The following is a 57,671-nucleotide window of genomic DNA, read 5'->3' as shown; positions in this document are numbered from 1 at the left end:
GCCAGGGCCGCACGGTCGACTTCCGGAACACGGTCATCATCATGACCTCGAACCTGGGGTCGGAGTTCCTCGCGTCGCGGTCGGGAGCGCTCGGCTTCGTCGCGCACAGCGACGACTCCGCCGAGGGCTTCGCCTCGGAGAAGGACCTGCGCGACCGCGTGATGGGACGTCTCCGCGAGGCCATGCGCCCCGAGTTCCTGAACCGCATCGACGAGATCGTGCTGTTCCGCCGCCTCGGCCGCGAGCAGCTGCGCGAGATCGTGAGCATCGTGCTCGACGCGACCCGGGCGCGCCTGACCTCGCGGGAGGTCTCGCTCGAGGTCACCGAGGCCGCGATCGACTGGCTGGCCGAGCACGGCTACGAGCCGCAGTACGGGGCGCGTCCGCTGCGCCGCCTCGTGCAGCGCTCGGTCGACGACCGCATCGCCGACCTCTTCGTGAGCGGCGACGTGACCGACGGAGGCGCCGTGAGCGTCGACGCGGTCGGCGGCGAGCTGGTCGTCACCTCGGCCGCGCGCCTGCCGCTGGCGGCCTAGCCTGCTCGGGAAGCCCCGGCCTGCTCCTGGAGAGCGGGTCGGGGCTTCTTCATGTCCACTCGGACGGGCCGAGCGCAATGCGTTGCGGGGGAGGGCGCGGGCGGATAGACACGGAGGGCACGAGAACCGGAGGCCCGATGTCGAATCCGCGCTACTACGACCCCGTGGGTCGGGCGATCCGGTCGCTGTTCTGGCTGAGCCTGGTCTGCTTCGGCCTGGCGATCGGCTTCTTCGCCCTCGACGTCGTCACCCCGGGCTCGATGACCGACGCGCAGCGGCCCTACGCCGACGCGAGCGGAGCGCTGGCGTGCTTCGGCATCTTCGGGATGTTCGTGCACTTCGCGACGGTGGCGATCGTCGGCGCGATCCGCGGGCGCGGGCAGTAGCCCCGGGGCGGCAACGGCTCCGGCGAGCACCTCCGGCTCCCAGAAACGCGTTCGGCTCGCAGCAATCCGAGGATCCTGCGAGCCGAACGCGGTCTCACGAGCCGGAGGTGGCGGCTACGGGCACTTCTTCGCCGAGACGGCGACCTTCAGGGCCGCATCGGGGGCGACGGAGGAGCCGCCGGCCGGATCCTGGCCCGTCACCTGCCCGGTGTCCGGCGCCTTCGGATCCTCGGTGCACGAGAGCGTGATGCTCGCGAAGCCGGCGGCTCCGAACGCGGCCTTCGCCGCCTCCAGGTCCTGTCCGACGACGTCGGGCACCGTCTTCTGGTTGCCGTTGCTGGTCCAGACGGTGATGCCGGAGCCCGCCTGCGCGGAGCCGGACGGGTCCTGACGGGTGACCGTTCCGACCGCGGCGTCGCTCGCCTCGGCCCCGCCGTCGACGACGCTGAAGCCGGCGGCCGCGAGCTTGGCCTTCGCGTCGGCGAGAGCCAGCCCCGTCACATCCGGGATCTCGATCTTGGGGACGACCTGGAGCGACCCATCAGCCTCCGGGAACGCCTCTCCGCCGTACTTCGCGTTCGCGGCCGCCATCACGACGGGCCAGATGCGGTGCCGCGCGGTGGCGGAGGATCCGGAGTCGAAGAAGTACTGACGGCTGCGCAGGTTGGCGTCGCCCTGGATGTTGAAGACGCCCACGGCCGTCGCGACGCGGGTGCTCGCCCCGGTCATCCAGGTGGCGACGGCGTCGTCGGTCGTGCCGGTCTTGCCGATCAGCGGGATGCGGTCGGGCGTGCGCGACGCGGTCGCCGTGCCGCCCGAGGTGAAGGTCGACTGCAGCGCGACCGCGGCGGTGGCGGCGACGTTGCGGTCGATCGACTGGCGGCAGTTCGCGGGGGGCACCGGCTGATCGGCGCCCGTCGCGTCGGTGATCCGGTCGATCGCGATCGGGTCGCAGGTGATGCCTCCGGACGCGATCGTCGCGTAGGCGCCCGCCATCGAGAGCGGAGAGACGTAGTTGGTGCCGAGCACCGACGACGGGTTGTGCTCGAGCTCGCCGTCGCTGCCCTGGACGACTCCCATCGCCGCCGCGGTGTCGCGGATCGCGCAGAGGTCGAGCTCGCGGGCCATCGCCACGAAGCCGGTGTTGAGCGAGGTCTTGGTGAAGGTCACCGGAGTGCCGACCTGGCCGTTCCCGCCCTCATCGTTGCGCGTCCCGGGGGAGGGGCTGGTCACGGTGCCGCCGGCCTCGCAGGAGTCGGTGAAGGTGCCCCAGGTCGTCGTCCTCGTGCCGTTCACCGACTCGTTGATGCTGTGCCCCTCCTTCAGCCAGTCGACGAGAGTGAACAGCTTGTAGGTCGATCCGGGCTGGATGCCGGCGGAGCCGCCGTAGGCCTTGTCGGTGCTGAGGTTGATGGCGCTGTAGGACGGGTCGGCCGCGAGGACCTCCGGGTCCTGCGAGTACTTCTTGTTCTGGGTCATCGCCAGGACGCGGCCGGTGCCGACCTCGACGCTGACCGAGACGGCTCCGACGTCGAAGTTCCAGGTCTGCGGCACCTGCGAGTCGACGGCGTTGACCGCGGCGTCCTGCAGATCGACGTCGAGCGTCGTGTAGACGTCCTGCCCACCGCGGCGGAAGTTCGTCCAGCGGGTGTCCTCGTCGGCGCCGAAGATCTCGTTGTTCTTGAGCACGTTGGTGACGTAGTCGCAGAAGTAGCCCGCGTTGCCCGCGGTGGAGCAGCCGGTGCTGGGCTGCGTGATCTGGGGCTCGACCGGCGTCGCGATCGCGGCGTCGTGGTCGGCCTGCGAGATCTTCCCCTCCTCGAGCATCTTGCCGATGATGTAGTCGCGGCGCTCCTTGTTGCGGGCGTAGCCGTTCGCGACGCCGTTCTCGGGGTCGTCGGGCTGATCGATCCGCAGCGCTGCGGGGTTGTTGACGATCGCGATGAGGCTCGCGGCCTGCGCGACGGTGAGGTTCGCGGCCGTGGTGTTGTAGTAGTAGTTCGACGCGGTCTCGAGACCGTAGGTGGTACCGCCGAAGAACGCGATGTTCAGGTAGCCCTGGAGGATCTGGTCCTTCGTGTACTCCTTCTCGATGCCGATCGCGAGCTTCATCTCGCGGAGCTTGCGCTCGGGAGAGGTGCGGGTCGCCTCGTCGATCGCGGCGGCGCGCTCGGCCTCGTCGGTGATGTTGCGGACGGCCTTCTCGACGAGCACGTTCTTCACGTACTGCTGGGTGATCGAGGATCCGCCCTGCACGTCGTTGCCGAGCACGTAGGTCTGCGCGACCGCGCGGAGCGTGCCGGGGAGGTCGACCCCGCCGTGCTCGTAGAAGCGGGGGTCCTCGCCCGAGACGGCGGCGTCCTTCGCGAACTGCGAGATCTGGTCGAGCGGGACCTCGACGCGGTTCTCGACGTAGAAGGAGGCGAGCAGCTGGGTCGAGCCGTCGGAGCGGGTCGCGAAGATGTTGCTCTTCTCGGAGAGCTTGTCGACCTCGAGGTACTCGGGGAGGCCGTCGAAGATGCCGATCGACTGGTTGGCGGCGACTCCTGCGATGGCCACGGCGGGCGTCACGGTCGCGGTCACCAGCACGCCGGCGACGACGCTCATGGCCAGGAAGCCGACGGTCGCCTTGACCACGCCACCGATTGTCCTACTGTCGGACGCCACGCGTTCTCCTTCGATAACCCCCCGATTCACGCCGGAACTGCCGACGCCCTAGCACGTTCTGCGCCAGGTCAACCTCGACAGACTAACCCGAGACCCCGCGAAGGCGAAGGATCGGCCTGAGGACTGGGGAGTGGCTGGGCCCGCGCGGGGAGGCGGCGGTGCGCTCCCGGTGCCGCCCGCGCCGGCGTCGCCGGGTGGTCACCGGGGCGTCACGGGGAAGTCGGGTGGGGCGCGTAGCGTCCGGGCCATGACCGGACTCCCCCTCCTCGCCACCGACGACGTCCAGCTCCGCTGGGCCCGTCCCGAGGTGCTCGACTCGTCGCGGCACCGGATGCTCCGCCTCCTCACCCTCGCCGAGCGCCTCCGCTACGAGGCCACCGGACGCCGTGAGGCCCGCGACAGCTTCCTCCTCGGCCGCGTCCTCGTGCGCGAGCTGGCGGCGGAGACCGTGGGCGTCGATCCGCTCGAGATCACCGTCGACGCCCGCTGCGAGCGCTGCGGGGGCCCGCACGGCCGCCCGGTGCTGGGCGGCGAGCACCCGGCCCTCGAGCGGATGCGGATCAGCATCGCGCACTGCGACGGCGCGGTCGTCGCCGCCCTCGCCACCGGTCGCGACCTCGGCATCGACGCCGCTCGCACCCGCACGGTCCGCGACCGCGTCGCCTCGGGAGAGGTCACCGCCGAGCAGGTCCTGCACGAGCTGCGCGCCCAGGCGGTCGCCAAGGCCGACGGCCGCGGCACGACGGGCGACGAGCCGGTGCGCTTCCGGACCCGCGAGGGCGCCACGGAGGCCTGGATCGAGGGCTCCGAGCGCTACTTCGCGGTCTCGGAGCCGATCGTGCACTCGGCGCTCGTCGTCACGCTGGCGGTCTCGCAAGCCTGAGCGGCCAGTCGCTCACTCGAAGAGCGAGAGGGTGAGCGTCGAGCGGTAGGCGCCGGGGGCGACCGAGCGCTCGGTCAGGAGGCGGAGCTCGGCCGTCGCGGACGCCGGGACGGGGCTGGCCGAGCCCGTGAGCAGGACCGCGTCCCTCAGTCCGGCTCCGCCCTCGAGTGCGGAGGCGGCCGGCTCGCCCGCCCGGGCGCCGCCGGGCTCGCCGACGAGCGACGGTGTCCAGCCGAGGTGGTCGGCGCCGATCGCCGGCCGGCCCGGTGCGCTCACGAAGTCGCCCGCCGAGGCCACGACGTACCAGGTGCCGGAGCCCGCCGCGGCGCGGGTGTCGGTGACGGTGACCGCGGGGAGTGCGCCGCGGAACTCCCGCCGCTGCGGGTCCGACTCCGCCTCCTGCAGCTGCGCCGCCGAGCCCGCGACCGTCATGGCCAGCGCGCCGGGGCCCGTCGGCGGATCGATAGCGACGCCGACATCGACGCCCCCTGCGTCCCTCAGCTCGGGGTCCCCCTCCGCGGGCTCCTCGCCGTCGACGACGCCCTCGGGAGTCTCCGCTTCGGGCGCGTCGGTCGGGCGGGGAGCGGGCGCAGCGCCGCCGATCGAGTCCTCCGCGCTCGGTTGAGCACCTCCGCAGCACCGGGGGAGGCCCGGCGCGGTCTCGCCGTCGTTCCGGAGCATCGGCGTGGGTGAAGCGGTCGGGGCGGGCGTCGGCGTCTCCGCGACGACCGCCTCGGTGCTCTGCTCCGGCGAGGTCGCCGCCTCCGGGGCGAGTGCGGCCGAGGCGAAGACGACGGCCAGCGCGAGGGCGGCGGTCGGGACGACGGCCGAGAGCGCGGCGCGGGGGGAGCGGATCACAGGGTCTGCCGTTCGTCGGGTCGGGAGGGGCACCGACCTGTGATTCCTATCAGCCGGGCCGGACGCGACGGCACCCCGCTTCCGGGTGCAGGTTGCGAGCGCGCGGGCACGCCGCAAGGAGGAACGGATCACGACCCGTCCCTCCTCCTCGGCGCTCCGGTCAGCAGCTGCGAGCGGGGTACGCCACCCTCTGCTCGACGCTGGAGCCGGCGCCCGTCGCGGTCGCGACGACCTCACCGGCCGGCATGCTCGCCTGCCGCGTCGTGAAGCTGTGGGTCGCGTTCGACCCGGCGGCGACTCCGGTGAACGACTTCTGGCCGTAGGCCGAAGCGAACGCCATGCCCAGCGGCGCGGTCTCGCCGTTGGTGGCCGTCACCGACAGGACCGCCTTGCCGGCCACGCACCTCGACGAGACCGATGCGGTGACCTTCAGCGCCGGAGCCGCCGTCTCGGGCACGACGATCTCGGTGATCTTGAGGTACGAGCCCGGAGTCGAGAACGTCAGCTTCAGCCCGGTCGCCGACACCGTGGTGAAGGGGATCGTCGTCAGCGACCCGTTCGCGGCGGGTGCGACGTTCTGGGCCGAGGTCGGCTTCCAGGTGCCGTCGGCCGCGCGGTAGGCCACGCTCACCGAGGACACGGTGCCCTCGGTGTTCGTGAAGGTCAGGCCGGATACGCGGTGCGCCTCGGTGTTCGTCAGCGTGAAGTCGGCGCTGCCCGCGAACGTGCCGTCGGTCCAGGTCGACCAGGCGGTGGTGACGTTGCCGTCGCACGCGTTCGCGGCGGGGAGCGTCGCCCACTTGGTCTGGCTGAACGACGCAGAGACGGCGGCACCCGCCACCCGGCAGACGTTGACCGGGGGAGCGGTGCCCCAGATCTGCACCTCCGCGATCGACTGCCAGGTGTTCGCCGCGCTCGTCAGGTGCAGGCGGAGCCCGGTGGTGTCGGGCAGCGACGACAGGTCGAGCACGACCGTCGGCGCCGCCTCCGTCGCGCTCTGCGAGAGGGTCGCGCCGACCGAGCTCGTCGTCCAGGCACCGCCCACCTGGTACTCGACCTCGATGCGCGAGGGCCAGGTGGCGGTCGCGCCGTCCTTGAAGGCGTGCACCGTGACCGAGTCGAGGTTCTGCGGCGTGCTCCACGAGAACGCGAGACGGCTGTCGCGCGGGTAGCCCGAGCCCGTCCAGTCGTCCCAGCCCTTGGCCTTCGTGGCGCCGTCGATGAGCTTCGGCGCCAGATCGGCACGGCTCGAGACCGTCACCGACGCCCCCGGGGCGAGGTTCGCGATGCCGGGCTCGGCGACCTCGACGGTGCGCGTGAAGGTGCGACCCGTCGCGAACTCGGAGTCGGCGGCGAGGACGCCGGTGACCTGCAGCGCGCCGAGGTTCGCCGGTCCGGTGGGCTTCCACGTCACGGCGACGTCGCGGGTGCCGGCGCCGGTCTTCACCGACACGGTCGCGGGGAGCACGGCGGCGACGTCGGCGTTCCGGCGCACCGTGTCGGGCAGCCGGTCGTCGACGACCGACCAGGTGCCGGCTCCGACGCCCTTGTCGTCCCAGTAGGAGGCGTCCCAGCCGGCACCCCAGCGGGCCGGGTCCTCGGCGGCGGGGTTGCGCATCTCGAGCCGCCCGTTCTCACCGACGGTCATCGGCAGCCAGACGTAGGTCGAGTCGGAGGCGCCGTCGTTCCAGCGATCGCCCATGTAGACGTACTTCCCGGGCGCGAGCGTGAGCACGTTGGTCGACTGCGAGCCGAAGGTGGTGCCGCGGGTGTCGCCGATCGAGAGTCGTCCGTCGCCGCCCTCGGGGATCGCGTTGTAGGCGACGTTCTCGTTCGCGTCGGCCTTCTCGACGCCGCGGATCCACGGGCCGAGGATCGAGTCGGCGGTGTAGTAGGTCTGCTGGTTGGGCGCCCAGCCGGTCGCTCCGGAGGCGATCGTGTAGTACTTCCCGCCGTTCGCGAAGATCGCGGGCGCCTCGAGGTGGCCGCACTCCTTCACGATCTGGAAGTCGGTGCCGCGCACGGGTGCGCCCGCCTCGCCGTCGGCGAAGACGTACGGGTACCTCCCGTCGGCCGAGTACTGGTGCGCGTCGAGAGTGTCGGTCGTCGTGGTGCGCTCGACGTTCGTGTAGCTCGCGTCGAGCTTCGCGACGTAGAGCGTGTAGTTCTCCTCGGAGGAGTAGGAGATGTACGCCGTGCCGTCCTCGTCCTGGAAGACGGTCATGTCGCGCGCCTGACCGGGAACGGCCGACGACGTGCAGGCCTGGTAGTTCGAGCGGTTGTAGAGCCGGTAGACGCCCTGGAGCGTGAAGGGACCAGTCGGGCTGTCAGAGACCGCGACTCCGGCCATCGACCGCGCGTAGGTGCTGCCGCCCGGCGTGATGCGCCCGTCGGAGTGCCACCACATCACCCACTTGCCGGTCGCCTCGTTGAACAGCACCTTCGGCCGCTCGAAGATCGCGGTGTTGGGCGAGGACTGGGTGGTGTCGAGGTGGTAGTCGAGCTCGGCGATGCGCTCGGCGCGCGGCTGCCCGGCGTCGTCGACCGTGTCGTAGAGAGCGTCGAAGTACGGCGCCGTCAGGTCGCTCGGCGTCGAGACGCTGCGGAGCGCCGTGCCCCTGTTCTCCCAGTTGTGGCCGTCGGTCGAGCGGTAGACCGCGACTCCCGGGCTGTTCCAGTAGCCCTTGGTGCGGTCCTCGCCGTACCAGTACTGGACCTGCTGTCCGCCCTCCTCGACCGTGACGATCTGCCCGCCGTGCGCCTGGATGTGCCGGCCGTCGGTGTCGTACCAGTAGGGCTGGAAGTAGTCGGCGGCGCCGAGGCCCGGATCGGCGATCGCGGGGTAGTCGGTGTAGGTCGGTGGCGAGCTGGTGCGCGGGACTCCGTCGTTCGGATCCGTCACCGCTCCCGCCGCCGCGGCGGGCTGCGCTCCGACTCCGAGGAGCGCCGCGACCAGCAGGGCCGCCACCGCCGCTCCGGCCGATCGTGTACGAGACGTCATGCTGTGCTCCTTTGCACCGGATCTGCGCGGATGTTCACGCAAACACTCCGCCTTCACCGTACATGGCGACGTCAACATCGCGCGAGGGCGAACCGCGGCCGCGGCTCAGGAGGAGGACCTCTCCTCCCGAGCCGCGAGGCGTCAGCGCGGCGCGCGCACCGTCGAGAGCGAGTCGACGTGCAGCGGTTCGGTCTGCCAGCGCGCCGCGAACGTGCCGGTCTCGGGCGAGACCCGGACGTGCAGGCGGTGCGGTGTCTCGATGAAGATCACATCGACCAGCAGCGAGCCGTCGGCCGCTCGACCGGCGCTCGCCGAGTGCGCGTCCCGGGTGACCCACTCGCCCGATCCCGGCGCGAGCACGATCCGCTCGTCACCCTCGATCAGCGAGATCGTCCAGGAGTCGCCTCCCGAGATCTCGACCGCCGTGATCGTCGCGATCGGCGAGTCGGCGGCGGGGAAGTACCGGCCGGGCTCGGGCGACTCCGTGAGCCCCGCGAGCGGAGGCAGCGCGAGCGAGGCCAGGCGCTCGGACAGCCGAGCGTCCGCCTCCGCCGTCGAGGGCCCGCCCACCGCGGGGAGCAGGTGCTCCCACACGCTCGCGAGCAGCGTCTCGGTGTCGCTGGTCTGCCCGGTGATCGCGACGACGAGGTCGTGCTCGGGCACGATCAGGCTGAACTGGCCGTACGCGCCGTCGGCGCGGTAGCCGTGCAGGGAGCGCCAGAACTGGAAGCCGTAGCCCTGCGCCCAGTCGGCTCCACCGGCGTCGGGAGTGCCGACGTGCGCGCGCGACGCCTCGGCCACCCACTCCGGGCTCAGCAGCTGCTCGCCGTTCCAGCGCCCGTCCTGCAGGTAGAGGAGTCCGAGCTTCGCGGCGTCCTCGGTCGTGGCGTGCAGACCGCTGTAGCCGATCTCGCGCCCGGACTCGTCGCGGATCCAGGCGACCTCGCCGATCCCGAGCGGGTCGAGCAGGCGCGGCCGCAGGTACTCGAGCAGCGACCCACCGCTCACCCGCTGCACGACTGCGGCGGCCGCGAAGGTGCACGGCTGGTTGTAGGCGAAGAGGCTGCCCGGCTCCTCCTCGGGGGGAGTGAGCAGGAACCCGCGGACCATGTCGACCGGATCGATCTCGCGAGCGCGGTCGATGGTCTCGGCACGGTGGCCGCTCGCCATGGCGAGCACGTCGCGGAGGCGGATCGCGCGCGCCCGCGGATCGGTCACCTCCGCGTCGAGCTCGGGGAAGAAGGAGAGCACCGTGTCGTCGAGGTCGAGCAGCCCCTCGGCGGCCGCGAGACCGACCGCGGTCGAGGTGAAGCTCTTGCTGAGCGAGTAGAAGAGGTGCAGCCGCTCGGCGCTGTACGGCGCCCACCAGCCCTCGGCGATGACCTGCGCGCGGTGCACGATCACGAGACCGTGCAGCTCCACCCCCTCGGCGGACTCGAGGGCGTCGAGGAGGTCGAGGACGCCCTCGGCGTCGAGTGAGGCGGCGGAGGGAGTGCTTCTCGGCAGTGAGACGGTCATCCTCCGATGCTACGGCGGGCTATGCGTCCGCCTGCGCCGGGAAGGGGCCGAGACCGAGCAGGAAGCGGAGGATCTCCTCCGCGGGTGCGACGACTGCGGGGCCGCGGCCGAGCCTCCAGTCGGCGTCGGTCGGGGCGAGCGAGCGATCGCGGATCGCCGCGCGGATGGGGAGCGGCGCGCGCTGCAGACGATCGAGCGCGACGGCTCCCGACAGGCGGGAGGGCAGGGCGAGTCCGGAGGAGAGGGCGAGCTCGGCCCGGACCACCTCGACGAGCTCGGCCACGCCGTTCGGGCCGCCGCCGGAGCGGCGCGCGGAGGCGAGGGCCGCGAGTGCCGCGGGGATCTCGGCGGGCGGGGGAGGGGAGGAGGCCTCTCGGGCGCCGAAGCGCGTCGCGAGGCGCTGACCGGTGCTGCTCGAGAGCCGCACGACCAGCTCGCCCAGCAGGTGTGCGGCAGAGACGGCACTGGCCGCCTCGCCCTCGGTGCGAGAGGGAGAGGCGGCCAGTGCCGAAGCAGCCCGGACTGCGAGGCGGTCGAGCCGCTCGGCGACGGGGACGCGCCAGTCGTTGCTGACCCCCGACTCGTCGCCGCGCGGCCCCGAGCTCAGCGGCAGGAACCGCGACCAGTCGGCGGGCACGGAGCCTAGCGCCCGCCCGAGCGGCGCTTGTTGTAGACGTCGAAGGCGACCGCGAGCAGGAGCACGAGGCCCTTGACCGCCTGCTGCCACTCGATGCCGATGCCCATGATCGACATGCCGTTGTTCAGGACGCCGATGATCAGACCACCCAGGATCGCGCCTCCGATGGTGCCGACACCGCCCTGGACCGCCGCGCCGCCGATGAAGGCCGCCGAGATGGCCTCGAGCTCGAAGCCGTCGCCCGCCTTCGGGCCCGCGAGGTTGAGGCGCGCGGTGAAGACGAGGCCGGCCAGCGCCGCGAGGACGCCCATGTTGACGAAGAGCCAGAAGGTGACGTTGCGGGTCTTGATGCCCGACAGCTCAGCGGCGTGCAGGTTGCCGCCGATCGCGTAGACGTGGCGGCCGAAGACCGAGCGGTTCATCACGACGCCGTAGACCAGGACGAGTACGGCCAGCACGATCAGCGTGACCGGGATGCCCTTGAACGAGGCCAGCGCGAAGGCGAAGGCGCCGATGACGAGGGCGACCAGGACGAGCTTGGTGACGAACCAGGCGCCGGGCTCGACACCCTGGTTGTACTGCTGGCGTCCGCGACGGGTGCGGATCGACTGCACCGTGAAGGCGACGATCGCCAGCGCGCCGACGCCGAGCGACAGCGGGTCGAGCTCGGTCTCGCCGAACAGGTCGGTGAGGAAGCCGTTGCCCAGGGCGCGGTACTCGACCGGGAACGAGCCGATGTTCGCGTTGCCGAGGACGACGAGCGCGAGACCGCGGAAGATCAGCATGCCCGCCAAGGTCACGATGAACGCGGGTATCCCCACGAACGCGATCCAGAAGCCCTGCCACGCTCCGACCGCCGCTCCGATGAGCAGCGACAGGATGATCGAGAGCCACCACGGCAGGCCCATGTTGACGGCGAAGACGCCCGACATGGCTCCGACGAACGCGGCGATCGAGCCGACCGAGAGGTCGATGTGCCCGGCCACGATGACCATCACCATGCCGATGGCGAGGATCAGGATGTAGCCGTTCTGGACGATCAGGTTCGAGATGTTCTGCGGACGCAGGAGGATCCCGTTGGTCATGATCTGGAACAGCAGCACCACGACGATGAGGGCGAGGAAGATGCCGTTCTTGCCGAGGTCGCTGAGCACGTGGCTGATGCGCGCCGTGAACGCGTTCTCGACGGGCTTCACCTGCGCTCCCGCCGCGGTCGACGGTTCGTTCTGCAGATCGGTCATCGTTGCTTCTCCTGAGTCATGAGGGTGAGGACGGCCTCGGGCGTCGCCTCGGCGATGGGCAGCTCGCCCGTGATGCGGCCCTCCGACAGCGCGTAGACGCGGTCGCAGATGCCGAGCAGCTCGGGCAGCTCGGAGGAGATCACGATGATCCCCTTCCCGGCCGCCGCGAGCCGGTTGATGATCGTGTAGATCTCGTACTTGGCACCCACGTCGATGCCGCGGGTGGGCTCATCCAGGATCAGGACGTCGGGGTCCGAGTAGATCCACTTCGACAGGACGACCTTCTGCTGGTTGCCGCCGGAGAGCTTGCCGGTCTTGGCGAGAACGGTCGGCGACTTGATGTTCATGCTGCCGCGGTACTCGTTGGCGACCTCGAACTCGCGGTTGTCGTCGACGAGTCCGGTCTTCGACACCTTGTCGAGCGAGGCGAGCGAGATGTTCCGCTTGATGTCGTCGATGAGGTTGAGCCCGTAGTGCTTGCGGTCCTCCGTGGCGTACGCGAGTCCGTGCGCGATCGCCTCGGACACGTTGCGCATCTTGATCTCCTTGCCGGCCTTGAAGACCTGGCCCGAGATCCGGCTTCCGTAGGAGCGGCCGAAGAGGCTCATCGCGAACTCGGTGCGACCGGCTCCCATGAGCCCGGCGATGCCGACGATCTCGCCGCGGTGGACGTTGAGGTTCACCTTGTCGACCATCACGCGAGTGGGGTCCTGCGGGTGGTGGGCGGTCCAGTCGACGACGCGGAGGATCTCCTCGCCGATGTGCGGCGTGTGGTCGGGGTAGCGGTGGTCGAGGTCGCGCCCGACCATGTCCTTGATGATCCGGTCTTCGGTGACGTCGTCGTGGGCGATCGTCTCGATGGTCTTGCCGTCGCGGATGACCGTGACGGTGTCGGCGATCTTCTTGATCTCGTTCAGCTTGTGGCTGATGATCAGCGACGTGATGCCCTGCTCCTTGAGGTGCAGGATCAGATCGAGCAGGTGGTCCGAGTCCTCGTCGTTGAGGGCCGCGGTCGGCTCGTCGAGGATGAGCAGCTTGACCCGCTTCGAGAGCGCCTTCGCGATCTCGACGAGCTGCTGCTTGCCGACTCCGATGTCCTGGATCTTCGTGGTGGGGTTCTCGCGCAGGCCGACGCGGGCGAGCAGCGCCGCCGCCTCCTGGTTGGTCTTGTTCCAGTCGATCAGGCCGGCGAATCCGCGGACCTCGTTGCCGAGGAAGATGTTCTCGGCGATCGAGAGGTAGGGGCTGAGGGCCAGCTCCTGGTGGATGATGACGATGCCCTTCGCCTCCGAGTCGCGGATGCTGGCGAACTGCATCACCTCGTCCTCGAAGACGATGTCGCCCTCGTACGTGCCGTGCGGGTAGACGCCCGACAGCACCTTCATCAGCGTCGACTTGCCGGCGCCGTTCTCTCCGCAGATCGCGTGCACCTCGCCGCGCTCGGCGTTCAGGGTGACGTCCTGCAGGGCCTTCACGCCCGGGAACGTCTTGGTGATGCCGCGCATCTCGAGGATGTTCGTGGTCACGTACGCCTCACTCCTTCGTGGTGGGGGAGGGCGCCCGATGCTGGGCGCCCTCCCGTTGTCCTTGCTGGTGGTGCGGAGCGGACTTAGCCGTTGACTTCCTCATCGGTGTAGTAGCCACCGTCGACGAGCACGGACTGGATCTCGTCCTTGGTCACGATGACCGGCTCGAGGAGGAACGACGGGACGACCTTCTCGCCGTTGTCGTAGGTCTCGGTGTCGTTGACCTCGGGCTCGGTTCCCTCGAGGACGGCCTGTGCCATCGACACGGCCTCCTTGGCGAGCTCGCGGGTGTCCTTGTAGATGGTCGCGTACTGCTCACCCGAGATGATCGCCTTGACGGAGTCGAGCTCGGCGTCCTGACCGGTGATGATCGGGAAGTCGGTGCCCACGGTGTAGCCGGCGTCGGTGAGGGCCGAGATGATGCCGCGGCTCAGGCCGTCGTAGGGCGAGAGGACGCCCTGGATCTTCGTGCCGTCGGAGTACGTCTTGGTGATGATGTCCTCCATGCGGCTCTGGGCGACCTCGGGGTCCCAGCGCAGCGTGGCGACGGTGTTGAACTCGGTCTCGCCGCTCGCGACGACGAGGGTCTTGTCGTCGATGTAGGGCTGGAGGGTGTCCATCGCGCCGTTGAAGAAGAACGTGGCGTTGTTGTCGTCGGGGCTGCCGGCGAAGAGCTCGATGTTGAAGGGGCCGGCGGGGGCGTCGGTCGCCTTCGTGCCCTCGAGGTCGGTCAGTCCGAGACCGGCGAGGAGCGAGGTGGCCTGCTGGACGCCGACCTTGTAGTTGTCGAACGTCGCGTAGTAGTCGACGTTCGCGGAGTCGCGGATGAGGCGGTCGTAGGCGATCACCGGGATGTCGTTCGCGGCCGCCTCCTCGAGCACGCTCGTCAGGGTGGTGCCGTCGATCGAGGCGATGATCAGGGCCTTGGCGCCCTTGGTGATCATGTTCTCGAGCTGCGAGACCTGGGTGGGGATGTCGTCCTCGGCGTACTGCAGGTCGACCTGGTAACCGGCCTCCTCGAGCTGCGACTTGACGTTGTTGCCGTCGGCGATCCAGCGCTCGGAGGACTTGGTCGGCATTGCGACGCCGACGAGTCCGCCGTCGCCCGAGCCGGAGCCCGAGTCGCTGCCGGAGCCACCGGCGCAGCCGGCGAGGGAGAGGATCATCGCGCTGCCGGCGATGCCGGCGATGAGAGCGCGCTTCATTGTGGTCACTGTGATTCCTTCGTCATTGAATGCAGTGGGATGTTCGCCACTGGGAGCAGGTGTGCGGCGATGTGATGGCCATGTGAGCGATCACATTGCGTCAATATAGCCCCGCTGACGCGTTTCGTGTCAACGCATGTGTCTCGACTCGGTAACGGCCGGTGGGTACTCGACGCCGCCGCGCGACACCCCGGCCTGTCAAGCCCCGCGGCGAGCCCGGAAGCCTCCGAGCCCTGCCCGCGTTGTCACCAGCACTGTCGAGAGGACGAAAGACATGACGAAGACCTGGTTCATCACCGGCGCCTCCAAGGGCTTCGGCCGCGAGTGGGCCGAGGCGGCTCTCGAGCGGGGCGACAACGTCGCTGGCACCGCGCGCCGCCCCGAGACGCTCGACGCGCTCGTCGAGCGCTACCCCGACTCGTTCCTGCCGCTCCGCCTCGACGTGACCGACCGCGCGGCCGGCTTCGCCGCCGTGCAGCAGGCGGCCGAGCGCTTCGGGCGCCTCGACGTCGTGATCAACAACGCCGGCTTCGGCCACTTCGGCATGATCGAGGAGCTCACCGAGGAGGAGGTCAGGGCACAGCTCGAGACGAACGTCTTCGGAGCGCTCTGGATCACCCAGGCCGCCCTGCCGATCCTGCGCGAGCAGCGCTCGGGTCACATCATCCAGGTGTCGAGCATCGGAGGCATCAGCGCCTTCCCGTCGATCGGCGCCTACCACGCCTCCAAGTGGGCGCTCGAGGGCTTCAGCCAGGCGCTCGCCGGCGAGGTCGCCGAGTTCGGCATCCACGTCACCCTCGTCGAGCCCGGCGGCTACTCGACCGACTGGTCGGGCGCCTCCGCCTCGCGCAGCGAGCCGATCGCGGCCTACGACGCGGTCCGCGACGCGGCCGCCCGTCGGCCCACCGCCTCCGCCAAGGGCGACCCGAAGGCCTCGCGCATCGGGATCCTCGCGGTCGTCGACGCCGAGGAGCCGCCGCTGCGGATCTTCTTCGGCCGGGCACCGCTCGGCATCGCCACCGCCGACTACGAGTCGCGGCTGGCGACGTGGAACCAGTGGCAGGACGTGTCGATCGCCGCGCACGGCGAGTGATCCGGGGGCGGGCTAGCGCCGCGCCGCCACCGGCTGCGTGCGCGGCACCGCCGTCGATCCGCGCACGAACAGCTGCGGCTCGATCGGCGCCGCCGCCTCCGGTCGCTCGCCCTCGATCAGGCTGAGGAGCGCCGCGACGCTGCGGCGGCCGAGCTCGGTGAAGTCCTGCCGCACGCTGGTGAGGGGCGGCCAGTAGAACGCGGCCTCGGGGATGTCGTCGAAGCCGATCACGCTGACGTCCTCGGGCACGCGGACGCCCCGCTCGTGGAAGGCGCTCATCAGCCCCAGCGCCATCTGGTCGTTGGCCGAGAAGACCGCGGTGAAGTCGAGGAAGCGCGAGAGCTCGAGGCCGACGCGGTGACCGCGCTCGGCGCTCCAGTCGCCGAGGATCGGCGGGCGCAGCGGCATGTTCCGGTGATCGAGCTCGGCGAGGTAGCCGCGCATGCGCGCCTCCGCCTCGATCCAGTCCTGCGGGCCGGCGAGGTGCACGATCTCGGTGTGCCCCAGGTCGATCAGGTGCGCCGTCGCCATCCGCGCGCCCGCCATCTGGTCGACGTAGAGTGCGTCGTCGCGCTCGTCGTCGCTCGTCTGCAGCGTCACGTTCGGGATGCGCAGAGCGACCCCCGAGAGGATGTCGAAGACGCGGATCTGCGGCGCGAGGACGACCAGGCCCTCGACGGCCTGGTTCAGCAGGTGCCGGATCCCCGCCTGGATCGACTCGCCGTCGGTGCCGTCGACACTCGCCGTCACCACGAGGTACCCGGCCTCGCGGGCGGCGACCTCGATCGCCTGCAGGCTCGAGGCGGGTCCGTACTGGAGGCTCTGCGAGGAGAGCACGCCGATGGTCCGCGTGCGGCTGGTGACCAGGGCCCGGGCCGCGAGGTTGGGGCGGTAGTCGAGGTCGGCCATGACGTCGAGCACGCGCTTCTTGGTCTCGGCGCGGAGGCTGGGATGGTCGTTGAGGACGCGCGAGACGGTCTGGTGCGAGACTCCGGCCGCCTTCGCGACGTCGTAGATGTTGGGCGCGCGGGCCGCGGGCTTGTCTTCCGGCATCGGGCACCGCGGCTTCCTGTGATCGGGCGGCGCCTCGAGCGGGGGCCGTCGCGGCCCGCTGCAGTGCGGGGCCGCCGGCTCGCGGGGCGCGTGTGAGCACACCTTACGTCCCCTTCTCGGCGCGGAACCCCGAGGACGCCGGATCGAGACCCCCTACGGCTCGATGACCTCGTCGTCGTCGTGGGCGCCGTGGAAGGCCGACTGCCCGCGCATCAGCTCGCGCATCGGCGTGGTCGGATCGGCTCCGTAGACGGTCCCGACGAAGTCGAGCGTGCGCTGGATCGCCCAGATCTCGTCGTGGCGATCGGGAGGCAGGACGCTCGCCGGGGAGCCGACCGCGACCCAGCCGATCGGGACGACGGCGCCCGGCTCGAGCGTGGTGTTCACCTGCACGACCCCGTGGATGCGGACCTCGGCTCCGGCGCCGACGACGCTGCCGGGGAAGAGCGCGGCGCCCGTCGCGACGAAGGCGCCGTCGCCGACGGTGGTGCCGTTGAGATGCGCGTGCGGGCCGACCATCACGGCCGATCCGATCAGCGCGGGATGCCCGGCGCGACCGCGGACCACCGCGTTCTCCATCACGACCGTGTCCTCGCCGACGACGACCGCGCCGTCCTCGGCGCTGAGGACGGCGCCGTGCAGGATGCGCGCGCCGGCGGCGATGCGGACGTCGCCGATCAGGACGGCGGTGGAGGCGACGGACGCGCCGGGATCGACCACGGGCGAGGCGTCGCGGTGGCGGATGAGCATCCCGGTCTCCGTTCGTCGCGGCCCAGGGTAGCGGGGCGCGGCGGGTAGCGTGGACGGATGCGCCTCCTCCTGATCCGCCACGGCCAGACCCCCTCGAACGTCGCCGGACTGCTCGACACCCGCATCCCGGGGCCGGGTCTCACCGACCTGGGGCTCGAGCAGGCGGAGGCCCTCCCGGGCACGCTCGCGGGCGAGGGCATCGGCGCGCTCTGGGTCTCGACGATGCGGCGCACGCACGAGACGGCGGCGCCGCTCGCCGCCGCCCTCGGGCTCGAGCCCACCGAGCGCGAGGGCATCCGCGAGATCGCGGCGGCCGGGCTCGAGATGCGCGGCGACGAGGAGGCGGTGACCGAGTACATGGACACCGTGTTCCGCTGGGCGGGCGGCGAGACGTCGGTCCGGCTGGCCGGCGGCGAGACGGGCGACGAGTTCGCAGCCCGCTACGACGCGGTCGTGGCGGAAGCGGGGGCGGCGGGTCACCCGGTCGTCGCGCTCGTGAGCCACGGCGCGGCCATCCGCTGCTGGGCGGGGCTGCGCTGCGCGGGCCTCGATGCGCGCTTCATCGCCGACCACCTGCTCGACAACACCGGCGTGGTCGTCGTCGAGGGCTCCGGCTCGAGCTGGGAGCTCGTGTCGTGGGAGGGCGAGCCCGTCAGCGGCGTCGGCGTGGAGGCCCCCTCGGGCCCGGCGGGCGAGACCACCGTCTGAGCCGCGTCTCCTGCGCTGCCTCACCCATGCTGGTCGAGCCCGCAGCCCCGCGGGGGCGTATCGAGCGGAGAAGCCGCTTCGCGTCTCGGTGGTGAGGGGGAAGAGGGCGCCCGTTGCCCTTCCATGCTGGTCGAGTAGCCCCGCAGGGGCGTATCGAGACCCACCAGCTTCAGTAGATCAGGCTTCTGTCCTGTCCTTCTGACGTTTGTGGATCTCGATACGCCCGCTGCGCGGGCTACTCGATCAGCGAGGGAGGGGCCATGCGCAGGAGGTGGCTTTTCCTAGGAGACCCACCGGCGTCAGCAGATGAGGCTTCCGACTCGGCCTCCTGATGCTGGGGATCTCGATACGCCCGCTGCGCGGGCTGCGGGCTCGATCAGCATGAAGAGGAGAGCGGGCCCCGGAGTCGCGGGCGGATTCGGGCGTCTGCGGTAACGATCGGGCAACGGAGCCGAAAGGGGCGCGGACCAGAGCTTTCCTTCTCGCATAGCGCGGCTCTGCATCGATTCAGACCGCGCCAGTACTCTGCCGAGGTTTGCTCGGTCACGGCTGCGCGGCTACCGTGGACGGCGGTCCTCGAGACCCCGATGAATCGGTCCGCGCTCGCGCGGCGCCCCCCAGGGCGCGCCGCGAGCGTACGGTCAACGGGAGCGGAGGCGGCCCCGCGGTCGCCTCTCGGACACCGGAATCGCCTCCGCACGTCGCCGCGCACGCGGCCCGCGGAGGCTCGACGTACGGCGTGTCCCACGCTCCCGACCCGGCACCACGAGATGAGAGTGCAGGGATGCGTCCCTGCGCGCCGACGGAGTGCACGTGCAGCAGAACCACCAGTCCACCAGCGAGCCCGCGAGCGGGGTGACGACCGCCCTCGAGGCGCGCCACCTCTTCAAGGTGTTCGGGCGACGACCGGACGATGTCGTCAGCCGCCTCCGGTCGGGAGCCGAGCGCGGCGAGCTCGCGAGCCTCGGCACCGCGGCCGTGATCGATGCCTCCTTCGAGGTGCGCCGCGGCGAGATCTTCGTCGTGATGGGCCTGTCCGGCTCCGGCAAGTCGACCCTGATCCGCATGCTCAACGGGCTGCAGGAGCCCACCGCCGGCGAGGTGCTGATCGACGGAACGTCGATCACCGGGGTGCCGGAGGCGGAGCTGCGCCGCGTCCGCCGCTCGTCGATCTCGATGGTCTTCCAGCACTTCGCGCTCCTCCCGCACCGCACGGTGCTCGACAACGTCGCCTACCCGCTCGAGATCCAGGGCGTGCCCGCGGCCGAGCGGCGCGAGCGCGCCCTCGTCGCCGTCGAGCGTGCGGGCCTCGCCGGCTGGCACGAGAAGATGCCCGACGAGCTCTCGGGCGGGATGCGCCAGCGCGTCGGACTCGCGCGCGCGCTCGCCGCCGACACCGACATCGTCCTGATGGACGAGGCGTTCTCGGCGCTCGACCCGCTGATCCGCCGCGAGATGCAGGAGCAGCTCGTCGAGCTGCAGCACGAGCTCGGCAAGACGATCGTCTTCATCACCCACGACCTCAACGAGGCGATGTTCCTCGGCGACCGCATCGCGGTCATGCGCGACGGCCGCATCGTCCAGATCGGCACTCCGGAGGAGATCCTCACCGATCCCGCCAACGACTACGTCGCGCAGTTCGTGCAGGACGTCGACCGCGCCCGCGTGCTGACCGCCTCCGCCGTCATGGAGCCGGCCCGCTCCGTCGTGACCCTCGCGGCCGGCCCCCGGGCGGCGCTGCGCGGCATGCGCGACCTGCAGACCTCGGCGGCCTTCGTCGTCGGGAGCGGTCGGCGGCTGATCGGCACCGTCCGCGATCGCGACGTCATGGAGCAGGTGCGCCGCAGCGAGGTCGACCTCTCGGCGGTCGTCGTCTCGGACGTCGTCACCGTCTCGCCCGACACCGCGCTGAGCGAGATCATCGAGCCCGCCGTCGAGTCGGCGCTCCCCGTCGCCGTGGTCGACGCCGACGGGCGCCTCCTCGGGGCGATTCCGCGGGTCACCCTGCTCGCCGCACTCGGCAACGTCACCTCGCACACCGGCGAGAACCCGGTGATCGAGCCTCCGGCGACGGTCTCGACCGAGGTCGTGACCGCGACCCTGCACGCGACGGGCGGACCCGTCGACGACGCCGTGCTCGTGACCGAGGGAGGTGTGCGATGAGCATCCGCCTGCCCCTCGGTGACGCGGCCGAGACCGCCGTCGACGTCCTCACCCAGACCTTCCAGCCGCTGTTCGATCTGATCCGCACCGTCTTCGGCGCCCTCTACACCGGCGTCGACGTCGTGCTCGCGACCCCGCCGTTCTGGGTCATCACCGCCTTCATCGCGGTCCTCGCCTACGCCGCGCGCGGCTGGCTGTTCGCGATCGGATCCACTGCCGGGCTCCTCCTGATCGCGAGCGTCGACCAGTGGGAGAACGCGATGGACTCGCTCGCGCTCGTGCTGGTCGCCTCCGTGATCGCCATCGCGCTCAGCGTGCCGCTGGGGGTGCTCGCCGCCCGCAACCGCACCGCCTCCGCGGTCATCCGGCCGGTGCTCGACCTGATGCAGACCATGCCGGCCTTCGTCTACCTGATCCCGGCGCTGATCCTCTTCCGCGTCGGAGTCGTGCCCGGCATCGTCGCCACGATCGTGTTCGCGATGGCACCGGGCGTGCGGCTGACCGAGCTGGGGATCCGCGGAGTCGACCCCGAGCTCGTCGAGGCGGGCGAGTCCTTCGGCTCGTCGAAGTGGCGGATCCTGCGCCAGATCCAGCTGCCGCTGGCGCTGCCGTCGATCCTCGCCGGCCTCAACCAGGTCATCATGCTGTCGCTCTCAATGGTCGTCATCGCGGGCATGGTCGGCGCGGGCGGCCTCGGCGGCGACGTCGTGGCGAGCCTCAACCGGATCGACGTGGCGCTCGGCTTCGAGGCGGGCATCGCCGTGGTGATCCTCGCGATCATCCTCGACCGGATGACGGGGGCACTCGGTGCGCCCTCGCCCGCACGCGTCGCCCGGGCCGGCAGCCGCCGTGCCGTCGTCGCCACCCGTGCGGCGATCGCCGCGGTGTCGGTCGTGGTCGTCGCCTCCCTCGGCGCCTCGGCGCTCGCCGCGCCGGCCACCACCGCCTCCGTCGACAACGGCGACAGCGGCGACGTGACGATCGCCGTGTTCCAGGGCTGGGACGAGGGCATCGCCGTGTCGGCGCTCTGGCAGTCGGTGCTCGAGGAGCAGGGCTACGACGTCACCCTGCAGAACGCGGATGTCGCGCCCGGCTTCTCTGGTCTCGCGAGCGGCGACTACGACCTGGCTCTCGACACCTGGCTGCCGACCACCCACGGCAGCTACGTCGAGCGCTACGGCGACGACATCGTCGACCTGGGCGCGTGGAACGACGAGGCGAAGCTGACCATCGCGGTGAACGCCGACGCTCCGATCGACTCGCTCGAGGAGCTCGCGGCGAACCCCGACGTCGTCGGCAACCGCCTCGTCGGCATCGAGCCGGGCTCCGGGCTCAACACGGTCACGACGGAGGAGGTCATCCCCGGCTACGGCCTCGAGGGGATGGAGTACCTCACCTCGTCGACCCCGGCCATGCTGCAGGAGCTCTCGAGCGCGACGGAGGCGGGCGAGAACATCGCCGTCACGCTGTGGCGCCCGCACTGGGCCTACGACGCCTTCCCGGTGAAGGACCTCGAGGACCCGTTGGGGCTGCTCGGCGACGCGGAGGGCCTGCACTCGTTCGGCTCGGCGTCGTTCGAGGACGACTTCCCGACCCTCTCCACCTGGATGCGCGACTTCCGGATGGACTCGGAGACGCTCTACTCGCTCGAGAACGCGCTCTTCAACGCCGGCGCCGACGACCAGGACGCGGCCCTCGCCTCCTGGATCGACGAGAACCGCGAGTACGTCGACGGTCTGACGAGCTGAGACCGCCGCGGCGGCGTCGCCCTGACCCGCCCACGCCGGCCCGCTGCTCCAGGGAGAAGTCGGCGCTCGTCGCCCTCCATGCTGGTCGAGGCTGAAGTCGGCGCTCGTCGCCCTCCATGCTGGTCGAGCCCGCAGCCCCGAAGGGGCCGCTCGATAAGCGAGGGAGGGGGGCACCAGTCGGAGGAGGTCGTCTCTCCTCAGAGACTCACATCGTCCGGCAGCGTCGCCTCGCCCGCCGGACCGGTCCCCGCGTCAGCTCCGGGCCGCCGCGTACTGCTCGCGGATGAGGGCGCGGTGGTCCGGCGTCGGCTCCGCGAGCGAGGTGACCTCCCACGTCGGGCGCTCGCCGGTCAGGGCCCACGCCGCCTGCACCGCGGCGCCGTCGGCCACGTACTCGCCGGGTGTCGGCACCACGACCGGCACGTCGAACACCTGCGACGCCGCGAGCTGCACGGCGCGGTTCTGCGCCGCGCCGCCGATCAGCAGGATCCGGTGCGCCTCGACGCCCTGCGCCCGCACCGCGTCGAGGCCGTCGGCCAGACCGCAGAGCATGCCCTCGATCGCGGCGCGCGCCAGGTTCGGCCGGGTCGTCGAGGCGATCGTCATGCCGCGAAGGCTCGCGGTCGCGTCGGGCAGGTTGGGCGTGCGCTCGCCCTCGAAGTAGGGGACGAGCACGAGGCCGCCCGAACCGGGCTCGGCCTCGAGCGCGAGCGCCGCGAAGTCCTCGAAGTCGCTGCCGAGCAGCGCCGCGGTCGAGGCGAGCACGCGCGCCGCGTTGAGCGTCGCGACGAGCGGGAGGAAGCGCCCGCTGGCGTCCGCGAAGCCCGCGACGGTCCCGGAGGCGTCGCGCACCGGCGAGTCGGTCACCGCGAAAACGGTGCCGCTCGTGCCGATGCTGACGACCACGTCGCCCGGGCCCGCGCCGAGGCCGAGGGCGGCTCCCGCGTTGTCGCCCGCGCCGGGGCCGATGATGACGCCGCTCGCGGTGGTGCCCGCCGACTCCGACGGCCCGAGCACCCGGGGCAGCAGCGGACGGTGGCCGAGCGAGAGCTCGAGCAGCTCGAGGTCGTAGCCGTCGGCGCCCCAGTACGAGGTCCCCGAGGCGTCGGAGCGGTCGGTCGTCAGCGCGTCGAGCTGCGGCGCGTCCGGTCCGTAGCCGAGCAGGCGCCAGGTCAGCCAGTCGTGGGGGAGCGCGACGGCGGCGACGCGCGCCGCGTTCTCGGGCTCGGCGTCGCGCAGCCAGCGGAGCTTCGTGGCGGTGAAGGAGGCGACGGGAACGGTCCCGGTGCGCTGCGCCCACGCCTCCGCCCCGAGCTCGTCGATCAGGTCGCGCGCGGCACCGGCGCTGCGGGTGTCGTTCCAGAGCAGGGCGTCGCGGATGACCCGCCCGTCGGAGTCGAGCACGACCATGCCGTGCTGCTGGCCGCCGACCGAGATCGCGGCGATGTCGTCGAGCCCGCCCGCATCGGCGATCGCGAGCTGGAGCGCCTCCCACCACGCGGCGGGGTCGACCTCGGTGCCATCCGGGTGCGAGGCGCGGCCCGTGCGCACGACGGCGCCGGTCTCGAGGTCGCGGACGACCACCTTGCAGCTCTGGGTGGAGGAGTCGATGCCTGCGACGAGCGTCATCGCCGTCACCTTTCCGTACGGGCGGAGGGATCGCCTCGGCCTGGAGACAGGAGGACGGACGAGACCCCGCGCCAAGCGCGCGGGATCTCGTCCGTGGGCGGGGCCGGAGCGGCCCCGGGGGAGTGGGTCAGCGGGCGCCGAGCAGGTGCTCGGTGGCCAGCTGCTGGAGCCGCACGAAGCCGAAGCCCTTGCCGCCCAGGTAGGCGTCGGTGTCGAAGTCCTCGTACGACGCGGAGTCGGCGAGCAGGTCGTCGTACGACTCGCCCTCGTTCAGCGTCGGCCGCGCGAGCTCGAGGACCTTGGCGGACTCGAGCGCCTCCTGCACCTCGGGGTCGGCGCGGAAGGCCGCGGCGCGCTCCTTGAGCAGCAGGTAGGTGCGCATGTTCGCGGCGGCCGAGTCCCAGACGCCGGTCTCGTCCTCGGTGCGCGAGGGCTTGTAGTCGAAGTGGCGGGGGCCGTCGTACGAGGGGACGCCGCCGGGGCCGCCGTTCTCGAGCAGGTCGACGAGCGAGAACGCGTTGTGCAGGTCGCCGTGACCGAAGACGAGGTCCTGGTCGTACTTGATGCCGCGCTGACCGTTGAGATCGATGTGGAAGAGCTTGCCGTGGTACAGCGCCTGGGCGATGCCGGCGGTGAAGTTGAGGCCCGCCATCTGCTCGTGGCCGGTCTCGGGGTTCACACCCACCAGCTCGGGGCGCTCGAGCGAGTCGATGAACGCGATCGCGTGGCCGAGGGTCGGCAGCAGGATGTCGCCGCGGGGCTCGTTGGGCTTGGGCTCGATCGCGAAGCGGATGTCGTAGCCCTTGTCGGTGACGTAGTCGCCGAGCAGGTTGACGGCCTCGCGGTAGCGCTCGAGGGCAGAGCGGATGTCCTTGGCGGAGTCGTACTCGGCGCCCTCGCGGCCGCCCCACATCACGAAGGTCTTGGCGCCCAGCTCGGCGGCGAGGTCGAGGTTGCGGAGCACCTTGCGCAGCGCGAAGCGGCGGACGGCGCGGTCGTTCGAGGTGAAGCCGCCGTCCTTGAAGACCGGGGCGCTGAAGAGGTTGGTGGTGACCATCGGCACGATGAGGCCGGTCGACTCGAGCGCGCCCTTGAGGCGGTCGATCTCGGTCTGACGCTCGGCGTCGGTCGAGCCGAAGGCGAAGAGGTCGTCGTCGTGGAAGGTGAGGCCGTAGGCGCCGAGCTCGGACAGCTTCTCGACCGCGTGGACGGTGTCGAGCGGCGGGCGGGTCGGGCCGCCGAACGGGTCCGCCCCGTTGTAGCCGATGGTCCAGAGGCCGAAGGAGAACTTGTCCTCGCGGGTGGGGGTCAGAGACATGGAACCGATCCTTTCCGGCGACGTCGCCGAATTGTTGTTGCGCCCAACATATCGGCTGCTCGCGGGCGGGCGCAATGACGGCGGCAGTGGCCGCGTCGATATGTGGTGTCGCCCGACGAATTCCTTGCGGAAGCGTTTCGACTGTGCGTACAGTGCACTGCAGCACGATCGGTCGAAGCGCTTCGAAGCGTCAGGCCGCACCGACGACGAGGTCCGGGAGGAGGAACGATGGCGACCATCCACGACGTGGCCCGCGCCGCCGGGGTCTCGATCAGCACCGTCTCCTACGCCCTGTCGGGCAAGCGCTCCATCGCCGCCACCACGCGTCAGCGGGTCGAGGACGCGGTCCGTCAGCTCGACTACCGACCGCACGCCGGCGCCCGGATGCTCGCCGGAGCGCGGACCCACATTTTGGCGCTCTCGGCGCCGATGCGAGGCGAGCTGCACCTCCCGACGCACATGCGCTTCGTCACCGAGGTGCTCGAGCGCGCTCGCGAGTCCGACTACGACGTCCTCCTGCTCGTCACCGACGAGGCCTCGAGCGGGATCGGACGCGTGTCGTCCTCCTCCCTCGTCGACGGCATCGTCCTGATGGGCGTCGACGACGACGACCAGCGCGCGACGCTCATCCGCGAAGCGGGGGTGCCGGCGACGTTCATCGGCGTCCCCTCCGACGCGCACGATCTCGCCTGCGTCGACCTCGACTTCGCCGAGGCCGCCCGGCAGAGCGTCCGCACCCTCGCCGAGCACGGCCACCGCTCGATCGCGCTGATCGAGCACCCGCAGTCGTACACCGACCGCAACGCAGGCTTCGTGCGCCGCTACGACGACGCGTTCCGGAGCGAGTGCACCGCCCTCGGCCTCGAGCTCGTGGTGGAGCGCCCGCACCTCGGCCGCGGCAGCGCCGTGTCGGCGACCGACGCCGTCCTCGCGGCCGGCCCCACCGCTCTCGTCCTGCACTGCAACGAGCCCGTGGCGGAGGCGGTCCTCGAGCGCGTCCTCGAGCGCGGTCTGAGCGTGCCCGGCGACCTCTCCGTCCTCGCCGCCTGCGCGAGCTACGACGGCGCGGCGCTCCCCGTCCCGGTCAGCTCGATCCCCCTTCCCCTGGAGGCGATGTGCCGCGCGGCCGTCGCCCGGACCCTGCAGCAGATCGACTCCGGCCGGACGGTCGGCGTCGAGCTGCTCCCGCCCCACTACGTCGACCGCGGCTCCGTCGCGCTCGCTGCGGCCGGCGCTCTCGCGCCGATCGCCTCCTGACCCGCCCTCCTCCCGCTCCTCGATCCATCCTCATCGTCGAAACGCTTCGAAGCCTCCCCCGCCCGTGAGAGAGCGCTCCACCCCCGCACCACCCGCCACAGCCACGCGGCACCCATTCAAAGGAGAACACCCGCAATGTCGCTTCGTTCCAGCACCGCCTTCCACCGCCCCAGCGCGTCAACGGTCGGCTCCCTCAGCCGCCGCGGCCTGATCGCCGGCGGTGTCGGCATCAGCGCGATGTTCGCGCTCGCCGCCTGCTCCGGAGGCGGCTCCGACGCCGGCTCCGACGCCCTCGCCACCACCGTCGACGGTGCCGGCCGCACCCTCACCATGTGGGACTTCGAGACTCCCGACAGCGACCGCGGCATCGCGTGGCTCGCCGCCCGCGACATCTTCACGAAGGAGACCGGAGCCGAGATCGCCTACGAGTTCAAGGCCTTCGAGCAGCTCCGCACCGGCGCCAGCCAGATCTTCAACTCCAACTCGGCCCCCGACGTCGTCGAGTACAACAAGGGCAACGCGACCAGCGGACTGCTCTCGAGCCAGGGCCTGCTCACCAACCTCGACGAGGCGGTGGAGTTCTACGGCTGGGACAAGCTGATCCCCGGCGCCCTGCAGACCACCGCCAAGTACGACGACAAGGGCATCATGGGCTCCGGCTCCTGGTACGGCATCCCCAACTACGGCGAGTTCACCTTCGTCTACTACAACGAGGACGCCTTCGCCGCGAATGGCCTCGAGGTGCCGACCAGCTACGACGAGTTCATCGCCGTGCTCGACGCCTTCGTCGCCAAGGGCATCACTCCGCTGGCCGAGGCCGGCGCCGAGTACCCGCTGCAGCAGCTCTTCTACCAGCTCGCGCTGCTGAAGGCCGATCGCTCCTGGATCACCGACTACCAGACCTACACCGGCGAGGTCGACTTCCAGGACGCGGCGTGGACGTACGCCGCGGAGCAGCTCAAGACCTTCGTCGACAAGGGCTACTTCTCGGCCGACGCCTCCGGGCTCAAGGCCGAGGACGCGGGCACCGCGTTCATCTCGGGCGAGTACCCGATCTTCTTCTCGGGCTCGTGGTGGTTCGGCCGCTTCAAGACCGAGATCACGGGCTTCGAGTGGAACACCTTCCTGTTCCCGGGCGCCGAGTTCACGATGGGCTCGGCGGGCAACCACTGGGTCATCCCCGAGACGGCGAAGAACAAGGACCTCGCCTACAAGTGGATCGACATCACGATGCGCCCCGAGATCCAGAACCTGATCGGCAACAACGGAGGCATCCCGCTGGTCGTCGACGAGGCCGCCATCACGGATGAGAAGAGCAAGGAGCTGCTGTCGCAGTGGAAGACGGTCGTCGACGGCGACCAGCTCTCCTTCTACCCCGACTGGCCGACCGCGACCTTCTACGACGACCTCGTCGCGGCGACCCAGGAGCTCATCAACGGCTCCGTCGACGAGTCGGACATGCTCTCCGAGCTCCAGGAGAAGTACGACGACGGGGTGGCCGATATCAAGTGACGCGACAGCGTCACTTCACGGCGGCCAGCCCCGCGCCCACACGCGCGGAATAGCCGCGGCAGCCTCGACGACGTGACGGCGACCCCTCAATGGGGTCGCATCAACGCCTTCGAGCGTCCCGCCTTCCTGCTGATCGAGTAGCCCGCGTAGCGGGCGTATCGAGAACCACCACCGTCAGAAGACCGATTCTGAGCACCGATCTGCTGACGCTGGTGGGTCTCGATACGCCCCTGCGGGGCTACTCGACCATCGGGCTGGCGGCGAGCGCCGACCATTTCCTCCACCCCCGCACGACCCAAGGAGTACGACATGACGACGACCGCCCCGCGTCGCACGGAGAGCGCTCCGCCGCCTCCGGCCGCGAAGGCCCCCCGCGAGAAGCGCAACGGCGGCTACTGGCTCTACCTGATCCCCGGGTTCGTGCTGTTCCTGTTCATCGTGCTGATCCCGCTGATCTGGAACGTGTACATCAGCTTCACCTCGTGGCGCGGCATCAAGCCGCCGATCTTCATCGGCCTCGACAACTGGATCGAGCTGATGGGCGACGACCAGTTCTGGACCTCGTTCGCCAACTCCGTCTACATGATCATCGCCATGGTGATCGTCCCGACGATCCTGGGGCTGCTGCTCGCCGCGATCCTGTTCGACCTGGTCGGCAAGAAGTTCGGCGGCCGGATCGCCAGCTTCCTCCGCGCGACCTACTACCTCCCGCAGATCCTGCCGACGGTCATCGCCGCCATCGTGATCGGCTGGATCCTCCGGCCCGACAACGGTGCGCTCAACTCGATCCTCGAGGCCGTGGGCCTCGGCTCCTTCGCGCACGACTGGCTCGGCAAGCCCGACACCGCGATGCTCTCGATCATGGTCGTCATGATCTGGGTGCAGCTCGGCTACCCGGTCGTCATCTTCATGGCCGCCCTCCAGCGCGTCGACCCCGAGCTGTACGAGGCCGCCGAGCTCGACGGCGCCAACTGGTTCCAGCGCTTCCGCTGGATCACCATCTCGATCATCCGCCCCGAGGTGTTCGTGGTCACCCTGACCTGCACCATCGCGGCGCTGAAGGTCTTCGGGCCGATCTACGCGCTGACCCGCGGCGGTCCGGGCGATTCGACGATCGTGCCGAGCTACTACTCCTACACCGAGTTCTTCCAGAAGCAGCAGGTGGGCTACGGCGCCACCATCGCGACCGCGCTCACGATCGTCATCGTGATCCTGGCCGTGCTGTTCATCCGCGCCCAGGAGCGCGTCGAGCGCAGCGAAGGAGTCCGCTGATGTCGGCCATCGAGACCCTGCCCCTCACTCAGGCAGGCACCGAGGACACCGATCTGACCACCCCGAGGAAGGCGCCCAAGGCGTCGAAGGGCGCCACCAAGCGCACCGTCGGCGACTGGGTGATCCTGATGGTGGCCGTCGTGATCGGGCTCGCGATCATCAGCCCCGTGCTGCTGATCCTGCTCAACTCGTTCAAGACCCCGGCCGAGTACTCGGCGAACGGGCCGCTCGCCTTCCCGACGGGCCTGTCGTTCGACGGCCTCTCGACCTTCTGGTCGCGGGTCAACTTCCCCGAGAAGCTCGGCAACTCCATCCTGATCTCGGGATCGGTCGCCATCCTCGCGGTCGCCCTGTCGGTGCTGAACGCCTACGCCATCGGGATCGGGCGCGTCCGCGGCCGGAGCTGGATCATCATCCTGTTCCTGCTGGCGAACATGCTGCCCCAGGAGGCACTGCTCTACCCGCTGTACTACATGTTCAAAGCGGTCGGGATCTACGACAGCCAGCTCTCGGTGATCATCATCTTCACCGTGATCCAGTCGGCGTTCGGCACCTACCTGCTCTCGAGCGTCTACGGCACCTTCCCCAAGGAGATCCTCGAGGCCGCGGCTCTCGACGGCGCCTCGAAGTGGCAGGTCCTCACCCGCGTGATCGTGCCGATCTCGCGGCCGACGCTCTCGGTGCTGATGATCTTCTTCTTCATCTGGACGTGGAACGAGTTCCTCATCCCGCTGGTGTTCCTCGTGAGCGACGCGACGCAGACCGTGCCGATCGCCATCTCGAGCCTCCAGGGCGACAAGATCATGGACGTCACGACGACCAGCGCGAGCGCCCTGCTGGGCCTGCTGCCGACGCTGATCTTCTTCCTGATCTTCCAGCGCACGCTGACCCGCGGCATCACCGCCGGCGCGGTCAAGTAGCGCGATCCTCCGCCGGGGTGCGGGCCGAAGTGGCCCGCACCCCGGCCCTCCTTCTCCCGTGAGGCGCTCCGACGCGCCACCACCGCCCTCAGAAAGGCACACGCATGAAGTTCACCGACGGGTTCTGGCAGACGAGGGCAGGATTCACGCCCCTCTTCGCGCAGGAGGCGTACGACATCCGCACCGACGGCTCGACGCTCGAGGTGATCGCCCCGACCAGGGTGATCCAGGGCCGCGGCGACGTGCTCAACCGCCCGACGCTGACCGTGACGGTCTCCTCGCCCGCCGAGGGAGTCGCGAAGGTGCGCATCGAGCACTGGCGCGGCACCGCGACGCGCCCCGGCTTCGATCTGGTCGACGGCTCCGTCGGCGAGGCGAGCGTCACGGAGGCGGGCGGCGTGCTCCGCACGGGCGATCTCGAGGTCCGCCTCGCGCAGGGCGCTCCCTGGTCGCTCGAGTTCTGGGACACCGCGACCGGCACCCGGCTCACCGGCTCCGGCCACAAGGCGCAGGGCTACCTGACCGGCCCCGACGGCGAGGCCTACCTGCACGAGCAGCTCGACCTCGGCGTCGGCGAGCTCGTCTACGGTCTCGGCGAGCGCTTCGGCCCCTTCGTCAAGAACGGCCAGACGGTCGACGTCTGGAACGCCGACGGTGGCACCTCCTCCGAGCAGGCCTACAAGAACGTCCCCTTCTACCTCTCGAGCCGCGGCTACGGCGTGCTCGTCAACGACCCGGGACTGGTCTCGTTCGAGATCGGCTCGGAGTCGGTCGAGCGCGTGCAGTTCTCGGTCGGCGGCGAGGCGCTGGAGTACCTGGTCATCCAGGGCCCGACGAAGAAGGACGTGCTGCGCCGCTACACCGGGCTCGCCGGCCGCCCCGCCGTCGTCCCCGCCTGGACCTACGGACTCTGGCTCACGACCAGCTTCACCACCAGCTACGACGAGGAGACCGTCAACTCCTTCATCGACGGCTTCGCCGAGCGCGAGCTGCCGCTGTCGGCCTTCCACTTCGACTGCTTCTGGATGCGCGAGTTCCAGTGGACCGACCTCGAGTGGGACCCGCGCACCTTCCCGGATCCCGAGGGGATCCTCGCCCGCCTGCACGAGCGCGGCCTGCACACCTGCATCTGGATCAACCCCTACATCGCGCAGGCCTCGGCACTCTTCACGGAGGGTCGCGAGAAGGGCTACCTGCTGCACACCGCCTCCGGCGACGTCTGGCAGTGGGACCTCTGGGTCGCGGGCATGGCGCTGATCGACTTCACGAACCCGGAGGCGACCCGCTGGTTCCAGGACAAGCTGCGCGTCCTCGTGCGCCAGGGCGTCGACTCGTTCAAGACCGACTTCGGCGAGCGCATCCCCTCCGAGGGCGTGGTCTGGCACGACGGCACCGACCCCGAGGCGATGCACAACTGGTACACCCAGCTCTACAACAAGGCCGTCTTCGACGTGCTGGTCGAGGAGCTCGGCGAGGGCCGCGCGGCCCTCTTCGCCCGCAGCGCGACCGTCGGCGGCCAGGCGCTGCCCGTGCACTGGGGCGGCGACAACACGTCGTCCTACGTGTCGATGGCCGAGACCCTGCGCGGCGGGCTCTCGCTCGCCCTCGGCGGCTTCGGCTTCTGGGCGCACGACATCGGCGGTTTCGAGGGCACGCCCGACCCCGGCGTGTTCAAGCGCTGGCTCGCCTTCGGGCTGCTCTCCTCGCACTCGCGACTGCACGGCTCCTCCTCGGTGCGCGTGCCGTGGGCGTTCGACGAGGAGGCGGTCGAGGTCACCCGCCGCTTCACGATGCTCAAGCTCTCGCTGATGCCCTACCTCTTCGCGGCGGGGGCGGAGGCGGCGCGCGTCGGCACGCCCGTCATGCGCCCGATGACGCTCGAGTTCGAGGACGACCGCAATGCGGCGCATCTCGACACGCAGTACATGCTCGGACACGACCTGCTGGTCGCTCCGGTGTTCACCCCCGACGGCTCGGTCGAGTTCTACCTGCCGCGCGGGCGCTGGACGAGCTGGTGGACCGGCGAGACGATCGACTCGACGGGGGAGTGGCGCCGCGAGGTGCACGGCTTCGACTCGCTGCCGCTCTACGTCCGCGAGGGCGCCGTGATCCCGGTCGGCGCGCGCAGCGACGTCGCCGAGTACGACTACCTCGACGGGCTCGAGCTGCGGGTCTTCCCGGGCGGCGACGGAGTGACCGAGGTGCGCGTGGTGGCGCACGACTCCGGCGCCGAGACCGTGTTCACGGTGACGCGATCGGGAGGCGACGTGGCCGTCGACGCGCCCGGCGGCTCCTGGAGCTGGACCCGCGCAGGCTCCTGAGTCGCGCAACGTCAGCTGAGAGGGCTCGTCGCGCACCATCGTGCGCGACGACGGATCTCAGCTGACGTCGTGCGCCGCGGGCGCCGTCCGGCCCGCCGATAGGCTCACTCCGGAGAGCAGAGGAGACCGCGGAATGCCCGACCACGCGACGCGCGGGAACAACCTCGACCGGGTCCGGCGCCACAATCTCGCCGCGATCCTCCGCCTCGTCCACCGCGGCGGCCCCCGGTCGCGCTCGCAGCTGACGCGGGCGACCGGCCTCAACCGCTCGACGATCGCCGCCCTCGTCGGCGAGCTCGTCGAGTTCGGCATCGTCCGCGAGCGCGACCCCGACACCGTCAACCAGGTCGGCCGCCCGAGTCCGATCGTCGAGGCCGATCCGCGGATCGTCGCCCTCGCCGTGAATCCCGAGATCGACGCGGTGACCGTCGCCGTCGTCGGCTTCGACGCCGAGGTGCGCCACCGCATCCGCCGCACCGCCTCGGTCCCGACCGCCGAGGCCGCCGCGCGCCTCGCGGCCGACGCCGTGGCCGAGCTCCTCGCCGAGCTGCCGGAGGACGCGCGCACCGTCGGGATCGGCGTCGCCGTCCCCGGCCTCGTCCGCGACGCCGACGGCCTCGTCCGGGTGGGTCCGCACCTGGGCTGGACCGACGAGCCGTTCTCGCGCATGCTCGCCGACGCGACCGGCCTGCCGGTGCTGTCCGCGAACGACGCCAACCTCGGCGCGCTCGCCGAGAGCGTCCTCGGCGCCGGCCGCGACGTCTCCCACCTCGTCTACCTCAACGGCGGGGCCAGCGGCGTCGGCGCCGGCGTGATCGTCGGAGGCGCGCCGATGCACGGCATCGACGGCTACGCGGGCGAGATCGGCCACACCCTGGTCAACAGCGCCGGCGTCGACTGCCACTGCGGAGCGATCGGCTGCCTCGAGACCGAGGTGGGGCGGGCCGAGCTGCTGACGGTGCTGGGGCTGGAGGAGAGCGAGCGGCTCGAGGAGGCGCTCGCCGCCTCCGACGACCCCGCCGTGCGCGCCGAGGTCGAGCGGCAGCTCGGGCACCTCGCCGTGGCCCTGCGCAACGTCGTCAACGTCTTCAACCCGCAGCTCGTCGTGCTCGGCGGGTTCCTGGGCGCGCTCGTCGGAGTCGCGCCGGGCTTCCTCGAGGCGCGGCTCGCCCGCGGCGGACCCTTCCGGGTGGCGCTCGACTCCGTCCGCATCGCCCGCACCGAGCTGGGTGCCGATCTGCTCATGCTGGGTGCGGCAGAGCTGGCCTTCGAGCACCTGCTCGCCGACCCGCTCACGGCGCCCCTGCACCCCGCCTGACCAGCCGTTCTCCCGCCGATCCCGGTGGTCGGCTTGCGCAAGTCGAATGGATTCGATCGAGCGGGAATATCCGCGCGCGCGGCGTGCTTGGGCTGAGAGCGGTGAACGATCCGAGGGTTCGCCGTGCCCGCTCTCACCGCTCCCCACTGCCTCCGCGCAGGAAGGCCCCCGTGACCACTCTCTCCTCGACTCCCACCGACTCGACTCCCGTGCACCGGCACCCGGGCGACGCCCTGTCGAACCGCCAGCGTCTGATCTACGTGATCGTCCTGGGCGCCCTGACCGCCCTCGGGCCGTTCACGATCGACCTCTACCTCCCCGCGTTCCCCGCTCTGCAGAGCGAGCTGAACGTCTCCGAGGCTGCGGTGCAGCTCACCCTCACCGGCACCACCCTCGGCTTCGCCCTCGGGCAGCTGGTCGTGGGGCCGTGGAGCGACGTGGTCGGCCGGCGGCTGCCCATCCTGCTCGCGACCTCGCTGCACGTGCTCGCCTGCGTCGGCGCCGCCTTCGCCCCCGAGATCGTCTCGCTCGGCGTGTTCCGCTTCCTGATGGGAGCCGGTGCGGCGGCGGGCGGAGTCGTCGCCATGGCGATGGTCCGCGACCTCTTCGGTGGGCGCCCGCTCGTCAAGATGCTCTCCCGCCTCGCCCTGGTGTCGGGACTCGCGCCGGTGCTCGCGCCTGTGATCGGCTCGCAGCTGCTGCTCGTCATGGACTGGCGCGGCATCTTCGTCTTCCTCGCCGCGTACGGCGTCCTCGTCATGGTCGCCGTCGCGCTGCTCATCGTGGAGACCCGGCCGAAGGAGGCGCGCCGCGACAGCGACGGCCGCTCGCTGGTGCAGCGCTACCGCGCCGTGCTCAGCGACCGCACCTTCATCGGCGTCGCGGTGATCGGAGGCATGACCTTCGCCGGTCTGTTCACCTACCTCTCGAGCTCGGCGTTCCTCTTCCAGGGGCTCTACGGCTTCGACGCGCAGCAGTACGGGCTGCTCTTCGCCGTCAACTCGCTCGGAGTGGTCGCGGGCGTGCAGGCGTCCTCCTACCTCAGCCGCCGGGTCGGACCGCAGTGGATCCTCGCCATCACGACGATCTCGCTCTTCGTGACCGCCGGACTGATCGCTCTGTTCGACGTGCTCGACCTCGGCATCTGGGGCACGCTCGTCCCGCTCTGGCTGTTCATCGCTTCCTGCGGCTTCAGCTTCCCCTGCGTGCAGGTGCTGGGGCTCGTGAACCACGGGCGCGAGGCCGGCACCGCCGCCTCGCTGCTCGGCGCCGTCAACTTCGGCACCGCGGGCCTGCTCTCGCCGATCTCCGGCATCTTCGGCGCCGACTCCGCCGTCCCGATGGCCCTGGTGATGATGTCGACCGCCGCGGTGTCGATCCTCGCGCTCTGGCTGATCGTCCGCCCGCGGACGGTGCCGGCGCTGCAGGACTGACGGCGGGGGCCGCCAGGGGGCCCCTGGCCGAACGTTCCCGACAGGCTCGGAGCCCCGAAGCAAGCCCCTGCGGTGAACAGCCCGTGACGGCATCATGTCCGGATGGATTCCCGCGACACCCCTCCGTCGACCGACCCCGGCGTCGCCCGCCCCGACGCTGTGCAGCGCGGGAGGCTCGGCGAGCAGACCTCCTCCGACGACGTCGCCGCCAAGATCCTCACCACCGCGGCGGCGCACCGCGTCTCGCGCCGCTGGCCGCTGATCTCGGCCTCCGTCGCCCTCCTCGTCACGATCGTGCTCGCGGTGATCATCGCGTTCCGGCCGACCTCGGCGTTCTCCTTCGACGTCGAGTGGATGGACGAGGTCGTCGAGCACCGCTCCTCCTTCTGGGACATCCCCGCCCTCGTCATGAACACGGTCGGCGCGGGCATCACGGGCACCGCGATCATCCCGCTGGGCATCGTCGTCGTCCTCCTCGTGTTCCGGAGGCGCTGGGCCGCGCTCTACTACGCGGTCGCGGCCCTTGCGAGCGTCGGTCTCACCCAGCTGATCAAGGAGCTCGTCGGCCGGGCCCGCCCGGAGGACATGCTGGTGACGAGCGACTACGGCTCGTTCCCGTCCGGTCACACCGCCAACGCGGCGACGACGGCGATGGTGCTCGCCCTCGTCTTCCCGCTGCTCTGGGTCTGGATCGCCGGCTTCCTCTACTCCGTCGCGATGATGGCCAGCCGCACCTACCTCGGCGCGCACTGGCTGACCGACACGATCGGCGGCCTGCTGCTCGGGATCGGCGTCGCCCTCGTCGTCTGGGCCCCGCTGGCCGGCCGCCTGCGCACCGAGTCCGAGCTGCCCCACCCGCCGATCTGGGTGCGCGCCGACCGCTGACCCGAGCGGCTCTGCGCCTTTCGCCCTCCCCTCCCCATGCTGGTCGAGTAGCCCCGCAGGGGCGTATCGAGACCCACCGGCGTCAGCAGATGAGGCTTCTGCCCTCGCCTTCTGACGGACGTGGATCTCGATACGCCCGCTGCGCGGGCTACTCGATCAGCGTGGAGCGGGGCCACACGCAGAGGGCCGCGCCTCCCGGAAGATCCCCTGGCACCACCAGGCGCGACCTCCGACCCCGCCATCAGCCCAGGAACGCGTCGAGCCCGTCGAGCTCGTTGAACGTGTACACGTGCAGCCCGTCGAGGCGATCGCCCGCGGCCGCCTCCAGCCGCGCCACGAACGCCGTCGGGTCGAAGCGGCGCCCGCGCAGCAGCCCGCCCGCCACCGACGAGCTCCGCTTGAGGAACCCGAGCGAGGACCCGACTCCGATCCGCGCTCCCAGGCTCAGGAGTCGCGTCCGCTCCACCGGCCCGGGCACTCCCGCCCACACCGCGGCGCCGATGCCGCGACTGCGCAGCCCGTCGGCGTAGCGCACAACGGCGTCGACGTCGAAGCACATCTGCGTGACGATGCTGCGGATGAACGGCGCCCGCTCCTCCAGGTGCCGCTCGATGCTCTCGTCCGAGAGCCGCGGGTGCCCCTCCGGGTATCCGGCGATGTCGAGCGCGAGGCCCGGCGCGATCGCGACGATGTCCCGGATCAGCTCGAGGCTCGTCGTGTAGGCGCCCGATGCGGTCGTCGCGTCGCCCGAGATCACGAACGCCTCGTCGATCCCGGCGTCGAGCAGCCGGCCGAGCGTGCGCTCGAGGTCGGAGCGACCGCCGACGTTGCGTGCGGCGAGATGCGGGACGACGCGGAAGCCGCGCCCGGCGAGCTCCAGGGCGGACTCGATGGTCCGCTCCGTCCCGTGCTTCGGGAGGCTCGTGACCGTCAGGGTCACCCGCGACGGATCCGCGAACGCCCGTGCCGCCGTGTCGCCGATGTCGTCGGTCGGGATGATCTCGAAACGCGCCCTGGTCACCCGGCCAGCCTCCCACGCGCCTGTGATGTCGGAGCCTCCGCCTAGCCTGAGGGCGTCGTCGTTCGACGGCACCGGAGGGAGTCGGATGTTCGTCGAGGACGGTCGCGTCGTCACCAGCCCCACCGATCTGTCGAACTGGTCCGCCTGCGAGTGGGCCGTCCTCCGGCGCCTCGACGCCGCCCTCGGCAGGGCTCCGCGGGTCGAGGTCGATGAGGACGACATGCTCGTCCGCACCGCGCGCCTCGGCGACGAGCACGAGCGCCGCTTCCTCGCCGAGCTGAAGGAGTCGCACCGGGTCGTCGAGTTCGAGCGGCCCGAGCGCGCCGACTACGTCGCCGCGGCCGACGCCGCCGTCGAGGCGATGCGCGCAGGCGTCGATGTGCTCTACCAGGCCACCTTCTTCGACGGGAGCTTCATCGGCTTCTCCGACTTCCTCCTGCGCACCGACGACGGCGCCTACGAGGTCTACGACACCAAGCTCGCGCGCCACGCGAAGATCCCCGCGCTGCTGCAGCTCGCCGCCTACGCCGAGCAGATGGCGGCGCGCGGCGTCCGGGTCGGGCCGCGCGTGCACCTCGTACTCGGCGACGGCTCGATCACGAGCCACGAGCTCGCGACGATCGCCCCTGTGCAGCGGGTGCAGCGCGCTCGACTGCGCTCCGTCGTCGAGGAGCGGCTGGCCGCCTCCGAGCCGCTCGCCTGGGGAGACCCGCGCTACGTCGCGTGCGGGCGCTGTGCGTTCTGCACGCCGGAGGTGCACGCGCACCGCGATCCGATCCTGGTCGCGGGGATGCGGGTCGACCAGCGCGCGAAGCTCGCGGCGGCCGGAGTGGTGACCATCGACGCGCTCGCCACCGGCTCAGGAGGGGTGCCGGGCATCAGCGCGGGCACCCTCGAGTCGCTGCGCGCGCAGGCCCGGCTGCAGCTCGCCTCCGAGGCGGCGCCCGGGCGCCCGCCCGTCGTCGAGGTCCTCGACGCCTCGGTGCTCGCCGCGCTGCCCGCTCCCGATCCGGGAGACCTGTTCTTCGACTTCGAGGGAGACCCGCTCCACTCCGAGGACGGCCACCAGTGGGGCCTCGACTACCTCTTCGGCCTGGTCGACGTCGACGAGCGCTTCACCGCCTTCTGGGCGCACGACCTCGCGGCCGAGCGCCGGGCGCTCGTCGACTTCCTCGCGCACCTGGGCGAGCGCCGCGCCGCGAACCCCGGTCTGCACGTCTACCACTACGCCTCCTATGAGCGCACGCACCTGCTCTCGCTCGCGCAGCGGCACGGAGTGGGCGAGGAGGAGGTCGACGCGCTCCTGCGCGACGGCGTCCTGGTCGACCTGTACCCGGTGGTCCGCCGGGCGCTGCGGGTCGGGTCGCCGAGCTACTCGATCAAGAAGCTCGAGCCGCTCTACATGGGCGACGAGGCGCGCGACACGGCGGGAGTGACGAACGCCGCCGACAGCATCACCGCCTACGTCGAGGCGGCCGAGCTGCTGCGCGGGCCCGACGCCGAGGAGGGCGAGCGCCGGCTCGTCGAGATCGCCGAGTACAACGCCTACGACTGCCGCTCGACCCTGCGGCTGCGCGACTGGCTCCTCTCGCTCGCACCCGAGCGCGACGCGCCCCTGCTCCTGGTCGAGGTCGACCTCCCGGTCCCGCGAGAGCCCGATCCGGTCGCGGTCGCGCTCCTCGCTGAGATCGAGGGGGTCGAGCCCCGCGAGCGCACGAGCGACCAGACGGCTCTCGCACTCGCCGCCGCGGCGATCGACTACCACCGCCGCGAGGCGAAGACCTTCTGGCAGGAGCACTTCGACCGGCTGCGGCAGCCGCTCGAGGACTGGGCCGATGCGCGCGACGTGGTCGTCGTCGACCGCGTCGAGGTGGTGCGCGACTGGTCGAAGCTCCCGAAGGCGCGCACGCAGTCCCGCGAGCTGCGGCTGCTCGGCCGCCTCGCGCCCGGCAGCAGGCTCAGCGTCGGCACCAAGCCCTACCTGGTCTACGACTCGCCCGCGCCGCCCGGAGCCCCCTCGCCCGGCCCGGGCCTTCGCGGAGCCTCCGATCGCAGCGAGATCCTCGCGGTCCACGACGAGGGCGATGCCGTCGTGCTGCAGCTCAAAGAGGGCATCCCGGCGGGGGAGGAGCCGCACGACGACGTCCCGATCGCGCTCGCGCCCGCGCCGCCTCCGCGGGCGAAGCCGCAGCCCGAGGCGATCGCCGAATGGGGCGGTGACGTCCTCGACGCCCTGCCGAGCCTCCTGCCGGACCCCGCCCTCGACGTCCTCCGCCGCACGCCCCCGGCGGAGGTCGTCCCCGTCTCCGGCGCGGACGTCGTCGGCGCCGTGGTGGCGTCGCTCCTCGCCCTCGATCACGCGACGCTCGCCGTCCAGGGGCCGCCGGGCACCGGCAAGACCTATGTCGGCTCCCACGTCATCGCCCGCCTGGTCCGCGACCACGGCTGGCGCGTCGGCGTCGTCGGGCAGTCCCACTCCGTCGTCGAGAACGTCCTCGCGGCCGTCGTCGGCCGCGGAGTCGACCCGGCGCGCGTGCTCAAGGTGCCCAAGACCGGCACCACCGCGGAGGCGCTCGCCGCCGTCACCTGGACTCCGGTCAAGAACGGAGCGGCCCTCGCCTCGGCGGCAGAGGCAGGGGGTGGCTGCGTGATCGGAGGCACCGCCTGGACCTTCGCGAACGACGGCACGGTCCCGCGCCGCTCGCTCGACCTGCTCGTCATCGACGAGGCCGGCCAGTTCTCGCTCGCGCCGACCATCGCGAGCGCGATCTCGGCCCAGCGCCTCCTCCTGCTCGGAGACCCGCAGCAGCTCCCGCAGGTCAGCCAGGGGTCGCACCCCGAGCCGGTCGACACCTCCGCGCTCGGCTGGCTCGCCGACGGGCACGACGTGCTGCCGGCCGAGTACGGCTACTTCCTCGCGCAGACGTACCGGATGCACCCCGCCCTCACCGCGGCCGTGTCCGAGCTCTCCTACGAGGGCGCCCTCCGCTCGCGGGCGCCCGAGGAGCGCCTGCTCGAGGGCGTCGAGCCGGGCCTGCACTCGGTGCCGGTCGAGCACCACGGAGACACCACCTCCTCGGTCGACGAGGCCCGCCGCGTCGTCGAGATCGCCCGGTCGATGATCGGCCGCTCCTGGATCGACGAGCACGGCGCGCGGAGTCTCACCGCCGCCGACGTCATCGTGGTCGCCCCGTACAACGCGCAGGGCGGGCTCCTCCGCGCCGCCCTCGACGACGCGGGTCTCGCCGAGACGGCCGTGGGCACGGTCGACCTGTTCCAGGGCCGGGAGGCGGTGGTCGCGATCGTCTCGCTCGCCGCCTCCTCCGGTGCCGACGTGCCGAGGGGGCTCGAGTTCCTCCTGATGCCCAATCGGCTCAACGTCGCGATCTCGCGGGCGAAGTGGGCCGCCTACCTGGTGCACTCGCCGGCGCTCGCCGCCTCGCCGCCCACCTCGATGGTCGCGCTCGAGAGGCTGTCGCGCTTCATCCGGCTCCTCGAGAGCGCCGTGGAGTGACGGAATCAGTGGTCGCTCCGCGCGATCGGCCTCGTTCTCCTCTGTCCACGGTCTTCTCCGCAGAGGAAACCGTCGCTACGGTGGTCGCATGAGAATCCTCCTGGTCGGCGCCGGCGGCGTCGGCGACGCCTTCGCCAAGATCGCCGCGCGCCGCACCTTCTTCGAGCAGATCATCGTCTGCGACTACGAGCTCGATCGGGCCGAGCGCACCGTCGCCTGGATCGCCGACCGGCACGGGCAGGAGGGCGTCGAGGACCGCTTCGTCGCCGCCCGGATCGACGCCTCCGACGCCGAGAGCGTCGAGACCGTCGCCCGCGCGCACCGGGCGACCCACGTCATGAACGCCGTCGAGCCCAAGTTCGTGCCGACGATCTTCGCCGGGGCGCTCGCCGCCGGCGCCGACTACCTCGACATGGCGATGAGCCTGTCGCGCCCGCATCCGCTCGAGCCGCACGCGCAGACCGGGCTGAAGCTCGGCGACGAGCAGTTCGCCGCATCGAGCGCGTGGGAGTCGGCGGGGCGCCTCGCCCTCGTGGGCATGGGCGTCGAGCCCGGCCTGTCCGACGTCTTCGCGCGCTACGCGTCCGACCACCTCTTCGACGAGATCGACGAGCTCGGGGTCCGCGACGGCGCGAACCTCGTCGTGCGCGACGAGAGCGGCGCCGAGATCTTCGCGCCGTCGTTCTCGATCTGGACGACCATCGAGGAGTGCCTGAACCCTCCGGTGGTCTTCGAGAAGGAGCGCGGCTGGTTCACGACGCCGCCCTTCTCCGAGCCCGAGGTGTTCGAGTTCCCCGAGGGCATCGGGCCCGTCGAGTGCGTCAACGTCGAGCACGAGGAGGTGCTGCTGATGCCGCGCTGGCTCGACGCGAAGCGGGTCACCTTCAAGTACGGACTCGGCGAGGAGTTCATCGGCGTGCTGCGCACCCTCAACCTGCTCGGCCTCGACCGCACCGAGCCGATCCGCGTGCGCTCCTCGGAGGGTCCGGTGCTCGTGGCGCCCCGCGACGTGGTGGCCGCCGCCCTGCCCGACCCGGCCGGCATCGGCCCGCGGATGACCGGCAAGACCTGCGCGGGTCTCTGGGTCAGCGGCACCAGGGGCGGCGAGCACCGCGAGGTGTACCTCTACCACGTGAGCGACAACGAGTGGACGATGGCCGAGTACGGCACGCAGTGCGTCGTCTGGCAGACCGCGCTCAACCCCGTCATCGCACTCGAGATGCTGGCGACGGGCCTCTGGTCCGGCTCCGGTGTGCTCGGGCCCGAGGCGTTCGACGCCGAGCCGTTCCTCGAGCTGATGGCGCGCCCGGTCGCCGACGGCGGCTACGGCCAGGCCTGGCACGTCCGCGAGGACGGAGCGAGCTGAATCGGGGCGAGCCTAGGCTGGACGCATGAGCATCGACGGCGATCGGCTCGCCTCAGCGAGAGACGAGGCGCGCGCGGCCCTGGAGGCCGCCCGTGCACTGCAGGCCCAGGCCGCGGCCGCACTCGAGCGGGCGGAGGCGGCGGCTGCCGCTCTCGGGGCGGCGAGCGGTCCGGAGGAGGCGGCCGCCGTGGTCGACGACGTCCGACTCGTCGAAGACGCGCAGGCGCCGGACGCAGCTGCGCCACCCGTGCCCGGCCCGCTCCCCGAGTCCGCGGTCGACGCCGTCCGCGCCGGCTACGCCTTCTCCGGCCCGGCTCTCGAGCTCGGCGCCCTCGTCAACGGCGACGCCCGCGTCGACGTGCCCGTCCGCATCCCGCTCGGCATGCTCAACCGGCACGGGCTCGTCGTCGGCGCGACCGGCACGGGCAAGACCAAGACGCTGCAGGTGCTCGCCGAGCAGCTCTCGGCGCACGGCGTCCCCGTCTTCGCCGCCGACATCAAGGGCGACCTCTCGGGGCTCGCCACCCCCGGCACCGCGAGCGACTCGCTCGTCGCGCGCACCCGCACCATCGGCCAGGACTGGGTCGCGGAGGCGGCACCCGCCGAGTACTTCGCGCTCGGCGGCATCGGCACCGGCGTCCCCGTCCGCGCGACCGTCACCGGCTTCGGTCCGCTCCTGCTCGCGAAGGTCCTCGGGCTGAACCACACCCAGGAGTCGAGCCTCGGCCTGGTCTTCCACTACGCCGAGTCCGCGCGGCTGCCGCTCGTCGACCTGTCGGATCTCCGCGCCGTCCTCACCTACCTCGTCGGCGACGAGGGCAAGGCCGAGCTCGCCGAGCTGGGCGGTCTCTCGAAGGCGACCGCGGGAGTGATCCTGCGCGAGCTGATCGCCTTCGCCGACCAGGGCGCCGACGTGTTCTTCGGGGAGCCCGAGATCGACACTGCCGAGTTCCTCCGCAGCACCCCCGAGGGCCGGGGCGTCGTCAGCCTGCTCGAGGTGCCGGGAGTCGCCGACCGGCCGGCGCTGTTCTCGACGTTCCTGATGTGGCTGCTCGCCGACCTCTTCAACGACCTGCCCGAGGTCGGCGACCTCGACCGCCCGAAGCTCGTGTTCTTCTTCGACGAGGCGCACCTGCTCTTCCGCGACGCGTCCAAGGACTTCCTCGCGGCGATCACCCAGACCGTGCGGCTGATCCGCTCGAAGGGCGTCGGCATCGTCTTCGTCACTCAGACGCCCAAGGACGTCCCCGGCGACGTGCTCGCCCAGCTCGGCTCGCGCATCCAGCACCAGCTGCGCGCGCACACCCCCGACGACGCGAAGGCCCTGCGCGCGACCGTCTCGACCTACCCCGAGTCCGACTACGACCTCGGCGAGATCCTGCAGGCCCTGTCGATCGGCGAGGCGATCGTCACCGTGATGAACGAGCGCGGCGCTCCGACTCCCGTCGCGTGGACGCGCCTGCGCGCTCCGCAGGGCTCGATGGCGCCGACCCCGGAGGCAGAACGGGAGGCGAGCGTCCAGCGCTCCCCGCTGCTCGCCCGCTACGGCACCCCGCTCGACCGCGACTCCGCACGCGAGATCCTGACCCGACGCCTCGACGCCGCCGCCGAGGCCGAGGAGGCGCGCCTCGCCGCCGAGGAGCGCGCCGAGGAGGAGGCCCGCGCCGCGAAGGAGCGCGCCCGCGAGGAGGTCCGCCTCGCCAAGGAGCGCGCCACCGCCGAGCGCCGCGCCGACGAGGCCGCCGAGCGCTCCCGCCGCCGCACCGCCCCCCGCTCGACTGCCCCCCGCACCTCCCGCCGCGACAAGACCGTCGTCGAGCAGGTCCTCGGATCCTCGGCAGGCTCGACGTTGCTCCGCGAGGTCGTCCGCGGCATCTTCGGCACCACCCGCCGGCGCTGACGGGGGCCATCTGCGGCGTTGTCGTCAGTCGCGATACCGCCGGTATCGCTCCCTCCTCCGCCTTGCAGCCGACCCCCGTCAGCGCCGGCGGCGACTGGGCGAGGGATGCGTGCCCCCGCCCCCTGCATGCTGATCGAGTAGCCCGCGCAGCGGGCGTATCGAGATCCACCAGCGTCAGCAGCACCGCCCCTGAGCGCCACGGTCTGTCGTCCCGCCCTGCATGCTGATCGAGCCCGCAGCCCGCGGAGCGGGCGTATCGAGAACCACCAGCGTCAGAAGCCCTGCCTCGCAGCCCACGCCTCCTGGCGCGAGCCGCCCCGTTCCATCCGTCACAGACGCACCGTCCCTACCCCTTCACGCGGCTCATCCGCGACCGATCGACCACCTCGGGGAGCGCACCGCGGCACTGGCCGCTAACGCCCGCGTGTTAGCGTCGGCAACGTGACCGAGAGCCCGACGACCCGCGACCGCATCCTCCGGGCGACCGCCGAGCTGCTCGCCGAGGGCGGGCGCGATGCCGTCTCGACCCGCGCCATCAGCACCGCCGCCGGCGTCCAGGCGCCCACCATCTACCGCACCTTCGGCGACCTCCGTGGACTTCTCGACGCCGTCGCCGCCGCCGGGTTCGGAGCCGCGCAGGCCGAGTTCGAGCGCGTCGACCCGCCCGCCGATCCGGTCGACGCCCTCCGCGCCGCCTGGGACCACCACGTCGCCTTCGGTCTCGCCGAGCCGCACCTCTACGCGCTGATGTTCACCGCGCGTCCGGGGGAGGAGTCGGAGGCGGCCCGCCACGCCCGCGGCGTCCTGCTCGCCCACGTCCACGCCGTGGCGGAGGCGGGCCGCCTGACCGTCGACGTCGAGCGGGCGGCGCGCCTGCTCCAGTCCGCGGCCCTCGGCTGCACGCTGACGCTCACGGCCGACGGCGACGACGAGCTCTCGGCCCGCTCCCGCGAGGCCGTGCTCGCCGCGATCACGACCCTCGACTCGGGCCCCGTCGATCCTGCGGCCCGGGCGGTCGTCGCCCACGCCGTCGCGCTGCGCGAGGCACTGCCGACGGTCGACGGTCTGAGCGCGGGGGAGCGGGGTCTCCTCGAGGAGTGGCTCGACCGGCTCGCGCACTGAGCGATCCGACTCGCGCACTGAGCACCGCGGAGACAGCAAACGGCGCCGCGCGCTGGCGAGAGCGTGCGACGCCGTTCGGCGGAGGATGGGGGATTCGAACCCCCGAGGGCTTTCACCCAACACGCTTTCCAAGCGTGCGCCATAGGCCACTAGGCGAATCCTCCAGGCGCGACCGTGATCGCGACCTGAAGCACACTACCCGAATCCGACCGGCGCCGCTGACCACGCGGGTCCCCGGGCTCGCGGCATCGGGTTAGACTGTCTCCCGGCTCCCCGCGTGGCGCCATCCAGGCCAACTCCCCCAGGGCGGAAACGCAGCAAGGGTAACCGGGCTCTGGCGGGTGCGCGGGGGGTCTTCTTCGTCTCAGCGGCAGGTTGCCGCGGGGTCTCCGCGGTCGCTCCTCCACAGGCCGCCGCTGCTGCACGCTCTCCCATCCGAGGCGCCCGTCCAGCCATGCGCGAGGCCCCCTCGGTAGGCTTGCGCCGATGGTTCAGAGCATCTACATCTCGTCCGCCGAAGGTCATTCCGGCAAGTCCACGGTCGCCCTCGGCGTCCTCGATCTGCTCAGCAGTCAGGTGCAGCGGGTCGGTGTCTTCCGGCCGATCGCGCGGTCGGCCTCCGAGCCCGACTACGTGCTCGAGATGCTGCTCGGCCACTCCGAGTCGGGCCTGGTCTACGAGGACTGCATCGGCGTCACCTACGAGGACGTCCACGCCGACGGCGAGGCCGCGCTCTCGCGCATCGTCGAGCGCTACAAGGGCGTCGAGGCGCAGTGCGACGCGGTCGTCATCCTCGGCTCCGACTACACCGACGTCGGCAGCCCGACCGAGCTCGGCTACAACGCGCGCGTCGCCGCGAACCTCGGCGCCCCGGTGCTCCTCGTGCTCACCGGCCGCGATCCCTCCCGCAGCGAGCAGCTCGGGCAGGCCCCCGCGCGCACTCCCGAGGAGATGCGCCAGATCACCGAGCTCGCCTCCGTCGAGCTGCGCACCGCCCACGCCACGCTCATCGGGGTCATCGCCAACCGCGCCGATCCCGAGACCGCTCCTGCCGCTGTCGAGGCCATCCGCTCAGCGCTTCCCACGCCGGTGCCGGTCTGGGCGATCCGCGAGGATCCGTTCCTCGTGGCGCCGAGCTTCTCGCGCCTCGTCGACGTGGTCGACGGAGTCGTGGTCGCCGGCGATCCCGAGCTGCTCGGCCGCGAGGTGCTGGGCGTCGTCGTCGCCGGCATGTCGATGGTCAACGTCCTGCCGCGGCTGATGGAGGGCGGGGTGGTCATCGTCCCGGGCGACCGCCCCGAGGTGGTGCTGGCCGTGATCATGGCCCACGCCTCCGGCAACTTCCCGACGGTCTCGGGCATCATCCTCAACGGAGGCTTCGAGCTGCAGGAGCCGATCGTCCGCCTCATCGAGGGCGTCGACAACAGGCTCCCGATCGTGATGACCGAGCTCGGCACCTACGACACCGCTGTGCGGGTCACCGCCGCCCGCGGGCGCCTGGCGGCCGACTCGCCCCGCAAGCGCGACACCTCCCTCGCCCTCTTCGAGGAGGCCATCGACGCGGTCGAGCTGCTCACCCTGCTCGACGTCGGCCGCTCCGAGGTGGTCACCCCGCTGATGTTCGAGTACGGCCTGATCGAGCGCGCCCGCATCGCCGACCGCCACATCGTGCTCCCCGAGGGCGGCGACGACCGCATCCTCCGCGCCGCCGCGACGGTCCTCAAGCGCGGCATCGCCCGCCTGACGATCCTCGGCGAGGAGTCGGAGGTGCGCGGCCGTGCCGCCGCCCTCGGTCTCGACATCGACGGCGCCCGCGTGCTCAGCACGCTCGACCCCGAGCACCGCGCGCGCTTCGCCGAGGAGTACGCGAAGATCCGCGCCCACAAGGGCATCACTTACGACCACGCCTACGACACGGTGACCGACGTCTCCTACTTCGGCACGATGATGGTGCAGCTCGGCCTGGCCGACGGCATGGTCTCGGGAGCCGCCCACACCACCGCGCACACGATCCGCCCCGGCTTCGAGATCATCAAGACCACCCCGGGCGTCTCCGTCGTCTCGAGCGTGTTCCTGATGGCGCTGGCCGACCGGGTCCTCGTCTACGGCGACTGCGCAGTGAACCCCGACCCGACCGCCACGCAGCTCGCCGACATCGCGATCTCCTCCGCCGAGACGGCGCAGCAGTTCGGCATCGACCCCCGGATCGCGATGCTCTCCTACTCCACCGGCGAGAGTGGAGCGGGGGCCGACGTCGAGAAGGTCCGCGCGGCCACGGCGCTGGTCCGCGAGCGCCGCTCCGACCTGCTCGTCGAGGGGCCCATCCAGTACGACGCGGCGGCCGACGCCGCCGTCGCGGCCTCGAAGATGCCCGGCTCGCAGGTCGCGGGCCGTGCGACGGTGTTCATCTTCCCCGACCTCAACACGGGCAACAACACCTACAAGGCGGTGCAGCGCTCGGCCGGCGCCGTCGCCATCGGCCCGGTCCTCCAGGGTCTCCGGAAGCCGGTCAACGACCTCTCACGCGGTGCCCTCGTGCAGGACATCGTCAACACCGTCGCGATCACCGCGATCCAGGCGGCGACGCAGGCGATCGTGCCGCCGACCTCCGCCATCCCCCTGCCCGTGCGCTGACGGCCACCCGCCGCCGCGTCCCCTCCCGACCCCGATCACCCCAGGAGTCCCATCGTGTCCGTCGTCCTCGTCGTCAACAGCGGTTCGTCGTCGTTCAAGTACCAGCTCATCGAGATGACGACGGAGGAGACGCTCGCCAGCGGTCTCGTCGAGCGGATCGGGGAGGAGACCGGCCGCACGAAGCACACCCGCGACGGCGAGAGCATCGAGTTCGAGACCCCGATCCCCGACCACACCGCGGGCTTCGACGCGATGATCCGCGCCTTCGCCGAGCACGGCCCGAGCCTCGACGAGTTCCCGCCCGTCGCGGTCGGCCACCGCGTCGTGCACGGCGGCAAGCGCTTCTACGAGCCGACCCTGATCACCGACCTGGTCAAGATCAACATCGAGGACCTCTCCGATCTCGCTCCGCTGCACAACCCGGCGAACCTCGAGGGCATCGAGGCCGCGCAGAAGGCCTTCGCCGACGTTCCGCACGTCGCGGTGTTCGACACGGCCTTCCATCACACGATCCCCGCGGCGGCCTCCACGTACGCCATCCCCGCCGACCTCGCCGACAAGCACCGCATCCGCCGCTACGGGTTCCACGGCACGTCGCACAAGTTCGTCTCGGAGTCGGCCGCCGCGTTCCTCGGCCGCCGCCGCTCCGACCTCAAGACCATCGTCCTCCACCTCGGCAACGGCGCCTCGGCGTGCGCGGTCGACGGAGGCGCGTCCGTCGAGACCTCGATGGGCATGACCCCGCTCGAGGGCCTCGTCATGGGCACCCGCTCCGGAGACCTCGACCCCGCGGTCGTCTTCCACCTCGCCCGCAAGGCCGGCCTGTCGATCGACGAGCTCGACACCGTCCTCAACCGCCGCAGCGGACTCCTCGGCCTCTCCGGCCGCGGCGACATGCGCGACGTCCAGGAGGCGGCCGATTCCGGCGACGAGAAGGCTCGCGCCGCCCTCGACGTCTACTACCACCGCCTCCGCCACTACATCGGCGCCTACTACGCCCAGCTCGGCCACGTCGACGCGATCGTCTTCACCGCCGGAGTCGGCGAGAACGTCGCCGCCGTCCGCGCCGGCGCCCTGCGCGGCCTCGAGGGCCTCGGCGTCGAGCTCGACGAGGCGCGCAACACGAGCCCCGACCGCGGCGCTCGCCGCATCTCCACCGACGACTCCCGCGTCGCCGTCCTCGTGATCCCCACCAACGAAGAGCTCGAGATCGCGCGGCAGTCCTTGTCGGTCGTCTAGCGGCGCAGCCGCTAGACGACTCGCGGTCGGCTTCCAGGGGTGGTTGCGATTCGCAGAGCGGGCAACGTCGGGCTGCCGGAAATCACTCGCACGCGATTTCCGGTCGCGCCCTCTGCCCTGTGCGTGCAACCCCGGTGCGCTCCGGTCGAGCTCACACGCGGGGGTCGGGCACCTACGAGTCGTGCCCTCTGCGAGGGCGGCGATCTGCGGGGGCGGGCGAGCGCTGCGCGCTCGACCCTCCTTAGTGCCCCCGCCACCCTCGCTGATCGAGTAGCCCGCGCAGCGGGCGTATCGAGATCGACGTCCGTCAGAAGTGGAGGCGCGCCCCCCTTGTACCCCGCGCTCCACCCACCCTCGCTGATCGAGTAGCCCGCGGAGCGGGCGTATCGAGATCCACCACCGCCAGAAGGGTGGGGCAGAGGATCGATCTGCTGATGCTGGTGCTCGATGCGCCTCGACTTCCGCCTCACCGCTGAGACGCGGAGCGGCTCCCGTGGGTGAGCCGCGGCTCAGGGCAGCAGTCGCTCCGCGCCCGCGTAGACGTTGAAGCCGCCGCCGCGGCTGAAGCCGAGGAGGGTCAGGCTCGAGCGGCGCGCGAGGTCGACGGCGAGGGACGACGGCGCGCCGACGGCGGCCAGCAGGGGGATCCCCGCCATCACCGCCTTCTGCACCAGCTCGAACGACGCCCGACCCGACACCTGCAGCATCGTCCCGCGCAGCGGCAGCCGCCCCTCCCGCAGACCCCACCCCACGACCTTGTCGACGGCGTTGTGCCGGCCGACGTCCTCGCGCAGCACCAGCAGCGACCCGTCGGCGTCGAACAGCCCCGCCGCGTGCACGCCGCCGGTGCGCTCGAACACCGCCTGAGCCTCCCGGAGGCGCTCCGGCAGCTCGACCAGCAGCTCGCGCGGCACCCGCAGCGGATCCTCCGCCACCGTCCATGCCGAGTCCGTCGTCACCGCGTCGAGGGAGGCGAGGCCGCAGACCCCGCACGAGCTCGTCGTGTAGACCGAGCGCTCCCGCTCGAGCAGCACCGCCTCTCGCCCGTCGCGCACGGTCGCGTCGACCACGTTGTAGGTGTTCTCGGCGGGCCCCGATCCGCTGGCGCAGTACCGCATCGCCGAGAGCTGCTCGGTGGCAGTGAGCACCCCCTCCGAGACGAGGAACCCCGCGACGAGATCGAAGTCGTCGCCCGGAGTGCGCATCGTGACGCTGAACCGCCGTCCGCCGACGCGGATCTCGAGCGGCTCCTCGACCGCGAGCACGTCCTCCCGGACCCGGGGCGGCGCCTCCGCGCGGACGGCGGTCAGGCGGGTGCGGACGACACTGCGGCTCATGAGGCTCCTTGCGAGGGTGGGAGTCATCCTCGCACCGCGACCCCGGAGCCGCCTGCGACGTACGATGCAGGAATGGTCGACGACGCCGAGCCCCGCGAGAGTCCGATCGACGAGAGTCGACTGACGGTCGCCTCCCCGAAGCGCAGGGCGGTCGGCATCCCCGGCGTCGCCCACGCCCTGCAGATCTCCCTGAAGCAGATGGGTCCGCTGCGCAGCGCCGAGACGCTGCTGCGGGTCAACCAGAAGACCGGCTTCGACTGCCCCGGCTGCGCCTGGCCCGAGGCCGACAAGCGCCACGTCGCCGAGTTCTGCGAGAACGGCGCGAAGGCCGTCGCCGAGGAGGCGACCCTCCGCACCGTCACGTCGGCGTTCTTCGCCGCGCACCCCGTCGCCGAGCTCGAGGAGTGGGACGACTTCGCCCTCGGCCAGCAGGGCCGCCTCACCGAGCCGATGCTGCTCGAGGAGGGCGCGACGCACTACCGTCCGGTCGGCTGGGACGAGGCGCTCGACATCGTCGCCGACGAGCTCTGCGCCCTCGCAGATCCGGACGAGGCGATCTTCTACACCTCCGGCCGCACCTCGAACGAGTCGGCGTTCGTCTACCAGCTGCTGGTCCGCGGCTTCGGCACCAACAACCTCCCCGACTGCTCCAACATGTGCCACGAGTCCAGTGGCTCGGCGCTGACCGAGACCATCGGGATCGGCAAGGGCTCGGTCAGCCTCCGCGACGTCGAGCGCGCACCGCTGCTCATCGTCGCCGGCCAGAACCCCGGGACCAACCACCCGCGGATGCTCACCGCCCTCGAGCGCGCCAAGCGGGCCGGGAGCACCATCGTGGCCGTCAATCCGCTGCCCGAGGCGGGGCTGCTCCGCTTCGACAACCCGCAGACCGTTCGCGGAACTCTCGGCAGCGGCACGCCGCTCGCCGACCACTTCCTCCAGGTGCGGCTCGGTGGCGATCAGGCCCTGTTCCAGGGGCTCGGCAAGGCGCTGCTCGAGGCCGATGAGGCGCGCGGCGACGTCTTCGACCGCGCCTTCATCCGCGAGAGCACCGACGGGCTCGACGCCTACCTCGACGAGCTGCGCGCGACGGCCTGGTCCGAGATCGAGCGGGGCAGCGGGATCGACGAGACCCGCATCCGCACCATCGCCGAGCTGATCGCGGCGTCCGAGGGCACGATCGTCTGCTGGGCGATGGGACTCACCCAGCACCGTCACTCCGTCGCGACCCTGAAGGACGTGGTCAACGTCCTCCTGCTGACCGGCAACATCGGCAAGCCGGGCGCGGGCGTCTGCCCGGTCCGCGGCCACTCGAACGTGCAGGGCGACCGCACGATGGGCATCTTCGAGCGGATGCCCGACTCCTTCCACGACGCGCTCGACCGCGAGTTCTCCTTCGCCTCGCCGCGCGAGCACGGCACCGACACCGTCGCGGCCATCCGCTCGATGCGCGACGGCACGGCCCGCGTCTTCGTCGGCCTCGGCGGGAACTTCGCCCGAGCGACGCCGGACAGCGGGGTGACGGAGGCGGCGATGCGCTCCCTGGCGCTGACCGTGCACATCTCGACCAAGCTCAACCGCTCGCACGTCGTCACCGGCCGCCGCGCCCTGATCCTGCCGACGCTCGGTCGCACCGACGCCGACGTCCAGGCGACGGGGGAGCAGCGGGTCACCGTCGAGGACTCGATGAGCGCGGTGCACGCGTCGCGCGGACGCCTGAAGCCCCCGAATCCTGCGCTCCGCTCCGAGGTGGCGATCCTCACCGGCATCGCGGAGCGGCTGCTCGCCGATCGGGACAACGTGCCGGTCGTCGACTGGCCGGCCCTCCGCGGCGACTACCGGCTGATCCGCCGGCACATCGAGAACGTCGTGCCCGGCTTCGCCGCGTTCGAGCAGCGGATCGACATGCCCGGCGGCTTCGTCCTCCCGCACCCGCCCCGCGACGCGCGCCGCTTCGACACGCCGTCGGGTCGCGCGCAGTTCACGGCGAACCCGCTCGACTACCCGCGGGTGCCCGAGGGACGGCTGCTGCTGCAGACCCTGCGCTCGCACGACCAGTTCAACACCACGATCTACGGCAGGGACGACCGCTACCGCGGGATCCACGACGGCCGCCGCGTCGTGTTCGTGCACGCGGCTGACATCGCCGCGCTGGGCTTCGCCGACGGCGCGATGGTCGATCTCGTGTCCGAGTGGGAGGACGGCGTCGAGCGCCGCGCCGAGGCGTTCCGCGTCGTCGCGTACGACACGCCGCGGGGCTGCGCTGCGACGTACTACCCCGAGACGAACGTGCTCGTCCCGCTCGACTCCACGGCGCGCGTCAGCAACACGCCCACCTCGAAGTCGGTGGTGATCCGGCTCGAGGCGGCCGCCTGAGTCACCGGCGCGGGGTCACCAGGGCAGGCGCAGCAGCGGCACGGAGTCGCCCGGGCGCCCGCCGGTGGGCGGCACGACCGCGACGGCCTCCGAGGCGCTGAGGCCGGTCAGCATGTGCGAGCGGATGCCCGCCGCGGCCCGCCAGCGCCCCTCGACGAGCCGCACCGGTACGAGGGTCGTGGTCCCCGCCCGGCCGAGCTCCTCGCCGAGGAGGCCCTCCTCGAGGACGCCGTCGACGACTCCGCTCGCCGCGTCGATCGCCGGAGCCAGGAGCGACAGCCCCGCGAGCACCGCCGCGAGCGGGTTGCCGGGCAGCGCGATCACCAGGCGGTCGCCGGGCAGCGCCGCGACGAGCGCGGGATGGCCGGGACGCATCGCGACCCCGTCGATGATCGTGCGCCCGCCGGCCGCGACGATCGCGCGCCGCACCGCATCCGCCCGCGACCGCCCCGTGCCACCGGTCGTGACGACGAACGGGGCGGCGGAGTCGGTCAGCAGCGCGGTGATCGCCGCCTCGTCGTCGCCCACCCGCGTGACGGAGTCGACCGCGCCGCCGAGACCGCGCACGAGCGACGGCAGCAGCGGGGTGAAGGCGTCGCGGACGCGGCCGGGCTCCGGTATCCCGCGCGTGTCGATCTCGTCGCCGGTGAAGACGAGGGCGACCGGGGGCCGGGGCCGCACGCGCACCGAGTCCAGCCCCGCGACCGCCAGCAGAGCGAGGTGCGAGGGGCGGAGGCGGACGCCCGCTTCGACGAGCACCGTGCGCTCCGCGGCCTCGTCGCCCGCGCGCCGGATGTGCCGGCCGGGAGCGGGCGGCCGCGCGGTCGTGAGGACGTCTCCGCGCACGGCCCCCTCCTCCGACGGCACGATGGCCTCGCACCACTCGGGCACGAGGGCGCCGGTGACGACCGGCTGCGCCGAGGCCGCGAGGCGCCAGGGCCCGGCTCCCCGCACCATCCAGCCGTCCATCGCCGACGAGTCGTAGTGGGGGAGCGGCCGCGGCGCGCGCACGGCCTCGGCGCTCACGCACCCCTCGGCCTCGGACAGCGCGCAGTCGAGGCTCGCCGGAGGGACCGCGCCCGCGGCGACGAGCGCGCGGGCGCGGCCCCAGTCGACCGCCTGGTGCCCGCTCATCCCCTCATTCTGCGGGGTGAGCGGGCGGGCGATCAGCCGAGGTAGCCGTTCGGGTTCAGCACGAACTTCTTCGCCGCGCCCTTGTCGAAGTCGGCGTAGCCCTGAGGTGCGTCCTCGAGCGAGATCGCCGTGGCCTGCACCGCTTTGGCGATCTGCACCTTGTCGTGCAGGATCGCCATCATCAGGGAGCGGTTGTACTTCATCACCGGGCACTGGCCCGTCGTGAAGGACAGCGACTTCGCCCAGCCGAGTCCGAGGCGGATCGAGAGCGAGCCCTCCTTCGCCGCGTCGTCGACTCCGCCCGGGTCACCGGTGACGTAGAGGCCGGGGATGCCGAGGGCGCCGCCGGCCGCGGTGATCGACATCAGCGAGTTGAGCACCGTCGCGGGCGCCTCGCTGCCCGAGTCGGGGCCGTTGCCGTGGGCCTCGAAGCCGACGGCGTCGACTCCGCAGTCGACCTCCGGGACGCCGAGGATCTGCTCGATCTGCCCGGCCGGGTCGCCCTTCGAGACGTCGACGGTCTCGCAGCCGAACGAGCGCGCCTGAGCGAGCCGCTCCTCGTTGAGGTCGGCGACGATCACGACGGCGGCGCCCAGCAGCTGCGCACCGACCGCGGCGGCGAGGCCCACGGGCCCGGCGCCGGCGACGTAGACCGTCGAGCCGACTCCGACGCCCGCCGTGACCGCACCGTGGAAGCCGGTCGGGAAGATGTCGGAGAGCATCGTCAGGTCGAGGATCTTCTCGAGCGCCTGGTCGCGGTCGGGGAAGACGAGCAGGTTCCAGTCGGCGTAGGGGACCATCACGTACTCGGCCTGCCCGCCGACCCAGCCGCCCATGTCGACGTAGCCGTAGGCGCTGCCGGGGCGGTCGGGGTTCACGTTCAGGCAGATGCCGGTCTTGCGCTCCTTGCAGTTGCGACAGCGGCCGCAGGCGATGTTGAACGGCACCGACACGATGTCGCCGACCTTGACGAACTCGACGTCGGGGCCGACCTCGACGACCTCGCCGGTGATCTCGTGGCCGAGGACGAGATCGGACGGGGCGGTCGTGCGCCCGCGGACCATGTGCTGGTCCGAGCCGCAGATGTTGGTCGAGACGGTCTTGAGGATCGCGCCGTGCGGGAGCTTCCGGCCGATGTTGGCGGGATTGACGCCCGGCCCGTCCTTCAGCTCGAACGTCGGGTAGTCGATGTCGATGACCTCGACGACTCCGGGCGACTTGTAGGCGACGGCTCTGTTGCCTGACATGCGGTTCTCCTTCGATGAGGATGTCCGCGGCGCACTCGCGACCGCGGGAGCTCGCGTCGCGGCGGGTCGCCCGCAGGGAGGGAGAGGCCGCGGCGTCGAGGCTCGAGCGCACCGTACGGGCGCCGGATGTGAAGGAGCGGTGACTCTTCGCGGAACGACCCGGGGTGGGCGCAGGGCGTCCCTCAGACGGGTGGTGCGTGCCGCGCGACTGCTCCGCTCGCGGCCGAGACAGCGCGGTTCAGGGCGTCTGATCCGCCGCCCTCGAGGCCCGCCGCGTACCCCACGAGGAAGGTCGTGAGCGGGGCGGCGGGGCGGACGACCCCGTGCGCGGCGTCGCCGGCCAGCGACAGCAGGACGTCGTGCGAGACCGGGACCTCGCCCAGTCCGAGCGCCTCGGTCAGCTCGCGCCACCAGGCCGAGAGGGTCGCGTCGGTCGGGCTCGGGTGGCCGGTGGTGTCAGTCATGCGTCGATTCTGCGCCCGGATGCGCCGCGCCGGGGAGCGCGATGCCGTGCGCCCGTGCGTCCGCGGGATCGTCGACGTCGTCGGTCGAGCCGGCGGGCACCTCGACGAGGAGGGTAGGCAGCGGGCGGAGCAGAGCGCGCACGGAGGCGTTCTCGACCCTGTCGAGCAGGCGGAGGGCGCGGGCGAGCTCGCGGGTCCGGTGCAGGCCGAGGAGGAACTGGGTCCGGCCGTCCCGGTCGACCGCGAGCAGCGAAGCAGCTCCGCCGTCCGTTCGCGTCGACAGCAGCGCCTCGACGGCCGGCGCCGGGTCGACGAGGTCGCCGGCCAGCAGCAGCACCCACTCGGGCGCGGGCTCGTGCTCCAGGAGGGGCAGAGCCGCGGCGAGGGCGGCGACCGGGCCGCCGAACGGAGGATCCTCCCGGACCGCCACGGCGCGTCCGAGCAGCGCGGCCGGCACCGGAGGCCCCACGACGATCGTCCTCGCGGCGCCCTCGGCGGTCGCGAGCACCCGCTCGAGCAGAGTCCGCCCGTCGAGGAGGAGGAGCGGCTTGTCCACTCCGTCGAGCCGGCTCGCGCGCCCTCCCGCGAGGATCACGGCGTCGAACGCGCGGGTCGTGCGCTGCTCGGTCACGGCTCCGATCGTAGGACCGAGGTTCCGCGGCGAGCGGACCCGGCTCGGGTGTCGGAGGTCGCAGCTACTGTTGTCGGGTGGTAGCAGCCCTGTATCGCCGGTACCGGCCCGAGACGTTCGCCGAGATGATCGGCCAGTCGCAGGTGACCGATCCGCTCATGACGGCCCTGCGCACCAACCGGGTCAACCACGCGTACCTGTTCAGCGGTCCGCGCGGCTGCGGCAAGACGACCTCGGCGCGCATCCTCGCCCGGTGCCTCAACTGCGCCACCGGTCCCACCGACACCCCGTGCGGTGTCTGCGACAGCTGCGTCGAGCTCAGCCGCGACGGCCAGGGCTCGCTCGATGTCGTCGAGATCGACGCGGCGAGCCACAACGGAGTCGACGACGCGCGCGACCTGCGCGAGCGCGCCATCTTCGCGCCGGCCCGCGATCGCTTCAAGATCTTCATCCTCGACGAGGCGCACATGGTGACTCCGCAGGGCTTCAACGCGCTGCTCAAGATCGTCGAGGAGCCGCCGGAGCACGTGAAGTTCATCTTCGCGACGACCGAGCCCGACAAGGTCATCGGCACCATCCGCTCGCGCACCCACCACTACCCGTTCCGGCTCGTGCCGCCGGCGCAGATGCTCGACTACACGCAGGAGCTCTGCGAGCGCGAGGGCGTCGGAGTCGCGGCCGGCGTGCTGCCGCTCGTCGTCCGCGCCGGCGGCGGCTCCGTCCGCGACACCCTCTCCCTCCTCGACCAGCTGATGGCCGGCTCCGAGGCCGAGTCGATCGAGTACGAGCGCGCCGTCGCCCTGCTCGGCTACACGCACGGCGCCCTCCTCGACGAGGTGATCGACGCCCTCGCCGAGCGCGACTCCGCCGAGGCGTTCGGCGCGGTCGACCGCGTCATCCAGACCGGTCAGGACCCGCGGCGCTTCGTCGAGGATCTGCTCGAGCGCCTGCGCGACCTGATCGTCGTGGCGGCCACCGGAGGCGCGGCATCGGCCGTCCTCCGCGGCGTCTCGCAGGACGAGCTCGACCGCATGGCCGGGCAGTCGCGCGCCCTCGGGCTCGCCGAGCTCTCGCGGGTCGCCGACATCGTCAACGACGCACTCACCGAGATGACGGGTGCGACCTCGCCGCGCCTCCACCTCGAGCTGATGATCGCGCGCACGCTCGTGCAGGCCGGGGGAGCGGTGACCGCCCCGGCGGTGATCGCGCCCGCGCCGAGTCGGGAGGCGCCGCAGCGGGCGTCGCGGCCCGAGTCGCGTGCGCTCGAGACCCGCGCGCCCGAGACACGTGCCGCGGAGTCGCCGGTCCCGTCCCGCGCGCCCTCGCCCGCCTCCGTGCCGGAGTCGCTGGCCGCTGCGCCGCGCGCCGAGGCCCCCGTGACGTCCTCCGAGCCCGCGCCGACCCCGCCGGCGGTCGAGCCCGATCGTCCGCGCGCCGCCCCCGAGGTCACCGCACCCGAGCCCGTCGCCCCGACGCCCGAGCCCGCCCGGCCCGCCGCTCCGGCGATCGCGGCCGACGAGGCGGGCGGCGTCACCCTGCAGCGGATGAAGGACAGCTGGCCCGAGATCCTCGAGGTCGTGCAGAAGGCCAGGATGACGGCCTGGCTCGTCGCGTACACCGCGCAGGTCCGCGCCCTCAAGGACGACGTCCTCACGCTCTCCTTCCCGAGCCAGAACGACGTCGACTCGTTCAAGATGGCCGGTACCGCTGGGCAGCCCGGCGTGAGCGAGTACCTCCGGCAGGCGATCCAGCAGGTGCTCGGCCTCCGGGTGAAGTACATCGCCCGCGTCGAGCCGTCGGCCGCCGCTCCCGAGGCCGAGCGGGCGGCGACCGAGGCCGCCCCGCGCG

41 protein-coding genes, 1 tRNA gene and 1 other RNA gene (1 of these 43 running past the window's edge) are annotated in these 57,671 nt (G+C 71.6%); 24 read left to right on the top strand and 19 right to left on the bottom strand.

Features of this window, described 5'->3' with window-relative positions; genetic code table 11:
• Positions 1–536 carry the end of an ATP-dependent Clp protease ATP-binding subunit gene (locus GRS92_RS05760; RefSeq protein WP_159854183.1) on the top strand. The gene continues 2,002 nt to the left of window position 1, outside the view, so 536 of the gene's 2,538 nt are visible here — the last part of the coding sequence; its start codon lies beyond the left edge, outside the window; its stop codon occupies positions 534–536.
• A 137-nt stretch (positions 537–673) separates the two neighbouring features.
• Entirely contained in the window at positions 674–922 is a 249-nt protein-coding gene (locus GRS92_RS05755; protein ID WP_159854181.1) for a hypothetical protein, read from the top strand.
• Between the two features lie 114 nt (positions 923–1,036).
• Here GRS92_RS05755 and GRS92_RS05750 read toward each other — a convergent pair whose 3' ends face one another.
• The gene (locus GRS92_RS05750) at positions 1,037–3,559 is read right to left on the bottom strand and encodes a transglycosylase domain-containing protein (RefSeq protein WP_159854179.1); all 2,523 of its coding nucleotides are present in this window, start codon (positions 3,557–3,559) and stop codon (positions 1,037–1,039) included.
• Positions 3,560–3,836: 277 nt separating this feature from the next.
• Between GRS92_RS05750 and GRS92_RS05745 the strand changes: the two genes are divergently transcribed.
• Positions 3,837–4,472 carry a 4'-phosphopantetheinyl transferase family protein gene (locus GRS92_RS05745; protein WP_159854177.1) on the top strand — a complete coding sequence of 212 codons (636 nt, stop codon included), beginning with the start codon at positions 3,837–3,839 and terminating at the stop codon, positions 4,470–4,472.
• A 12-nt stretch (positions 4,473–4,484) separates the two neighbouring features.
• Here GRS92_RS05745 and GRS92_RS05740 read toward each other — a convergent pair whose 3' ends face one another.
• From GRS92_RS05740 to chvE, 7 genes are all read right to left on the bottom strand, one after another.
• A complete protein-coding gene (locus tag GRS92_RS05740; protein ID WP_159854175.1) occupies positions 4,485–5,330 on the bottom strand; it encodes a hypothetical protein in 846 nt (281 codons plus the stop codon).
• 160 nt (positions 5,331–5,490) lie between these two features.
• On the bottom strand, positions 5,491–8,331 hold the full coding sequence (locus GRS92_RS05735) for a discoidin domain-containing protein (RefSeq protein WP_235021836.1): 2,841 nt from the start codon (positions 8,329–8,331) through the stop codon (positions 5,491–5,493).
• A 141-nt stretch (positions 8,332–8,472) separates the two neighbouring features.
• Positions 8,473–9,849, bottom strand: a complete 1,377-nt coding sequence (locus GRS92_RS05730; RefSeq protein WP_159854173.1) for a serine hydrolase domain-containing protein — start codon at positions 9,847–9,849, stop codon at positions 8,473–8,475.
• 19 nt (positions 9,850–9,868) lie between these two features.
• The gene (locus tag GRS92_RS05725) at positions 9,869–10,486 is read right to left on the bottom strand and encodes a hypothetical protein (RefSeq protein ID WP_159854171.1); all 618 of its coding nucleotides are present in this window, start codon (positions 10,484–10,486) and stop codon (positions 9,869–9,871) included.
• A gap of 5 nt (positions 10,487–10,491) precedes the next feature.
• Positions 10,492–11,727, bottom strand: a complete 1,236-nt coding sequence (gene mmsB / locus GRS92_RS05720; RefSeq protein ID WP_159854169.1) for a multiple monosaccharide ABC transporter permease — start codon at positions 11,725–11,727, stop codon at positions 10,492–10,494.
• Positions 11,724–13,253, bottom strand: a complete 1,530-nt coding sequence (gene mmsA / locus GRS92_RS05715; protein ID WP_056041756.1) for a multiple monosaccharide ABC transporter ATP-binding protein — start codon at positions 13,251–13,253, stop codon at positions 11,724–11,726. The genes mmsB and mmsA overlap by 4 nt, the downstream gene beginning before the upstream one ends.
• An 83-nt stretch (positions 13,254–13,336) precedes the next feature.
• Positions 13,337–14,458: a multiple monosaccharide ABC transporter substrate-binding protein gene (chvE, locus tag GRS92_RS05710; RefSeq protein WP_159854814.1), complete on the bottom strand. Its 1,122-nt coding sequence runs from the start codon at positions 14,456–14,458 to the stop codon at positions 13,337–13,339.
• A gap of 274 nt (positions 14,459–14,732) precedes the next feature.
• Between chvE and GRS92_RS05705 the strand changes: the two genes are divergently transcribed.
• The gene (locus tag GRS92_RS05705) at positions 14,733–15,551 is read left to right on the top strand and encodes an SDR family oxidoreductase (RefSeq protein WP_159854167.1); all 819 of its coding nucleotides are present in this window, start codon (positions 14,733–14,735) and stop codon (positions 15,549–15,551) included.
• Positions 15,552–15,563: 12 nt separating this feature from the next.
• Here GRS92_RS05705 and GRS92_RS05700 read toward each other — a convergent pair whose 3' ends face one another.
• The gene (locus GRS92_RS05700; RefSeq protein ID WP_159854165.1) at positions 15,564–16,604 is read right to left on the bottom strand and encodes a LacI family DNA-binding transcriptional regulator; all 1,041 of its coding nucleotides are present in this window, start codon (positions 16,602–16,604) and stop codon (positions 15,564–15,566) included.
• A gap of 153 nt (positions 16,605–16,757) precedes the next feature.
• Positions 16,758–17,354: a gamma carbonic anhydrase family protein gene (locus GRS92_RS05695; protein ID WP_159854163.1), complete on the bottom strand. Its 597-nt coding sequence runs from the start codon at positions 17,352–17,354 to the stop codon at positions 16,758–16,760.
• Between the two features lie 57 nt (positions 17,355–17,411).
• On the opposite strand from GRS92_RS05695, the gene GRS92_RS05690 reads away from it, so the two are divergent.
• The 3 genes from GRS92_RS05690 to GRS92_RS19165 all read left to right on the top strand — a co-directional run bounded on the left by GRS92_RS05690 (position 17,412) and on the right by GRS92_RS19165 (position 21,973).
• The gene (locus GRS92_RS05690) at positions 17,412–18,062 is read left to right on the top strand and encodes a histidine phosphatase family protein (protein WP_159854160.1); all 651 of its coding nucleotides are present in this window, start codon (positions 17,412–17,414) and stop codon (positions 18,060–18,062) included.
• 813 nt (positions 18,063–18,875) lie between these two features.
• Positions 18,876–20,225 (top strand): quaternary amine ABC transporter ATP-binding protein, encoded by a 1,350-nt coding sequence (locus GRS92_RS05685; protein ID WP_235021835.1) that lies wholly within the window; start codon positions 18,876–18,878, stop codon positions 20,223–20,225.
• Entirely contained in the window at positions 20,222–21,973 is a 1,752-nt protein-coding gene (locus GRS92_RS19165; protein ID WP_159854158.1) for an ABC transporter permease/substrate binding protein, read from the top strand. Before GRS92_RS05685 ends, GRS92_RS19165 begins: the two co-directional genes overlap by 4 nt.
• 252 nt (positions 21,974–22,225) lie before the next feature.
• On the opposite strand, the gene xylB is transcribed toward GRS92_RS19165, so the two are convergent.
• Complete coding sequence (gene xylB / locus GRS92_RS05675) at positions 22,226–23,602, bottom strand: xylulokinase (RefSeq protein WP_159854156.1); 1,377 nt, start codon at positions 23,600–23,602, stop codon at positions 22,226–22,228.
• A 127-nt stretch (positions 23,603–23,729) separates the two neighbouring features.
• Complete coding sequence (xylA, locus tag GRS92_RS05670) at positions 23,730–24,920, bottom strand: xylose isomerase (RefSeq protein WP_159854154.1); 1,191 nt, start codon at positions 24,918–24,920, stop codon at positions 23,730–23,732.
• A 228-nt stretch (positions 24,921–25,148) separates the two neighbouring features.
• Here xylA and GRS92_RS05665 point away from each other — a divergent pair, with 228 nt between their 5' ends.
• The 8 genes from GRS92_RS05665 to GRS92_RS05630 all read left to right on the top strand — a co-directional run bounded on the left by GRS92_RS05665 (position 25,149) and on the right by GRS92_RS05630 (position 35,838).
• Positions 25,149–26,177, top strand: coding sequence for a LacI family DNA-binding transcriptional regulator (locus GRS92_RS05665; RefSeq protein ID WP_159854152.1), 1,029 nt, complete (start codon positions 25,149–25,151; stop codon positions 26,175–26,177).
• 135 nt (positions 26,178–26,312) lie between these two features.
• Entirely contained in the window at positions 26,313–27,689 is a 1,377-nt protein-coding gene (locus GRS92_RS05660; protein WP_235021834.1) for an ABC transporter substrate-binding protein, read from the top strand.
• Positions 27,690–27,998: 309 nt separating this feature from the next.
• Complete coding sequence (locus GRS92_RS05655; RefSeq protein WP_159854150.1) at positions 27,999–28,961, top strand: carbohydrate ABC transporter permease; 963 nt, start codon at positions 27,999–28,001, stop codon at positions 28,959–28,961.
• A complete protein-coding gene (locus GRS92_RS05650) occupies positions 28,961–29,881 on the top strand; it encodes a carbohydrate ABC transporter permease (RefSeq protein ID WP_159854148.1) in 921 nt (306 codons plus the stop codon). The genes GRS92_RS05655 and GRS92_RS05650 overlap by 1 nt, the downstream gene beginning before the upstream one ends.
• Before the next feature lie 104 nt (positions 29,882–29,985).
• Complete coding sequence (gene yicI / locus GRS92_RS05645; protein ID WP_159854146.1) at positions 29,986–32,202, top strand: alpha-xylosidase; 2,217 nt, start codon at positions 29,986–29,988, stop codon at positions 32,200–32,202.
• A gap of 133 nt (positions 32,203–32,335) precedes the next feature.
• Complete coding sequence (locus tag GRS92_RS05640; protein ID WP_159854144.1) at positions 32,336–33,520, top strand: ROK family transcriptional regulator; 1,185 nt, start codon at positions 32,336–32,338, stop codon at positions 33,518–33,520.
• 170 nt (positions 33,521–33,690) lie between these two features.
• Positions 33,691–34,953: a multidrug effflux MFS transporter gene (locus GRS92_RS05635; RefSeq protein WP_235021833.1), complete on the top strand. Its 1,263-nt coding sequence runs from the start codon at positions 33,691–33,693 to the stop codon at positions 34,951–34,953.
• 102 nt (positions 34,954–35,055) lie between these two features.
• Positions 35,056–35,838: a phosphatase PAP2 family protein gene (locus tag GRS92_RS05630; RefSeq protein WP_204162056.1), complete on the top strand. Its 783-nt coding sequence runs from the start codon at positions 35,056–35,058 to the stop codon at positions 35,836–35,838.
• 241 nt (positions 35,839–36,079) lie between these two features.
• On the opposite strand, the gene GRS92_RS05625 is transcribed toward GRS92_RS05630, so the two are convergent.
• Positions 36,080–36,859 (bottom strand): methylenetetrahydrofolate reductase, encoded by a 780-nt coding sequence (locus GRS92_RS05625; RefSeq protein WP_159854142.1) that lies wholly within the window; start codon positions 36,857–36,859, stop codon positions 36,080–36,082.
• 85 nt (positions 36,860–36,944) lie between these two features.
• Here GRS92_RS05625 and GRS92_RS05620 point away from each other — a divergent pair, with 85 nt between their 5' ends.
• The 4 genes from GRS92_RS05620 to GRS92_RS05605 all read left to right on the top strand — a co-directional run bounded on the left by GRS92_RS05620 (position 36,945) and on the right by GRS92_RS05605 (position 44,761).
• The gene (locus GRS92_RS05620; protein ID WP_159854140.1) at positions 36,945–40,373 is read left to right on the top strand and encodes a TM0106 family RecB-like putative nuclease; all 3,429 of its coding nucleotides are present in this window, start codon (positions 36,945–36,947) and stop codon (positions 40,371–40,373) included.
• 88 nt (positions 40,374–40,461) lie between these two features.
• Positions 40,462–41,739 carry a saccharopine dehydrogenase family protein gene (locus GRS92_RS05615; protein ID WP_159854138.1) on the top strand — a complete coding sequence of 426 codons (1,278 nt, stop codon included), beginning with the start codon at positions 40,462–40,464 and terminating at the stop codon, positions 41,737–41,739.
• A gap of 25 nt (positions 41,740–41,764) precedes the next feature.
• The gene (locus tag GRS92_RS05610) at positions 41,765–43,639 is read left to right on the top strand and encodes a helicase HerA-like domain-containing protein (protein WP_159854136.1); all 1,875 of its coding nucleotides are present in this window, start codon (positions 41,765–41,767) and stop codon (positions 43,637–43,639) included.
• Positions 43,640–44,080: 441 nt separating this feature from the next.
• Complete coding sequence (locus GRS92_RS05605; protein WP_159854134.1) at positions 44,081–44,761, top strand: TetR/AcrR family transcriptional regulator; 681 nt, start codon at positions 44,081–44,083, stop codon at positions 44,759–44,761.
• 79 nt (positions 44,762–44,840) lie between these two features.
• Here the strand turns inward: GRS92_RS05605 and GRS92_RS05600 are convergent.
• Positions 44,841–44,925, bottom strand: a tRNA-Ser gene (locus GRS92_RS05600).
• A 100-nt stretch (positions 44,926–45,025) separates the two neighbouring features.
• On the opposite strand from GRS92_RS05600, the gene ffs reads away from it, so the two are divergent.
• From ffs to GRS92_RS05585, 3 genes are all read left to right on the top strand, one after another.
• An RNA gene (gene ffs / locus GRS92_RS05595) (signal recognition particle sRNA small type) lies at positions 45,026–45,122 on the top strand.
• Between the two features lie 125 nt (positions 45,123–45,247).
• Positions 45,248–47,395, top strand: a complete 2,148-nt coding sequence (gene pta, locus GRS92_RS05590; RefSeq protein WP_159854132.1) for a phosphate acetyltransferase — start codon at positions 45,248–45,250, stop codon at positions 47,393–47,395.
• Between the two features lie 54 nt (positions 47,396–47,449).
• Complete coding sequence (locus tag GRS92_RS05585; RefSeq protein ID WP_159854130.1) at positions 47,450–48,634, top strand: acetate/propionate family kinase; 1,185 nt, start codon at positions 47,450–47,452, stop codon at positions 48,632–48,634.
• A 509-nt stretch (positions 48,635–49,143) separates the two neighbouring features.
• Here the strand turns inward: GRS92_RS05585 and fdhD are convergent.
• Positions 49,144–49,971, bottom strand: a complete 828-nt coding sequence (fdhD, locus tag GRS92_RS05580) for a formate dehydrogenase accessory sulfurtransferase FdhD (RefSeq protein WP_159854128.1) — start codon at positions 49,969–49,971, stop codon at positions 49,144–49,146.
• Between the two features lie 72 nt (positions 49,972–50,043).
• Here fdhD and GRS92_RS05575 point away from each other — a divergent pair, with 72 nt between their 5' ends.
• A complete protein-coding gene (locus GRS92_RS05575; RefSeq protein WP_159854126.1) occupies positions 50,044–52,347 on the top strand; it encodes an FdhF/YdeP family oxidoreductase in 2,304 nt (767 codons plus the stop codon).
• 15 nt (positions 52,348–52,362) lie between these two features.
• On the opposite strand, the gene GRS92_RS05570 is transcribed toward GRS92_RS05575, so the two are convergent.
• The 4 genes from GRS92_RS05570 to mobA all read right to left on the bottom strand — a co-directional run bounded on the left by GRS92_RS05570 (position 52,363) and on the right by mobA (position 55,823).
• Entirely contained in the window at positions 52,363–53,481 is a 1,119-nt protein-coding gene (locus GRS92_RS05570; protein WP_159854124.1) for a molybdopterin molybdotransferase MoeA, read from the bottom strand.
• Between the two features lie 32 nt (positions 53,482–53,513).
• Positions 53,514–54,728 carry a formaldehyde dehydrogenase, glutathione-independent gene (fdhA, locus tag GRS92_RS05565; RefSeq protein ID WP_056041820.1) on the bottom strand — a complete coding sequence of 405 codons (1,215 nt, stop codon included), beginning with the start codon at positions 54,726–54,728 and terminating at the stop codon, positions 53,514–53,516.
• A gap of 182 nt (positions 54,729–54,910) precedes the next feature.
• A complete protein-coding gene (locus GRS92_RS05560; protein ID WP_159854122.1) occupies positions 54,911–55,192 on the bottom strand; it encodes a DUF6457 domain-containing protein in 282 nt (93 codons plus the stop codon).
• Positions 55,185–55,823 (bottom strand): molybdenum cofactor guanylyltransferase, encoded by a 639-nt coding sequence (mobA, locus tag GRS92_RS05555; protein WP_159854120.1) that lies wholly within the window; start codon positions 55,821–55,823, stop codon positions 55,185–55,187. Before mobA ends, GRS92_RS05560 begins: the two co-directional genes overlap by 8 nt.
• 77 nt (positions 55,824–55,900) lie before the next feature.
• Between mobA and GRS92_RS05550 the strand changes: the two genes are divergently transcribed.
• Positions 55,901–57,671, top strand: a 1,771-nt coding sequence (locus tag GRS92_RS05550; protein ID WP_159854118.1) for a DNA polymerase III subunit gamma and tau, incomplete at its 3' end; no start/stop codon positions are given.

Source organism: Rathayibacter sp. VKM Ac-2754 (genome assembly GCF_009807095.1).
In the GTDB taxonomy this organism is placed as follows: Bacteria; Actinomycetota; Actinomycetes; order Actinomycetales; family Microbacteriaceae; genus Rathayibacter.
The sequence above is the reverse complement of the archived record's forward strand: the minus strand, read 5'-3'. Positions and strand labels throughout refer to the sequence as shown.

What these genes read in the sequence shown, in the direction of transcription:
- GRS92_RS05755 (WP_159854181.1), top strand. Translation starts at nt 674, where the DNA reads ATGTCGAATCCGCGCTACTACGACCCCGTGGGTCGGGCGATCCGGTCG.
- GRS92_RS05745 (WP_159854177.1), top strand. Translation starts at nt 3,837, where the DNA reads ATGACCGGACTCCCCCTCCTCGCCACCGACGACGTCCAGCTCCGCTGG.
- GRS92_RS05735 (WP_235021836.1), bottom strand. Translation starts at nt 8,331, where the DNA reads ATGACGTCTCGTACACGATCGGCCGGAGCGGCGGTGGCGGCCCTGCTG.
- GRS92_RS05730 (WP_159854173.1), bottom strand. Translation starts at nt 9,849, where the DNA reads ATGACCGTCTCACTGCCGAGAAGCACTCCCTCCGCCGCCTCACTCGAC.
- mmsB (WP_159854169.1), bottom strand. Translation starts at nt 11,727, where the DNA reads ATGACCGATCTGCAGAACGAACCGTCGACCGCGGCGGGAGCGCAGGTG.
- chvE (WP_159854814.1), bottom strand. Translation starts at nt 14,458, where the DNA reads ATGAAGCGCGCTCTCATCGCCGGCATCGCCGGCAGCGCGATGATCCTC.
- GRS92_RS05705 (WP_159854167.1), top strand. Translation starts at nt 14,733, where the DNA reads ATGACGAAGACCTGGTTCATCACCGGCGCCTCCAAGGGCTTCGGCCGC.
- GRS92_RS05700 (WP_159854165.1), bottom strand. Translation starts at nt 16,604, where the DNA reads ATGCCGGAAGACAAGCCCGCGGCCCGCGCGCCCAACATCTACGACGTC.
- GRS92_RS05695 (WP_159854163.1), bottom strand. Translation starts at nt 17,354, where the DNA reads ATGCTCATCCGCCACCGCGACGCCTCGCCCGTGGTCGATCCCGGCGCG.
- GRS92_RS05690 (WP_159854160.1), top strand. Translation starts at nt 17,412, where the DNA reads ATGCGCCTCCTCCTGATCCGCCACGGCCAGACCCCCTCGAACGTCGCC.
- GRS92_RS19165 (WP_159854158.1), top strand. Translation starts at nt 20,222, where the DNA reads ATGAGCATCCGCCTGCCCCTCGGTGACGCGGCCGAGACCGCCGTCGAC.
- xylB (WP_159854156.1), bottom strand. Translation starts at nt 23,602, where the DNA reads ATGACGCTCGTCGCAGGCATCGACTCCTCCACCCAGAGCTGCAAGGTG.
- xylA (WP_159854154.1), bottom strand. Translation starts at nt 24,920, where the DNA reads ATGTCTCTGACCCCCACCCGCGAGGACAAGTTCTCCTTCGGCCTCTGG.
- GRS92_RS05665 (WP_159854152.1), top strand. Translation starts at nt 25,149, where the DNA reads ATGGCGACCATCCACGACGTGGCCCGCGCCGCCGGGGTCTCGATCAGC.
- GRS92_RS05660 (WP_235021834.1), top strand. Translation starts at nt 26,313, where the DNA reads ATGTCGCTTCGTTCCAGCACCGCCTTCCACCGCCCCAGCGCGTCAACG.
- GRS92_RS05655 (WP_159854150.1), top strand. Translation starts at nt 27,999, where the DNA reads ATGACGACGACCGCCCCGCGTCGCACGGAGAGCGCTCCGCCGCCTCCG.
- GRS92_RS05650 (WP_159854148.1), top strand. Translation starts at nt 28,961, where the DNA reads ATGTCGGCCATCGAGACCCTGCCCCTCACTCAGGCAGGCACCGAGGAC.
- yicI (WP_159854146.1), top strand. Translation starts at nt 29,986, where the DNA reads ATGAAGTTCACCGACGGGTTCTGGCAGACGAGGGCAGGATTCACGCCC.
- GRS92_RS05640 (WP_159854144.1), top strand. Translation starts at nt 32,336, where the DNA reads ATGCCCGACCACGCGACGCGCGGGAACAACCTCGACCGGGTCCGGCGC.
- GRS92_RS05630 (WP_204162056.1), top strand. Translation starts at nt 35,056, where the DNA reads ATGGATTCCCGCGACACCCCTCCGTCGACCGACCCCGGCGTCGCCCGC.
- GRS92_RS05620 (WP_159854140.1), top strand. Translation starts at nt 36,945, where the DNA reads ATGTTCGTCGAGGACGGTCGCGTCGTCACCAGCCCCACCGATCTGTCG.
- GRS92_RS05615 (WP_159854138.1), top strand. Translation starts at nt 40,462, where the DNA reads ATGAGAATCCTCCTGGTCGGCGCCGGCGGCGTCGGCGACGCCTTCGCC.
- GRS92_RS05610 (WP_159854136.1), top strand. Translation starts at nt 41,765, where the DNA reads ATGAGCATCGACGGCGATCGGCTCGCCTCAGCGAGAGACGAGGCGCGC.
- pta (WP_159854132.1), top strand. Translation starts at nt 45,248, where the DNA reads ATGGTTCAGAGCATCTACATCTCGTCCGCCGAAGGTCATTCCGGCAAG.
- fdhD (WP_159854128.1), bottom strand. Translation starts at nt 49,971, where the DNA reads ATGAGCCGCAGTGTCGTCCGCACCCGCCTGACCGCCGTCCGCGCGGAG.
- GRS92_RS05575 (WP_159854126.1), top strand. Translation starts at nt 50,044, where the DNA reads ATGGTCGACGACGCCGAGCCCCGCGAGAGTCCGATCGACGAGAGTCGA.
- GRS92_RS05570 (WP_159854124.1), bottom strand. Translation starts at nt 53,481, where the DNA reads ATGAGCGGGCACCAGGCGGTCGACTGGGGCCGCGCCCGCGCGCTCGTC.
- fdhA (WP_056041820.1), bottom strand. Translation starts at nt 54,728, where the DNA reads ATGTCAGGCAACAGAGCCGTCGCCTACAAGTCGCCCGGAGTCGTCGAG.
- GRS92_RS05560 (WP_159854122.1), bottom strand. Translation starts at nt 55,192, where the DNA reads ATGACTGACACCACCGGCCACCCGAGCCCGACCGACGCGACCCTCTCG.